This is a genomic window from Geodermatophilus sp. SYSU D00525, from assembly GCF_054050475.1.
The window spans coordinates 1-55397 of the sequence record NZ_JBJGZK010000009.1 but is presented as its reverse complement, the minus strand read 5'-3'; the positions used below and the strand labels follow the sequence as shown (position 1 = coordinate 55397).

Sequence of the window (55397 nt, the reverse complement as noted above, 5' to 3'; positions counted from 1 at the left end):
GGGCCGTGCACCGTGTGCGTGCGCACCGGCACCGCCGGGTCGAGGCCGGCCGCGGCGACGCAGCGCTCCAGGTCGTCGCGCACGGCCCGCTCGGAGTCCTCGAGCGGCGGCACGTAGCCCGGTGCCCAGGTCGACGGCCGCGGCGCGGTGGTCAGGCTCCACGCCCGGAGCACGTGCAGCGGGAGCCCGGTCCGCCCGGCCAGGCCGGCCGCCCACACCAGCGCCTCCTGGGCGCCGGCGGACCCGTCGTGCCCGACGAGCACCCCTCCGTCGATGGTCACGGACTCGCACACCTCGGCCACCGGCCCGGTCCTCCTCGCGATCGGCGCCCCGCACCCGCCCGCCGGTCGCGGGCGGCGACGGCACCGGGTGGGGCGGGCACGGCGCCGTCACACGGGCAACTGCCCGCCGGCCCGCGGAGTTCCACGGGCAGGGGCCGCGGGCGTCCCCGCGCCCCCTGCGCGGTCCGGCCGCTGGCCCGCCGCGGGGAGGTGCTGGTCGCCGGCGGTCTCGGGCTGGTGCACGGGCTGGCGTTCGCCGGCACCCTCACCGGCCTCGGTGTCGACGGCGCGACGTCGGTGCGCGCGCTGCTGGCCTTCAACGGAGGCGTCGAGCTGGCCCAGCTGCTCACCGTGGCGCTGGTCTTCCCGTCGCTGTAGGCGGTGTCCCGGACCCGCTGGTACCCGGCGCAGCGCCTGACCGGCGCGGCGGTCGCGCCGGCCGCCGCCACCGGCTGGGCGCTGGACCGCCTCGGCCTGCTCGCGGACCCGCTGGCCGGGGCGGAGGAGGCCGTCGTCGCCCGGCCCTGGTCCGTGGTCGCCGGGCTCGCGCTCGTGGCGGCCGGCTGCTGGGCGGCCGACCGCCGGCGCCCGTCCCGCCCGGCACGGGACGAGGTGCTGGTCCCGGCGGCCCGCTGACTCCCCGCCCTCCCCGTGCGTGGGCGGCGCACGCCCTGGGTACCCGGGACCCGCACGGAGCCGGAACAGCACGGGTCCGGCCGGTCCGGCGACGCGGGAGAGTGCCGGGCACGGCCCGACGCCCGGGGACGGGACGCATGGACGGGTCGACGTGGGCGCGCCGCTCGCCGCCCGCTCCGAGTCGCCGCGCCGCCACGGTGTGGCGCGGGCAGCTGCGCAGTGCCGCCGAGCTGACGCGGATGCGGGTGCAGCTGCGCGGGGCGCTCGCCGCGGACGGGCTGCCCGAGGCCACCGGGGAGCGGCTGCAGCTCGCGGTGGAGGAGCTGGTGTCCAACGGCCTCCGGCACGGGCGGCCGCCGGTGACCGTGGCCGTGACCGCCGACGGCGGCTGGCTGGTCGAGGTGTCCGACGCCGCCCGCGACCGCCCGCCGGTCCCGGCGGTCGGCCGGGACGCGGCCGCCGGCGGCATGGGCCTGCCGATGGTGGCCCGGCTCTCGGCCGCGCACGGCTGGTACGTCGGCGGCGACCGGAAGACCGTCTGGGCGTGGCTCGGCTCCCCGCCGCCGCCGGTGCTGCTGCCGCCCGAGCGGGTGGCGCAGGCCACCCGGCGGGCCCGCGACCTCGGCCGGCTCCTGGCCGACACCGACACCCGGGTCGCCACCACCTTCGACCGCCTGACCGCCGAGGCGGCGGAGCGTGGCCGGGCCGACCGCGCCGCCACCTACCGCACGGTCGCCCGGCGCATCCGGCGCCACGCCGCGCAGGGCCGGCGGATCAGCCGCCGGCCCTGACCGTCCGCCGCGCCGCCCGGTGTCCGCGCGGGCGGCGCGGACGACGTGCGTCAGGCCGGCGACGGGCGGCGCTTCTCCGGCCGCGTCCGGGTGTCCGGCGCGCTCCGCGGCGCGGGGGCCGCCGGCTCCGTCGCGCCGTCCGCCGTGACCACCGCCTCGTCGTCCGGCGGCTCCTCCTCCGCCTGCTCCTGCCGCGGTCCGGCGGCCGCGCCGCGCGAGGTCGGCCACGTGAGCTCGAGCTCCAACTCGATCTCGTCGCCGTCGACCTCCACCTCCAGCTCGCAGCGGAGCCGGTCCCCCACCGACAGCTCGACGGTGCTGGTCCCCAGCCGGACGGCGACCTCGCCGTCGTCGGACTCCAGCCCCTCCGCGAGCGACCGGAGGAGGCGGGCGACCTCCGGGCGGCTGAGTGTCAGCTCCTGCTCGATCTTGACGTCCGCCACGGCCCTCTCCGTCCTCCCGGGCGCGCCGCACGGTGCACCGCACCTGCCGACCACGGTGGCACGGCGAGCCGGTGGCGTCGACGGTCCCGGAGCCGGGACCGTCGAGGGACGATCCCGGGTGCGGCCCCTCGGGGCGATCAGCGGGTGGGGTCGACCACGGTGATGCCGGCGACCGTCGTCCGGTCGAACACGGGCAGCAGGGCCGCCGCCTCGTCGAGGCCGATGGTGCGTTCGACCAGCCGCTGCGGCTGCAGCGAACCCTCCTCGACGAGCGCCATCATGGCGGGGTAGTCGGCCGCGGCCATGCCGTGACTGCCCAGCAGGTCCAGCTCCCAGCCGATCACCCGTGCCATCGGGACCCGCGGGTGACCACCGACCGGCGGCAGCAGGCCGACCTGCACGTGCCGCCCCCGCCGGCGCAGGCTCAGGATCGAGTCGGCGCAGGTCTGCTCGCTGCCCACCGCGTCGACGGCCACGTGGCTGCCGCCGCCGGTCAGGTCCCGGACGACCGCCGGGACGTCGCGGCCGTCGGCGTGCACCGTGTGCTCCGCGCCCAGTCCGGCGGCCGCGGCGAGGGCCTCGGGGGTGCGGTCCACCGCCACCACCCGGGCCCCGAGCGAGCGGGCGATCATGACCGTGCTCAGCCCCACGCCGCCCGCCCCCACCACGGTGACCCACTCCCCCTCGCCGACCCGCGCGCGGCCGACCAGGGCGCGGTACGCGGTGGCGAACCGGCACCCCAGCGCGGCCGCGGCGGCGGAGTCGACCCCGTCGGGGACGCGCACCAGGTTGGTGTCGGCGGCGTGCAGGGCGACGTACTCGGCGAAGGACCCCCAGTGGGTGAAGCCCGGCTGCTGCTGGTCGGGGCAGACCTGGGCCTCCCCCGCCCGGCACCACTCGCAGCGCCCGCAGCCGCAGACGAACGGGACGGTCACCCGGTCGCCAGCCCGCCAGCGGGCGACCTCCGCACCGGCGTCGACCACCACCCCGGCGAGCTCGTGCCCCGGCACGTGCGGGAACGCGACCTCGTCGTGTCCCGCCCAGGCGTGCAGTCGCTGCGGCACACGCCCGTGGCCGTCACGCGCACCACCACCCCGCCAGGAGGGGCGGTGGGCTCGGCCACCTCCTGGACACGGGGCAGGGCTCGGACCGAGTCGACCACCAGGGCGCGCACCGCCACATGCTGCCAGCCCGTGGCCGCCCACCCGCCCGGTGACCGGCGACGGGCGGTGCTCGACCCGGGGTCGAGGGCGACCGGCGGCTGACGGTCGCCGGCTCCTCCGGGGTGCGGCGCGCCGTCAGCGGCGGGCGCGCCGCCTCCTGGCCGTCCGCTCGACGACGTAGCGGACCAGCCAGACCACGGCGACGGCGCCGACGACCGGCAGCCCGGCGATCACCAGGAGGCGGCCGCTCAGGGGCGGCTTCGGCAGGGGCACGGTGCCAGCCTCCTCCTTCCGACGGGGATGCGCCGGACGCTCCCGCGGGTCGGTCGACCGTCGCCTACCCGCCCGCGTGCAGGGTGCACAGCAGGGCGTGCTGGCGGCGCACCTCGACCAGGTCGGCCATCGGCACGGCCAGCGGCCGCAGGTGCGCCGGGACCTCCTCGCCCTCCTCCACCTCGACCTCCTCGGAGAGCTCGAGGACCGGCGCGGTGTCGAGGATGCCGGTGTCGACCAGCAGCTTGGAGTGCTTGCTGCCGGTGCGCTCTATCAGGTCGACGTAGCCCTGGCTGACCGGGTGCCGGAGCGGCGTCGGGGCGTGGATCTCCGGGCAGATGACGACGTCGAGGTCGGCGGCGAGGTCGGCGGCGAGGTCCAGCGACCGCAGCACCGCCTCCTCCCACACCGGGTGCGGGTCGAGCTCCCAGGAGGTGACGCCGAACTCGGGGCGGACCGAGGTGGAGCCGAGGCGGTGCGCCAGCCGAGACCGAGGAGCTGACGCAGCGCCCCCGGGACCGGCGGGCACGGCTGCGGGACCAGGTCGCGGACACCCACCAGCGCCTCGGGGAGGGACAGCACGGAGCCGAGGAAGTGGTGCACCGCGTGGCCGACCGGCTGCCCGACCCGTCCTCGGTGCACCGGCAGGCCGGGGAGCTGTCCGGGCCCGGAGGGCCGCTCCCGCAGGAGGAGCCACCACGGTGACGGAGTCCGACCCGGCATCCGGACGATCCGGTCCCCCATCCCTCCGGGATGAGTCCGGCACGACCACCGCAGCGGGACCGTGTCGGCCATGGACGCAGCAGTGCGGACGACCCCTCGCAGGAGCGACTTCCGGATCACGGGGTGGCACCGGGACGCGGCGCGCTTCCTCGCCGGCTGCATCGGCACCGGAGCCGTGCTCGGGGCCGCGGTGGCCGCCGCACGGGAACCGCACGGCTGAGCCGGCGGCACCGGGGGCGGTCGTCCCCGGCGGACGAGGGACCGCCGGCCGGGAGACGCGCCGCCCGGCCGGCGGGCCCCGTCCTGCGCTCCGCCCCTGGTCTCCGTCAGCCGGACAGGCCGGCGTTGAGCCGGGCGGCCTGGCGCACCAGGTGGTCGCGCTCGGCGAGGTCGGGGGCCTTCGCGGCCGCCTCGGCGTAGAGCCGGGCCGCCGTCGCGAGGTCGCCGTCGCGCTCGTGCAGGTACGCCGCGACCGCGGCGTGGCGGGGCAGCGAGCCGTCCACCGCCGCCAGCTCCGCGAGGCCCGCGCGCGGTCCGTCGGCCTCGCCGACGGCCACCGCCCGGTTGAGCCGGACGACGGGGCTGTCGGTCAGGCGCACGAGCTCGTCGTACCACTCGACGATCTGCACCCAGTCGGTCTCCGCGGCGGTGGGTGCGTCCGCGTGCAGCGCCGCGATGGCGGCCTGGGCCTGGTACTCCCCCAGCCGGTCGCGGACGAGGGCCGCCTGCAGGACCGCCACGCCCTCGGCGATCAGTCCGGTGTCCCACCGGCTCCGGTTCTGCTCCGCGAGCGGCACCAGGCTGCCGTCGGGCGCGGTCCGGGCGGCGCGCCGGGCCGAGTGCAGCAGCATCAGGGCGAGCAGCCCGGCCACCTCGGGGTGGTCGATCACGGCAGCGAGCTGCCGGGTGAGCCGGACGGCCTCGGCGACGAGGTCGACGTCACCGGAGTAGCCCTCGTTGAAGACCAGGTAGAGGACGCGCAGCACGGTCGCGACGTCGCCCGGCCGGTCGAACCGCACACCGGAGACGGTGCGCTTGGCCCGGCTGATGCGCTGCGCCATCGTCGCCTCGGGCACCAGGTAGGCCCGCGCGATCTGCCGGGTGGTCAGCCCGCCGACGGCCCGCAGCGTGAGCGCGACCGCGGACGACGGCGTCAGCGACGGGTGGGCGCACAGGAAGTAGAGGTGCAGCGTGTCGTCCACACCGGGCACGGGCCCGGGCGCGGGCTCCTCGTCGACGACGTCCTCCCGCCGGCGGCGGGCGGTGTCGGCGCGGGTCGCGTCGAGGAACCGGCGCCAGGCCACGGTGACCAGCCAGCCCTTCGGGTCCCGCGGCGGGTCGGCCGGCCAGGTGCGGACCGCCTCGACCAGCGCGTCCTGGACGGCGTCCTCGGCCGCCGCGAAGTCGGCTCCGCGGCGGACGAGGACGCCGAGCACGCCGGGCGTGAGGCTGCGGAGCAGCACCTCGTCCAGCGGGGCGGTCATCCCTCGATGGTGGGGTGCGCGCCCAGGAAGGGGCGCACCTCGAGCCACTCGTGGATCGGCTCCCCGCCCGCCCCGGGAGCGGCCGACAGCTCACCGGCCAGCTCGACGGCGCGCTCCCGGCTGTCGACGTCGATCACCATCCAGCCGGCGATGAGGTCCTTGGTCTCGGCGAACGGGCCGTCGGTGACGGGCGGGCGCCCCTCGCCGTCGTACCGGACCCACATCCCCTCGGGGGAGAGCGCCTGGCCGTCGACGAACTCGCCGGTGCCCTCCAGCCGGGCCGCGAAGTCCTCCATGTACTGCACGTGGGCCGAGATCTCCTCCGGCGTCCACTTCTCCATCGGGACGTCGTTCACCGCCGCCGGGGCTCCGCGGTAGTGCTTGAGCAGCAGGTACTTGGCCATCGTGGTCTCTCCTCGGTGCCGGTGCGGCCCATCCTGGCCGCTCGCACCCCGGGGACGGAGCCGCGCCCGCGTTCTCGACACCGCCGTCCGGGATCTCCGGCGGACCGGTGCCCGGATCGACCGTCCTCGCCGCCCCATGGCGTGCCGGCCCCGGGGACCTTGGCCTCTACGGGTGACCGGCCGCGGCCAGGACGCTCGACGGAGGTGCTCCGCTCCGTGCGGCGGGGGGAGACCGGACGTGGGTGCGACGCCGGGAGGGGTGCACCCGGCAGGGGCCGCGCCGGCCGGGCCGGCGCTCCCCGCGAAGGGACCGGCCGGCCGTGCGGACCGCAGGGGCCCGGCGGTCCCCGTCCCCGGGAGGTGGGGTCGTGACAGGGGCGGTGCTGTCGGCCGAGACGCGACTGACCCGTCTCCTCGGGCGGCTGCTGAGCGCCGCGGAGGCCTCGCTGGCGGCGGGCGACCTCGAGCAGGCCCGCGCCACCGCCGAGGAGGTGCGCACCGTCGATCCGGACAACCGGCGCGCCGCCCTCGTCCTGCGGCAGGTGGCGGCCCGTCAGCACGACCCGTCCGGGGAGCGGGCGCTGATGACCCTGCTGTTCTCCGACCTGGTCGGCTCCACGAGGCTGTCCGAGCGGGTGGAGCCCGAGCACCTGCGGGACCTGTTCGCGGTCTACCGCGCGGCGGCCCGGGAGGCCGTGCACCGGTACAGCGGCCACCTGGTGCACTACTCCGGCGACGGGATCCTCGCCGGCTTCGGCCATCCCACCCCGCACGAGGACGACGCCCGGCGGGCGGTGCTCGCGGGCCTCGACCTGGTGAGGGCGATGCGCGACGCGCGCACCGGGCTGGACCGCCGGTTCGGCGTCTCCCCCGAGGTCCGGATCGGGATCCACACCGGGCGCGTGGTGGTCACGGACCTCGGGGACGCCGGCTCGGCGGCCGGGCGGGACCCGATCGTCGGCCTCGTGCCCACCTTCGCCGCGAGGCTCCAGCAGGAGGCCGCTCCGGACACCGTGGTGATCAGCGACGTCACCCGGCAACTGGTCGACGCCGACTTCTTCCTGCACCCGCTCGGCGAGCGCCGGCTGGAGGGGATCCGCCGCCCGGTGGAGGTCTTCCGCGTCGAGCGCCCCCGCTACGCCGCGGCCCGGTTCGAGGCGGCGCGCTACCGCCAGGCGGGGCTCGTCGGCCGCGACGAGCCCCGCGCCCGGCTGCTCGCGGCGTGGGAGGAGGTGCGGCGGGACGGCGGGGCGGCCGTCGACCCGGGCTTCCTCGTCGTCGGTGAGGCGGGCATCGGCAAGACCCGGCTGGTGACCGAGGTCCTCGACCGGGTGGAGGCCAGCGGCGGCCGGGTGTTCGGCACGGCCTGCCTGCCCTACCACGCCGACGTCTCGCTGTGGCCGGTCGCGCGGCTGCTCGAGGGGATGGCCGACCGGTCGGGAGAGACCCCCGACCGGCTCGCCTGGCTGGTCGGGAACCTCGGTGCGCTGGGCGTGGACCCGCGGCGGGCGGTGCCCCTCCTCGGCCCGCTGATCGGCGTCCCGGCGACGCCCGAGTACCCGGCGCCCCCGTGGGAGCCCGGCACCGTCCTCGACCAGACCCTCGACCTGCTCGTGGAGTGCCTGGCCGCGGCCGCCGCGCGGCGGCCGCGCCTGTTCGTCGTCGAGGACCTGCACTGGGCCGATCCCTCCACGCTCGAGCTGCTGGGGCGGCTCGTCGAGCGGCGGCCCGCGGGCCTGCTCACGGTGGCCACCGCCCGCCACGTCCCCGCCGTGCCGTGGCGGGACGGCGTGCAGGTGCTCGAGCTCGGCCGGCTCGACGGTCCGGCGGCCCACCGGCTGGTGGACAACCTCGCGTCCGGCAGGCGCCTGGACGACGGGGCGCGGGCCGCGATCATCGAGCACGCCGAGGGGATCCCGCTGTTCATCGAGGAGCTGACCCGCGCCGGCGTGGAGGAGCACGGCTCCGAGCCGCTGCCGCTGCGGCTGCAGGAGCTGCTCACCTGGCGGCTGAAGGCGCCGGCCATCGACCTCCGCGTGGTCCAGGTGGCCGCCACCGTCGGGCCGACGTTCGACCCGGCCACCGTCGCGGCGGTCGTCGGCGACGAGGACGCCGTGGCCACCCAGCTCACCACCCTCACCGACGCGGGGATCGTCGAGCCGGTCGGCCCGGCGGCGGGTGTCCACCGCTTCCGCCACGCGCTGATGCGCGACGCCGCCTACGAGACCCAGGTCGTCGAGGCGCGCCGGGAGACGCACGCGGCCGTGGCCCGGGCGCTGGCCGCGCGCGGCGCCGAGCCGGCGATCGTCGCCCGGCACCTGGACCTGGCCGGCGCGGCCGGGCCCGCCGCCGGCCGCTACCTCGACGCCGCCCGCCGCGAGCACGGCCGCGGGGCGCACGAGGAGGCGACCAGGCTGGCCGCCCGGGCCCTGGAGCTGCTGGAGACCCTGCCCGGGTCCGACGAGCGCGACCTGGGCGAGCTCTCCGCCCGCATGCTGCGCGGCCTCGCGCTCAGCTCGACGCACGGCTACTTCTCCCCCGAGGTCGAGGCGGACTACCGGCGGGCGCAGGAGCTCGCCGCCCGGCTCGGACGGCCGGAGGTGCTCCCCGCGCTGATCGCCCTCTGGGCGTACTGGATCTCCAGCGGCCGGCTCACCACGGCCCGCGGTGTGCTCGACCAGCTCGCCGCGATGGTCCGCGAGCCGGCCTTCGCCTCGTTCGAGCCGGAGGTGCTGGGGTGCACGGGCTACCAGGACTTCAAGCGGGGCCACTTCACCTCGGCCCAGGCGCAGCTGGAGCGGGCGCTGGCCGCCATCAGCTCCCGCCCGACCGGGCAGTGGGACTCCCCGCTGTGGCCGCTGCCCAACGACCCGTACTCGGGCGGGGCCGGCGCGCTGGCGGCCGTCTGCGCCGCCCGCGGGGAGCTGGACGCGGCCGAGCGGTGGGAGCGGGAGGCACGGCGGCGGGCCGAGGAGGTCGGCTCCCCGCGCGGTCCGTACAGCCTCGCGCAGGTCGAGTCGACCTTCAGCACCTGGATCCGGCACCTCCTCGGCGACGAGGAGGCCGCGCGACGGCTGGGCGCGGAGGCCGCTGACATCGGCCGGGAGCACGGCTACGCCCTGTGGGCGGCGTTCGGCGCCGCCTGGGCCGCCACTGACCGGCCCGGTGGCCCGCCGGACCGGGCGTTCCTCGAGCAGGCGCTCGAGACCCTCGCGCTCATGGGCCAGCAGGGTTTCTTCGCCGGCCACCTGGGCCGCCTCGCCGACCTGGACGCGGCGGCCGGCGACCAGGAGCAGGCGGACCGGCACCTGGCCGAGGCCCTCGAGACGGTCTCCCGGACCGGCGAGGAGCTCGACCTGCCCGAGCTGCTCCGCCGGCGGGCCCGCTTCACGCTGGCCCGCGGAGGGGACGCCGCCCCGGCCGTCGCCGACCTGACCGAGGCGGTGCGGGTCGCGACCGGGCAGGGCGCCCGGCTGTCCCGGCTGCGCGCGGCCGTGGACCTCGCCCGCCTGTCCCCGGACGTGCGACCGGCGGGCTGGCGGACCGTCCTCGAGGAGGCCCGGGCGGACCTGCCGGGTGCCACGGTGACGCCCGAGACGACGGCCGCCGACGCCCTCCTGGAGCGGTGACCGCCGGGCGTACCGTCGCGTGCACGGACCGGGGCCGGGCCGGCGGTCCCGCCGGCCCGCTGCCCGTTCCCGCCGTCGGGCGAGGAGGCGGAGATGAACTCCCATCCCGAGCACCCCAGGCCGCTTCCCGGGTCCATGACGATCGAGCACGAGGGCGCCTGCCGGGTGCTCCGTCTGCGCGGCGAGCTCGACACCGCGGTCGCGGAACAGTTCAAGGGACGGACGAGCCGGGACGCGCTGAGCGTCGACGTCATCGACGCCGCCGACGTGTCCTTCATCAGCTCCACGGCCCTCGCCGTCCTGGCCCGGTGCAGCGAGGTGTCCCTCGCCGCCGGCCGGCGTCCGGTGCTGCGTGCCTCGTCGCCCGCGCTGGAGCGCATCCTGCAGCTGAGCGGGCTGCAGGACGACTTCCTGCGCCCGCCCGCCACGCCCAGCTGCGCCGAGACGCCCGGCTGACCGCCTGACCGCGCCGCGTCGCTGCCACCGCGGCCGGTCACTCCACGGCGTGGTGGACCGCCACCGGCCTGCCGGTCGCCGGTGCCGTGCCGGTGGTCCTCGCCCGGCCGAGGGAGGGACCGGCGGTCCGTGGACGACCACTCCCGGCGACGGTAGGAACGGCTCAGCACCGACGAGGGAGGCGACGTGATCGACCGGGCCGGGCTGGCGGACTTCCTCCGCCGCCGTCGGGAGGCGCTGCAGCCGGAGGACGTGGGTCTCCCCCGCGGGCCGCGCCGCCGGACGAGCGGGCTGCGGCGCGAGGAGCTCGCCGTCCTCTGCCACATGTCCACCGACTACTACGCGCGCCTGGAGCAGGAGCGCGGGCCGCAGCCCTCGGAGCAGATGGTGGCCGCGATCGCGCAGGGGTTGCACCTGTCCCTGGACGAGCGGGACCACCTGTTCCGGCTCGCGGGTCACCGCCCGCCCGCGCGCGGCGCCGACGGCGAGCACGTCGGGCCCGGCCTGCTGCGCATCCTCGACCGGCTCGGCGACACCCCGGCGGAGATCGTCACCGAGCTCGGCGAGACGCTGCGGCAGACCCCGCTCGCCGTCGCGCTCACCGGCGACGCGACCCTGCGCACCGGGCCGGCGCGCAGCCTCGGCTACCGGTGGTTCACCGACCCCGCCACGCGGCAGCTGTACGCCCCGGAGGAGCACGCGTTCCTGTCCCGGCTCTACGCCTCGGGCCTGCGCGAGCTCGTCACCCTGCGCGGCCCGGGCTCGCGGGCCGCGCGCCTGGCCGAGCTGGCGCTGGCCCGCAGCGAGGAACTGCGGCGGCTGTGGGACACGCACGAGGTCGGCCTCCGCCCGCGCGAGGTCAAGCGCTTCGTCCACCCCGTCGTCGGCGCGCTGGAGCTGAGCTGCCAGTCGCTGGTCGACCCCGACCAGTCGCACCGGCTGCTCGTCTACACCGCCGTCCCGGGCAGCCCGAGCGCCGAGCGGCTGCAGCTGCTGTCGGTCCTCGGCACCCAGGCGGACCCCGCGGTCCGGGCCGCCCCCGGCTGACCGGGGCACGGCCCGGGACGGTCAGCGCGGCAGCGGGTGCACCCCGTCGGCTCCGGCCGCCGCGAACGACACCCCGGCCAGCTCCTCGGACAGGTGCCACATCCGCTCGGCGTCCCCGGTGCCGCGCACCGGGCGGTAGGGCTCCTGCTCCGCAGGGGCGCCGCTCGCCCCGCCGGGGCCGTCCGGGCCGTAGAACCGGCCGCCGCCGTCCGGCGCGGTCGCGGCGAGCAGGGCCGGCAGCGCCGCGCTCTCCACGGTGCCGGTGAGGCCCAGCCGCGACAGCACGCGGATGAGCCGCACGCCGGTGGTGTCCCGGGCGCGGCCGACCTCGGGCCGGGCCGCGAGCAGGCTGGTCGGCGCGATCCCGGGGTGGGCCAGGTCGCTGGTGATCCCCCAGCCCCCGGCGGCGCTGCGCCGCTGCAGCTCCAGGGCGAACAGGCCGACGGCGACCTTCGACTGGGCGTAGGCGCGCTGCCCGTCGTAGGACCGCTCCCAGTTCGGGTCGTCCCAGTTCACCGCCCCCCGGCGCGCCGCGACGCTGGTCTGCGAGGTCACCCGCGCCCGGCCGGCCCGCAGCAGCGGCAGCAGGGCGGCGACGAGCGCGACGTGCCCCAGGTGGTTGGTGCCGAACTGCAGCTCGTGCCCGTCGGCGGTCGTCTGCCGGTCCGGTGGCCGCATGACGCCGGCGTTGGCGACGAGCAGGTGCACCGGCCGCCCCTCGGCGCGCAGGGTCTGCCCCAGCGCCGCGACGGAGGCCAGCGAGGACAGGTCGAGGTCGCGCAGGGAGACGTCGGCGTCCGGGACCTGCGCGCGGATCCGGGCGACCCCGGCCTCGCCCTTGCGCGGGTTGCGGACCGGCAGGACCACCTCGGCGCCGGCCGCGGCGAGCCGGCGGGCCAGCACGAGGCCGACGCCGTCGCTGCCTCCCGTGACGACGGCGCGGCGGCCGGTGAGGTCGGGGACGGGGACGTCGGGTCGGGTGCGCGGCATCGGGTGCTCCTCGGGTCGTGGGGACCCCAGCCTCACCGCGCGAGGCGCCCGCGTTCAGGGACGGCCGATCCGCGGATCGCCGGTCCCCGGCTGCGGCCCGGACGCTGCGGCTGCTCCTCCACGGGACCGAAGACGGTCAGAGGAGCCGTTCCGGGCCGTGGAGCCGGGAGTTGAGCGTGTCCCACGGGGTGACGGTCGGCTCGGCGACCAGTTCGGCGCCGGCCTCGACCAGGTCCGCGGTCGCGGCGCGGGTGTCGGGTACCCCGAACGCGACGCGGATCCGGCCCGGGACGCGGTGTCCCACCTCGACCTCGTCGGTGTACTCGGCGTAGGGCGGGTCGTTGATCTCCAGCGTCGCCCGGCCGGCGTCGAGGATGACGACGTGGCCGCCGCGGGCCTCGTGGGCCTCCTGCTCCGGCAGCCCCAGCACGTCGCGGAAGAAGCGGACCGCGGCCTCGTGGCCCGTCGCGGTGACCACGAGGCGGAGTTCGGTGGCCCGCTGCCGTTGCTGCGTCATGGGAGTCTCCTCGGCCGCGGTGAGGGGCGTGCCGCGAGAGGTCCGCGAGAGGTCATCGCGTCGCGTGCGCGGAGGTCGGCCCGGACGCCGGTTCCCGTCGCACGTCGATCGGGACCATCGGACCCCCTCATCGGCCCGCGCACCGGCGACCAGCTGCGGACCGCCCCGGTGCAGGCCGCCGGCGCGCATCCGGCAGGGGCGGTCACCCCTCCCCAGCCGGCGGCCCGGCCGGCAGCTCCCCCGTCCGCACCAGGTCGTGGGCGACGTCGCGGTCCCGGCGGGCCGCGCCCGCCGACGCCCGGGCCAGCGCCCGGATCGCCTGGTCGGCGGTCAGCCCGAGCCGCTGCACCAGCACGCCCGTGGCCTGGTCGATCACCGCGCGGGCCTCCAGGGCGATCCGCAGGTCGTCGGCCATCGCGCGGGCGCTCCGCATCGCGTGCAGGTCGCCGGCCGCCGCCGCGGCGTGCGGGCCCAGGCGGGTGGCGGCGGCCCGGGCGTCCTCGTCGAAGGCGTGCGCCGCGCGGGCGTAGATGTTCAGCGCGCCGGCGACGCCGCGGTCGGCGTCGATCACCAGCGGGACGGACAGCGAGCTCAGGGCGCCGTGGGCGACCGCCCGCGGCACGTAGTCCGGCCACCGGCTGTCGGTGCGGGTGTCGGCGACCTCGACCAGCTCACCGGTGCGCGCGGCGTGCAGGCAGGGCCCGTGGTCACGCTCGTACTGCGCCTCGTCGACGTCGACGGCCAGCCGACCGGTGGCGGCCACCGTGGTGGGCACGTCGTCGACGAGCAGCGACACCGACGTCTCGGTGTCGCCGGGCACCACCGTCCGGGCCAGCGCGGCCACGGTGTGCAGCAGGTCCTCCGTCGACAGCTCCGGAGCAGGCAGGCGCTCCCGGCGCCGGGGTGCGCCGGCAGCGTCGTCGAGGCGGGGCTCCTGGTTGCTGTCCACGGCGCGGCTCCGGTCTGCTGCACCGGGGCGGGCACCTCGGTTGCGGACTCCGCCTCGGAGCCCGCGCTGGCGTGGCACGCCGGGGTCGGACGCACGGTCGGCGCAGGGTGGCTCCCACCACCGGACCCGAGCGTACGCAGCTCTCCGTCGTGGCGGGCGCACCGCCGCGTCGAGGGCGGCACCGCCTGCGGTCACCGGCCGCCGCCGAGCGGCCGCCGTCCCCGACGACGCGGCCGGCGCCGCAGGGACCCGGACGGCGACGGCGGGGGCTAGAGGTCGCCGCCGCGGTCGAGCAGGCCGCTCAGGGGGACCTCTCCCTCGACGATGCGCCGGGCGAGCTCGTCGAGGTCCCCGCCGCGGGCGAAGGCATGCGCCCGGAGCAGCGCCAGCGCGTCGGTGCTGCTGACCTCGAGGCCGGCGTTGACGAAGCCCATGGCCCGCCACACGACCGAGCGCCGTCCGGCGGCCGGCGCGTCCAGCCACACCGGCCCGCCGCTCTCGCCGCGCGTCGCCTCGCTGTTCTGCTGGAACGCCGAGGTCACCTCGGCACTGATCGCCAGCGCGTGCGCCAGGCTCAACGCGGTCACGTCGTTCGGCGGGACCGTGTAGAGGTCCAGCGCCCCGATGCCGCGCAACCCCCCGTGCAGCGGTAGCGAGATGACCCCGCGGATCGGGGTGCTGGTGACCAGCTCGTCGTGGAACGCCGGCCACCGGGACCGGATCGTCACCTCGTCGGCCACCACGGGGCCGCCTTCGGCGTACGCCGTCAGGCACGGCCCGGCCCCGATGGTGAACTGCAGCCGCTCTGCCGTCGCCGCCGCCGCGTCACTCGAGCCCAGCGGTAGCCGTTGGCCGTCGACGAAGAAGAGCCCGATGCCCGCGCCGTCGACCGGCACCACCCGGGCGCACGCACGGGCGAGCCGCTCGGGCAGCAGCTCGGGGCCGGCCAGCTCCCCCGCCAGCTCGGCGAGCACGGCCCGGAACTCCGCGACGACCGTCACGATCCTCCCGTCCCGACCCGTCGGTGGCGCCGGCCCCGTCCGCCGGGGCCGGGCGGCGAACCGCCCCGGGCGTCGGGCGTCGGCACGGTGAGACCGCCTGCGGTCACTTCCTCCCGCGAACGACCGGTGCCCAAACTCCGGACGTCGGGTGGGCCCCTGTGCACGCGAGTGTGAGCCGGGACGGCGGGAGGGGCCGGGCCGGCGTCCGACCGGGTGCCCGACCCGGCCGGCGCGTGGGTCCTCGGACTCCCGCACCGTCTCCTCGCGGGTTTGCGACGTGGTGGCGCGGGCACGGATGGACATCGGCTGCGCATCCGCACGTGCCCGCGGCTCCCCACCTGCAGGACCGTGAAGGGCCAGCCGTGGACGTCGCGACGCGCACGACCGGGACGGCGCTCGCGGACGCCCCGGCCGGGTGCCACGCCGGCCGCGGGCAGGGTCTGCCCACCGCCCGGGTCGCGGCTCCTCGGGTGCGCCGGGGAGGAGGTCACGGCCCGCGGGTGGCCCGCCTCCCCCGCGCGTCCGGACGGGAGAGCACCGCCGGGCCGGCGACCGTGCGTCACCGAGGGCCTGACGGCGGAGGACCGGGCAGGAGCACACGGCGCCCGCTCCGGCTGTGCTCCGGGCAGGTGGCATGACCGTCAGCCGGCCGGGCCACGGGGACCGCCGGGCCAGGACCGGTCCGACGGTGCACTACGACGCGCGGCGCGCGGTGTCCTACGCCAAGCCCCTCCTGCGCGGCTGGCTGCACCTGGTGTGGTTCGCCGCCTCGCTCGTGGCCGGCCCGCTGCTGTGGGTCGCCGTCCACGGCCGGGGGCCGGTGATCGGCGTCGGGATCTACACCGGCTGCCTCAGCGGGCTGTTCGGCGTCAGTGCCCTGTACCACCGGGGCAGCTGGGGGCCGGTCGCCCGCCGGGTCCTGCAGCGAGCCGACCACGTGATGATCTTCCTGTTGATCGCCGGGACGGCGACTCCGGTGTTCCTCCACGCCGTGCCCGGCACCTACGGGCGGCTGTGCCTGGTCCTGCTGTGGGCCCTCACCGCCCTGGGGATCCGGGCCCGCCTCGCCCGCATGGACGCGCCGGAGTGGCTCGTCGGAGGAGCGTTCATCGCGCTGGGAGCCGTCAACGCGCTCGCGGTACCGGCGCTGTGGGCCGCGGCCGGCGGCCTCGCCGCGGCCCTCGTCGTCGGCGGCGGGCTGCTCTACATCACCGGCGCCGTCGCCTACCACTGCCGCCGCCCCGACCCGCTCCCGTCGGTCTTCGGCTATCACGAGGTCTTCCACGCGTTCGTGTGTGCCGCCGCCACCTGCCACTACGCCGCCATCGCGCTGCTGGTCAGATGAGCCGCGCGGTGGAGCGGGCGCACCGGCGCCGGCTCCACCCGGGTCCACGGACCGGCCGGAGGGCCGGCGCTCGCGGGCAGCCGCCCCGGACCGACCGGAACACCGGCCGGCCGAGCCGACCGCGGTCGGCGGCGGGCGAGGTTCAGGGGGAACGGACGGGGCGCGGCAGAGCCGAGGGGTGCTCGGCGGCTCGCGCCATGGCCCGGGCGACTGCCCGCGCGGCTTCCTCCCGTTGGGCGGCGGCCTCCAGGTCACGCTCGACGGCGCGGCGGGCGTTGGCCAGAGCGCCGCGGGTCGGTGCTCCCGCGAGGACGGTCCGCACGCGCTGCCGGATCCGCCACCACCGGGACAGCAGGCTCAGGACGAGGGTCATCGGCTCAGGGGGTGGGGACCGTCGTCGGCCCCGTGGGTGAGGGCCAGGCAGGTCCAGCACAGCGGGAGGACGCGATCGGCGGAGTCGGGCCAGGTCCAGATCCGGGGATCCAGGGGGACGACCGGGGTCGCGCACATCGCCCGACCGGCCTGTCCGATCGCGTGCAACCGGCCGACCGCCGTCGCTCCGGCGATCGGGGACCCGTCGGCCGGGCGGGGGCTGGGGAGCACACCGTCGGCACCGACCGCCCAGCCGGCCGAGCCGGAGCAGGCGGGGGCTCGCTGACAGCAGGCGCACCGGCCGTGCGGGGCTCGCGCGCAGCTCATCGGGCGTCGTCGGCGGGGGCGTCCCCGGCCCGGTCGAGCACGGCGGGGCAGGCGTCCGCCGACGTCGGGAGGTGTCCGGCAGGGGCGGCCGTGGTCTCAGCCATGCCGCCACCGTGGCCGAGTGCTCCCGTCGGATACAGGGACCTACGCCTCTGTATCGAAACGAGGCGATCCGTATCCGCCCATCGGTCCCGGCGTCTCGCGCGGGGCGATGGACGTCGTCGGCACCACCTCCGACGAGTGGAGGTCGTCGAACGGCACCTCACAGACCTCGCTGAGGCCTCCGCCCGGTGTCGCATGAGGGCTCGACGAGGCACCGACTGCGCCGGTGGGCGAGGGGCTTCGCACATCGGGTACCGGCGGCTACCGTCGGTCGGGCCGGCGCTGCCGGTGGCGGCCCAGCCACGGCCCCGGGAAACGCTCACCCCGGAGGCGCGTCATGCCGGTCGAGGTCGTCGAGTTGTCCATCCGGGAGCCGGACGTCGCCCAGGCCGTGCTCGCCGATCTCTACCGCTCGGAGCGCCCGCTCGCGTTCTCCGGCGTCCGCGGGTCGTTCACCTGCGAGCTCCGGTCGGCAACGGCCGGTCACCTGACCGCGGACCGGCTGCGGTTCACCGCGGGCATGCGCTGCGCGGTCGCTCCGCTGAGCGACCTGGTGGTGGCCAGTCCGGTGAGCGGTGGGTGCCGGTACGTGGAGGGCCGGGACGAGGTCACCACGCGACCGGGCGTGGTGTTCCGGTGCCCGACCGGCGTGCCGTTCACGAACGAGTGGGACGACGTGGACGTGGGCATCGTGCGGCTGCCGCTGGCGGTGGTCGAGCGGGTGGCCGAGGAGCGGCTGGGCGTGCCCGGGACCGATGTGCGGTTCGACGGGATGAGCCCGGTGTCCGAGCCGATGCGCCGCACGTGGCTGGGGCTGATGCGGTTCGTGCACCAGCAGATGGCCGACCCCGGCAGCGGGCTGGCCGAGCCGCTGGTCGCCGCGCACCTGGCCGAGCTGACGGCGGCGACCGCGCTGGCGGCGTTCCCGAACACCACCATGACGTCGGACCACCTGCCCGGCACCGGCGCGGTGGCGCCGGCGGTGGTGCGCCGGGCGGTGGCCTTCATCGACGGGCACGCCTCGCTGCCCATCACCGTCACCGACGTCGCCCGCGCCGCCGGGGTCGGGCCGCGGGCGCTGCAGCTGGCCTTCGCCCGCCACGTCGGGCTGAGCCCGATGGGCTACGCGCGGCGGGTGCGACTGGAGGGCGCGCACCGGGAGCTGCAGGCCGCCGACCCGACCGCCGGGGACACGGTCGCGGCGATCGCAGGCCGCTGGGGCTTCGCCAAGCCCGACCGGTTCGCCGCCGCCTACCGCGCCGCCTACAAGGTGGCCCCCAGCCACACCCTGCGCACCTGAACCACCGCGGCCGCACACGCCCCGAGGAGAGGTAATGACCGCCGAGACCGCCCCGACCACCACAGCGCCCCGACGCACCGAGTTCCGCACCCGCGACCCGGCCGAGGCACGCGAGCTCCTCGACACCCTCTACAGCGGTCGCCTCCAGGTGGACGCCCCGCGCGACGCCACGTGGCTGCTGGACCTGCGGACGGTCGACCCCGGCCCGTTCACCTTCTGCGACCTCACGCTGCCGGCCGACATCACCTTCGACGTCCACGGCCGAGACGACGTCGTCATCAGCACGGTCATCCGGGGCACCATCGGGCTCGAGCGCGGACAGAGCACCGACCGCTACGCGCCGGGGGACGTCTACGTCGCCGTCCATCCACAGTCCACCGACGTCAGTCGCACCCACAAGGCCCAGGCTCGCACCGTCACCCTGCCGCAGGCGCTGCTCACCGACGTGGCCCGCGGCGCCGCCGCGCCCGGCGGGCGGTGGCAGTTCACGGCCATGCATCCGGCCCCCGGTGACGCCGCACGCTGGCGTCAGGTCACCCGGTTCGTCGACGACCTGCTCGCCGAGCCCGAGGCCGCCGCCTCGCCGCTGCTGCTCGGGCCGGCCGCGCGGCTGCTGGCCGCCACCGCGCTGACGATCCTGCCGAACACCGCCGTCGCCGAACCCGCGGCCGCGGACCGCGCCGACGCCCACCCCGCCACGCTGCGCCGCGCGATCGCGTTCATCGACGCCCACGCGGACGTCGACATCTCCCTCGCCGACATCGCCCGCGCCGCCTGCGTCACCCCCCGCGCGGTGCAACTGGCCTTCCGCCGCCACCTGAACACCACGCCCCGCGGGTACGTGCGCACGGTCCGCCTGGCCCGGGCCCACCGGGAGCTACGCGACGCCACCCCCGGCGACGGGGTCACCGTGACCGCCGTCGCCGCCCGCTGGGGCTTCACGCCCAGCCGGTTCACCGAGCGCTACCGCGCCGCCTACGGCGTGCTGCCCAGCGTCACCCTGCGGACCTGACCCGCGGCCCCGCGCGGCCCGCAACCGCCGGGCCTCCAGCCCCCGGCGCAGCTCCTCCGCCCGCTGCCGGCTGGCCCCGGCCTCGGCGACGAGCTCGGTCGCGGAGCGCCGGGCCCGCTCGGCCGCGGCGCGCCGCGCCGCCACCTCGGAGCGGTCCATCAGCGCCGCGCGATGCGCGTGCCCCCGGCTGTCGGCCATCGCGCCCCACCCGTGCCCAGGCTGTCTGCTCGTGGGGCGCCGCGCGCGGACACCCCCCGCCTGGGCTCAGCGGCGTCCTGCTCGTCCGAGGAGCCGATCGCGCGCGGCCACCCGCGATCAGCAGACGCGCCGGCCGCGGGCCCCGCCGCACGAGCGGGCACGCGGCTGCGCACCGTGGGGGTGTCGGTTCGCGTGTGCGGGGACTGCCGGTCAGTGCGCGGCGGACTCGAGCGCGTCGGCCCGCGTCCACATCCGCAGCGCCTCGCACCGCTCCTCCTCGGCACGCCGGCGCATGCGGGCTGCCCGGTCGCGGTGCGGCCCGGACGGGTCGGCGCTGCAGGCGGCCTCCGCGGCGCACGCGACGTCGTCGTAGGTCAGCGCCGCCTCCGCGGCAGCCGCGGCAGCCGCACGGATCGCTGCCACAGCGCTGCGCGAGACCGCGGCCCGCCGGTGGTCCAGCGGCTGCTGCGCCGGTGACGCGGTCACGACGCGATCGTGACCGGCGGATCACCGGTCGGCTACCACCGCAGGCGAACAGCCGCGCTCGCGGACTCGCCCGCAGGCGAAGTCGCGCCCGGCTACGGGGCCGAGGAGCCGTCCGGCTCGGACCGGGCGCGCCTACCGGCGGCCCCCGGAGACCTGTCCACCGCCATCCGGGATGGGCATGCTCTCCGGACATGAGCATCGACACGGGTCGTCGGTCTCCGCCCTGCGCGCTGGTGATCTTCGGCGCCTCGGGTGACCTCACCGCCCGCAAGCTCCTGCCCGCCCTCGCCCAGCTGGCCGGCTACGGGGCGCTCCCTCCGGAGGTGACGCTCGTCGGCGTCGCCCGCACGCCGATGACCGACGCCGAGTTCACGGACGCCTGCCGCCGCGACGCCCCCACCGCGGGGAACCCGCGGTGGCACGACATGACGGCGACGGCCCGCTACGTGAGCGGCCACTACGACGACCCGGCCACCTACCAGCGCCTGGCCGAGGTCCTCGCGACGTGCGACGGCCGGCACGGGACGGCGGGGAACCGGGTGTACTACCTCGCCACGCCCCCGCGCCTGTTCGGGCCGATCGCGGTCAACCTCGGCAAGGCGGGGCTGTCCGTGCCGGCCGGCGACAGCTCCATCCGCGTGGTCGTCGAGAAGCCGTTCGGCTGGGACGAGGCCAGCGCCCGGGGGCTGTACGCCGACCTCTCGTCGGCGTTCGTCGAGGAGCAGGTCTTCCGGATCGACCACTACCTGGCCAAGGAGACGGTGCAGAACCTGCTGGCGCTGCGGTTCGCCAACTCGATCTTCGAGCCGATCTGGAACCGGACGTGGGTCGACAACGTGCAGATCACCGTCGCCGAGACCCTGGGCGTCGGCGAGCGGGGCGGTTTCTACGAGACCACCGGCGCGATGCGCGACATCGTGCAGAACCACGTCCTCCAGGTGCTCTCGCTGTTCCTCATGGAGCCACCCACGTCGTTCCACCCGGAGGCGATCCGCGACGAGAAGGTGAAGCTGCTGCGCGCGATCCGGACGCTGGACGGCGACGCGGAGATCGCCGAGAACGCGGTGCGGGGGCAGTACACCCGCGGCGGCACCCGGGAGGAGCTGATGCCGGGGTACCGGGAGGAGCCCGGGGTCGATCCGCTGAGCGCGACCGAGACCTTCGTCGCGATGCGACTGGAGGTCCGGAACTGGCGCTGGACCGGCGTCCCGGTCTACGTGCGCACCGGCAAGCGGCTCCCCTCCCGGATCACCGACGTCGCCATCGAGTTCCGCCGCCCACCGCAGCTCCCGCTGTTCCCCGGGACGGCGGCGGGCCTCGAGCCCGACGCCCTCATCGTGCGCGTGCAGCCCGACGAGGGCCTGAGCCTGCGCTTCGGCGCCAAGGTGCCCGGCCACGCCTTCCGCGTGCAGAAGGCCTCGATGGACTTCTCCTACGAGAGCTTCGAGGAGCAGTCGCCCGACGCCTACGAGCGGGTCATCCTCGACGCCCTGATCGGCGACCCCACCCTGTTCATCCGCGCCGACGAGGTCGGCCGGTCCTGGCGCATCGTCGACCCGGTGATGCAGTTCTGGGCCCGGGACGAGCGCCCCATCCCGCTGTACCAGGCAGCCACGTGGGGTCCGCCCGAGGCGGGCTCCCTGATCGCCCGGGACGGCCGGAGCTGGCGCCACTCGTCCTGACCAGCGCCGACGCGGCGGGTGCGACCACGAGCAGTCGCGGAGGCTGTCCGCGGCCCGGTGCAGGTCCGCGTCGTCGGTGAAGTCGTCGGTGGAGTGGTGCGGCGCGAACCGCAGGCCGTCGCCGCGCAGCGAGCACGGGACGCCCCGGGACAGCAGCCGGTCGTGCAGCAGCCGGGATGGCGTGGTCCGAGCCGATCCGCCGCCGTTCCGAGCGCGTTGCTGCACTCCTCGGCCGCGCTCGGGCATGTCGGTCGCCGCCGGCTTCCTGGCCGGGTGCCTGCGGCGCCCTGATCCGGGCAGAGGCCTGATGGATCCCCGGATCCCGGCGGCGGGCCCTCGCCGCCCTGCGTGTGCGGGAGCTCCCGCGGGCCGGCACCACGCCCCGGTACGTGGAGGATGACCCGATGCTGAGCACCGAGGACCGGGACGGCGTCGCCGTCCTGCGCATCGAGCACGGCCGGGTCGGCGCCCTCGACGTCGAGCTGCTGGACGCCCTCACCGGGGCCGTCACCGCGACCGACCGGGCGCTGGTCGTCACCGGCACCGGCTCGTCGTTCTCCGCCGGGGTGGACCTGCGCCGGATCCTCGACGGCGGCCGGCCCTACACCGAGCAGCTCCTCACGGCGCTGTCCCGCACGTTCCGCGCCGTGTTCGACCACCCCCGGCCGACGGTCGCGGCGGTCAACGGGCACGCGATCGCCGGCGGCTGCGTGCTCGCCCTGGCCTGCGACCTGCGGCTGATGTCGGCCGGACGGATGGGGCTGGCCGAGCTGGCGGTCGGCGTCCCCTTCCCGACCGCCGCCCTGGAGATCGTCCGGCACGCGCTCGGCCCCCGCGCCGGCCAGGTGCTGCTCGGCGCGCAGGCCACCGACCGCGAGCGGGCACTGGCCCTGGGGATGGTCGACGAGCTCGCCGAGCCCGGCGACCTGCTGCCGCGGGCGGTCGCGCTGGCCGGGGAGCTGGCCGCCCGCTCGCCGGAGTCCTACCGGCTGGCCAAGGTCGCGCTCCACCGCCCCGCGAACGCGGCGATCGAGGCGACCGCCGGCGACGACGCGGCCGTCCTCGCCGGCTGGACCGCGGACGACACCCGGCGGCGGATCGAGGCCGCGCTCGCGGCACTGGCGCGGCGCTGACCCCGGTCCCCACCGCCGAGGCGGGTCCCGGGGTCGGGGCCGAGCGCTACGCCGCCTCCAGGACACCGGCGCGCTGCACCACCTCGGCGTAGAGGGACTCGTAGCCGTCGGCCATCACGGCCGGCGCGAAGCGGCTCGCCGCGGCCGCCGCGCAGGCGGCCGGGTCGATCTCGTCGAGGCGGTGCAGCGCCGCGACGAACGCCTCCTCGTCCTCGGCCAGGAAGCCGGTGATCCCGTCGTCGACCAGGGAGGGGAGGCAGCCCAGCGGGTGGGCGACCACCGGCGTCCCGGCGGCGAGCGTCTCGCACACCGCCGTCCCGCCGGGCTCGGGCCACCGGACCGGGAACAGCACGGCCCGCGCGGAGCGGAGCAGCGCCTCCTTGCCCTCGCCGGTCACGCTCCCGATCCACCGGGCGTGGTCGTCGTCGAGCAGGGGCTCGACGTGCTCGCGGAACCAGCGGACGTCGGGGTAGCCGGCCACCGGGCTGGCCGGGTCGGCGAGCGCGGCCTCGAGGGAGGCGCGATCGGGCTGCCCGCCCACCGGCCCTGCGAGGACGAGCGGCACCCCGGCGGTCCGGCAGGCCCGCAGCGCGACGTCGATGCCCTTCGCCTCGCACAGCCGGGACAGGACCAGGACGGCGTCGGATCGCTCGGCCCGTGGTACCGGGGGCCGGTCCGGGATCGGGACGGCGAGCGGCACCGCGCCCAGCGTCTGGCGCCGCAGCGCCTCCGGGCCCCGGGCCACCTGGGACTCGGAGACGCCGGCGAAGAAGACCCGGCCCCGGCCGTCGAAGCGCGCGTAGAACTCGGCGTTGCGCCGCAGGTCCCAGTGCAGCGTGTGCAGCACCGGCGGGACGGTGGGGCCGAGGGCCGCGAGGACCGCCGGTCCGACGACCTCCAGGTGGGTGTGCACCAGGTCGAACGGTGCGCCGCTCGCCGCCTGCCGGTGGATCGCCTCGACGACGGCGTGCGCGTGCGCGTGCGCGATCCCGGTGACCTCGGGGTAGGGGGCGGCGAGCCGCTCGAACTGCCCGGTCGGGAACGCCGCGACGCGGCCGTCCGCCGGCAGCCGGCTGTCCCCGACGGTGGCCAGCACGACCTCGTGGCCCCGTCCGCGCAGCTCGGTGGTCAGGGTCGCGACGACGTTCTCCAGTCCCCCGTACCCCTGCGGCGGCACCGGCAGCCAGGGTCCGGCGTCCATCAGGATCCTCACCGGCCCGCCCCGCCGACGCGCGCGCCCCGGTAGCCGGGCACGGTGCGCATCGGCGGCCGTTCCCGCACGCCGACCTCCCACGTCACCGCCTCGACGGCGGTCCCGGTGCGCACGTACTGGACGAGGGTGTCCTCCCGGACCCCGATGCCCGGGCACCGGGCGAGCGCCGTCTGCAGCACCTGCCCGGCCATCCGGCCCAGCGCCGCGTCGCTCTGGTGCGAGTGCCGGCGGCTGCCGAGGTCGACCTGCGCCAGGGCGTCGATGCCGGCGAGCTCGGCCAGGTCGACGAGCAGGCCCAGCTCGACGCCGTAGTGCGAGACGAACGGCACCCGCTCCAGCAGCTCCCGCCGGCCGGCGTACTCGCCCGACAGCGGCTGGACGAACCCCGACAGGTGCGGCCACAGGGCGTTGAGCAGGGGGCGGGCGGTCAACTCGGTCACCCGGCCGCCGCCGGTGGGCACCAAGCCCTCGCGGGTGTCCACCGGCCGGTCGTAGAGACCCTTGACGTAGCCGATCGCCGGGTCGGTCAGCAGCGGGCCGAGCAGACCCACCACGAACGTGGGGTCGAACGCCACCAGGTCCGAGTCGACGAAGACGAGCAGGTCCCCCGACGTCACGTACAGCGACTTCCACAGCGCCTCGCCCTTGCCCGGGACGTGCCCGCGCTCGGGCAGGACGTCGTCGACGTGGACGACGCGGGCCCCCGCGGCCCACGCGACGGCCGCGGTGCGGTCGGTGGACCCGCTGTCCACCACGACCACCTCGTCCACGAGCGGGACGGCGGCGACCAGGTCGCGGCGGAGGGCCCCGACGATGTCGCCGACCGTCGGTTCCTCGTCCAGCGCGGGCAGCACCACGCTGACCGTGAGGCCCTGACGGTGCTTGTGCTCGAGCAGGCGGCGGGAGTCGTAGTCCCGCGCGCGGAAGGTGCGGCGGTCCAGCCAGCGGGCGACGTCTGCGCGCATCTCGGCCTCTCGCTCGGGGGCTGTCGGGGTGGCCACCGTCGCACCTGGGTACACGAGACCGTGTCGCGCGTCACCTCGGCGTCGCGCGCGACACGGTGCGTGACGGCACGATGCCGACGTGGGCATCCGCGTGGGACTCGTCGGTGCAGGCGGGGTCGGCGCCCGCCACGCCCGTGTGCTGTCGGGCTTCGAGGACGTCGAGGTGGCCGGGATCTGGGACGCCGATCCGGCTGCGGCCGCGGCCCTGGCGGACGACGTCGGGACCTCCGCCGTGCCCGGCCTGGCCGGCCTGCTCGACCGCGGCCCGGACGCCGTCTGGCTCTGCGTCCCGCCCTTCGCGCACGGCGACCTGGAGCTCGCCGTGGTCGACGCCGGGCTGCCCTTCTTCGTGGAGAAACCGCTGGCGGCCGACCTCCCGGTGGCCGAGCGGGTCGCCGCGGCGGTGGCCGCCGCCGGCCTGCCGACGGCGACCGGCTACCACTGGCGGCACCTGGACACGGTCGGTCGCGCGCGGGCCGCGCTGGCCGGCCGCACGGTGCGCCTGGTCGACGCGCGGTGGTGGGGTACGACGCCGCCGCCGGCCTGGTGGAGCCGGCAGGACCGCTCCGGCGGGCAGGTCGTCGAGCAGGCCACGCACGTGCTCGACCTGCTGCGGCTGCTGGCCGGGGAGGTCGACGAGGTGGTCGGCGGCGCCGCGCCGTCCACGCGGGAGGGCCGCGACGTGCCCGACGCCACCGCCGCCGTGCTGCGGCTGGCGTCGGGCGCCGTGGGGACGGTGAGCACCTCCTGCGTGCTGCCGGCGCCGACCGCGGCGGGCCTGGAGGTGGTCGCCGACGGGACGGCGGTGCACCTGACCGAGACCACGCTGCGCGTGCGCACCCGCTCCGGTGACGAGGAGGCCACCCCCACCGTCGACCCCCGGACCGCCGTCGATCGCGCGTTCGTCGACGTCGTGTCCGGGCAGCCGGCGTCGCCCGGGCTGGTGGACGTCGCCGAGGCCCTGGCCACCCACCGGCTGGCCTGGGCGGTGGCCGAGGCGGCACGCACCGGCACGACCCTCGGGGTGCGCCGGTGACCACCGTGCGGACGCTGGTGGTGCCGCGCCCCGGCGTCCTCGAGGTCGAGGAGACGCCCGAGCCCCCGCTGGCCGAGGGCCGCTTCCGGGCGGAGACGCTGTTCAGCGGGGTGTCGGCGGGGACCGAGCTGACCTGGTACCGCGGGACGAGCCCGTACCTCGCCACCGGCTGGGACGCCGAGCTCGGCCTGTTCGACCCGGCGCAGGCGGCGCGTTCGTTCCCGGTGCGGCAGCTGGGCTACATGGAGGTCGCCCGGGTGGGCGACAGCCGCACCGCCGCGGTGGCCGAGGGGGCGCTCGTGGCCATGGCCTACGGCCACGCGACGGTCGTCCACGGCGACCCGGTGACCCAGCACGTGGTGCCGCTCCCGGGCGACCTGGACCCGCTGCTGGGCGTCTACGTGGCCCACCTGGGACCGATCTGCGCCAACGGCCTGCTGCACGCCGCAGCCGACGCCGGCGGCCGCGAGCTGGCGGACGGGGTCGCCGGCCGGCTGGTGGTGGTGGTCGGCGGCGGGGCGATCGGCCTGCTGGTCGGGCTGCTGGCCCGGGTGCACGGCGCCGCGGAGGTCGTCGTCGTCGACCCCACCCCCCAGCGGCGGGCCGCCGCGGCCGGGCTCGGACTGGACGCCGTCGACGACGCCCCGGACGTGGCCCGCGAGCTGAAGACGAGATGGCGGCACGGCCCGGCCGACCACGGCGCGGACGTGGTGTTCCAGTGCCGTGGCCAGGCCGCGGCCCTGGCCACGGCCCTGCGCTGTGCCCGGCCGCAGGCGACGGTGGTCGACCTGGCCTTCTACACCGGCGGCGCCGCGGACCTCGCACTCGGCGAGGAGTTCCACCACAACGGGCTGTCGGTGCGGTGCGCCCAGATCGGCCGGGTGCCCCGCGGTCTCGCGCACCTCTGGGACCGCTCCCGGCTCTCCCGCGCGACCCTCGCCCTGCTGGCCCGGCACGGCGACCTCGTCCGTGCGCACCTGCTCACCGACGTCGTCCCGTTCGACGAGGCGCCGGTCTTCTTCGCCGACCTGAGCGCCCGGCGCCGCCACGCCCTCTCCGCGGTGCTCGAGGTGGCGCAGGTCTGAGGCACCCGCCCTACCCGCGACCCGGCGGTAGCGTGGGTCCCGGCCGTCCTGACCACGTCGTCGCTGCCGGAGCAGCGAGTCAGCGAGGAACCGCGCCATGACCACACCCCCGGACGTCCCCGTCCCGGACGACGACAGGCACCCCGACGCCGGCCCGCCGCAGCCCGGGAGCGCTCCCGGCGTGGAGCTCGGCGCGTCCGAGGACGCGGGTGGCACCTTCGAGCCCGAGGAGGACCCGGAGACCGGCGCCTGAGCCGTCCTCCGCTCCCGGGGAGGGCGGGCTTCGGACGTCGTCCGCAGCCCGCGGGCCGCCGAGGAGCCGGGCTCAGTCGCTGGAGACGGGCCGGGTCGACCCAGCGGCGACGAGCAGCCGACGGGCCGGGGCCTCGTCGGAGGGGGCGACCAGCACGCGGACCCCCTCCAGTTGCAGCTGGGGGTACTGCCCTCCGGCATCGTCGGTCGCCAGGTCCGCGTGCAGGCCGTGACTGCGCAGCAGGCCGACGATGAGTTCGCCCTCCGTGCGGCTGCCGACGACGGCCACGGGCACAGGAGCGCCGTCCACACGCCCACCTCCTCCACGCTGCCCCGTCGTGACGGGCAGCACCACCGTCACACCGTCGGGGGTCCGCGGCCCCGGTCGAAGGTCCCGGACCCGAGAGACGCCGTGGGAAGACCGGACGCCCCGAGAGGACACCGCGGATGACCGAGGTGAAGATCCACACCACCAGGCTGGACACGCGGGCCAACGACGCACTGGCGACCATCGCCGACGCCGGCGCTGCGGCGTTCGGCCACACCGCCGAGCTGACACTGGACGGACGACTGGCCCAGCTGCTGCGGCTGCGCGTCGCCCAGATCAACAACTGCACGTACTGCCTGACGGTCCACCACCGCGCCGCGCGGGACGTCGGCGTGCCGCAGGCGGAGATCGACCTCCTCTCGGCGTGGTGGGAGACCCGGCTGTTCAGTGACGCCGAGCGTGCTGCGCTGGCGTACGCCGAAGCCCTCACCCGCGCCTCCGACACCACGGTCGCGCAGGCGTTCCAGCGGTACCACGACGAGCTGGCCGCCCACTTCGACGAGGCCGCGATGCGGGAGATCGTCGGGGTCGTCGTCAACATGAACACCTGGACCCGGCTCAAGCTCGCCGAGGGCGCCATGCCCTCGCTCGGGTGATCCCGCCCGCGCCGGACCCTCGGGGCTCCCACCCGCCCAGCCGCGGCGGGGGACGCACGGGGCGACCATGACGACGGCGGCGTCGACCACCGCCGGGCGTGCGGCCTTCCCCGCGGGGTGGGTGCGTTGATCGAGGGGACGTGGACTTCCTCTCCGGGACGACGCGGCTACCGTCCGGACGTGCGTCCCGTCTCCGCGGCGGGTGCGCCGCTCGGGAGCCCGGAGTCAGAGGCGTCGCGCGCCTTCGGCACCGACGGCGCCGTCGCGGAACCGCTCGGGGTGAACCGCCGGACGAAGTCGAGCGCCGTCTGGGCGACCTCGCGCCAGCCGTGGTCGATCGTGAGGGAGTGGCCCCGGTTCGGCATCCTCACGATCTCCGTCACGGCCGGGTTGCGCCGCTGCCGCTTGTAGGAGGCGTTCGCGATCGCCCACGGGACCGTGTGGTCCTTCTCGCCCTCGATGATCAGCAGCGGACCGCGGTCGGGGTTCCTCGTGTCGACCTTGGCCTCCGTCCGCGGGTTGAGGTTGGCGTTGCCCATCTGCACGAGCGAGATCCCGGAGCCGGCGACGTGGTACCGGTCGTAGAGCTCCCTCGCTTCCTCCTCGTCCAGGGCGTTCGCCCAGCTGTACCTGAACTGGTCGAACGTGAGCGTCAGCGCCCGGCGGCGGGTGCGCGGGTCGACCAGGAACGGGCCCGCCGACCTGAGCGTGGCGACGGGCAGCGGCAGGACGCCACGGAAGATCCCGGGGTCGATCGCCACCGTGGCCGCCGACAGGCCCCGGCCCGCGAGCACCTGCGCCAGCAGACCCCCCGTCGAGTGCCCGACGAGGGCCGGCTTCCTCTCCAGGGCCTCGATGACCTCGGTGGTGTGCTCGGCGACCTGCCTCAAGGTCTTCCGGGCGAGCACCTCCGGCTCCGCCCGGGCGGCCTCGACCGTGTCCGGATCGTCCGGCCAGTCCGGCGTGAGCGGTGCGTAGCCGGCCTGCCGGAAGAGGTCCGCCCAGCCGGCCCAGCTGCTCGGCAGGAGCCAGAGGCCGTGGATGAAGACGACCGGGGTGTCGCCGGAGGCGTTGGCCGCCTCGATCTCCCGCATCTCCCGCTCGGACGTCGATGCCATGACGAGCTCTCCTCCGGTCGGAGTGGACGGATCAGGAGTGCCGGAAGGTGACGAGGGCCTTCGCAGCGCGGGCTCCTGCGCCTCGGAACCGTCCTGCCGCGGTGGCTGCTGGGCACGTCGGCCTCGTACTGCTGCCACCGGGGCCCTCGCGCGGATCGTCCCGGCCCGTCCTGGCCCGCACCAGTGCTCTTCGTCCCTCGGGGACCGGCCGTGCCCGCGGCTCGAGACGGCTTCGACCACGGACGCCCGGAGCGCGAGGAGCCCTGGACCCACGAGGGTGTGGTGCCGGGCCCGGCCCAGGACCGCTGCAGCACCGACTGCACGGTGTCCGCGACGGCGAGCGTCCCGGACGGCCGGTGCCAGGCACGGCACGGATGCGGTCCTCTGCTGGTCGGGCGGACGGTGGACCGCGAGCGCCGGCGCCGACCGCCGTCGTGACGAGACCTGCGAGGAGATCGTGCAGGGCGGTGAGCACGGCCTGCCGGCCGCCGAGTGCGTACCTGTCCGCCAGCCCCCGGGGGTCGTGGTGGGCGAGGTGCGTGCTGCCGGACTCGGACCACACCAGCACGCGCAGCGGCAGGTCCAGACCGGCCCGCGGATCGGCCTGCACGGGAGCCGTGCCCACCGCGGGATCGCCGAAGACCAGCAGCACGTCGTCCTGCTGCAGGCCGGCCTCCCGGGCGCCCGCGGCGTGGTCGATCGTCGCGACGAGCGGCACCCGGCGTTCGTGGAGGGCGGCGGTGACGAGCGCGACGGTCGACGGCACGTCACCGGGTGCCGCCACCACGACCAGCGCATCGGTCATCGCCACCTCCGGGATCGGTCGAGACGGTGCAACCGGTCGACGACCGTGCGACCGGCACGGGCGTTCCTCGTCGTCGCCTGTCCGGACCGGACAGTCGGCCGGTCCGGAGCGCCGTCAGCCGGCGGAGGTCGCCAGGGGCTGTCCGGCCTCGACGATGTAGGTGGACAGCATCCGTCCCGTGCCCTGGCCGATGTCGCGGGCGTTGTGGGGAGTCCGCGGTGGGATGAGGAAGCCGTCGCCGGCCCGCAGGGTCACGGTGTCGGCGTCCCTGATCTGCATCTCCACCGTCCCGGCGAGGATGTAGCCCACCTCCTCCCCGGGGTGGGTGTGCCAGCCCGATTCCACGCCCACCGGGATCTCGGTGAGCACCTGCACGATCTCCCGCCCGGGGATCGACGAGGGGCCGCGCTGCACCTCGCTGCGCCGGAGGACGGCGGCCAGGTCGTCCGGCACCGACATCACGGGCGGCCCGGGATCGGACACGGCTCAGACCCCTGCCGGGGCACGGCCGGCGACACGGTGACCCACGGCCTCCATCGCCTGCAGGATCGCGTCGACCACCGGCTGCGGCTTGGTGACGAAGGCGACGTGCGAGCCCTCCACCTCGCTGATGGTCATGCCGGCACGCTGGGCCATGGTCCGGAGGACGTCGCTGCCCGCGGCCTTGTCGCCGGTCGGGATGACCGCCCAGCACGGCAGGGCCTTCCATGCCGGCGCACGGGTCGACTCGGTGAACCCCCGCATGGCCACCGGCCGCTGGGTGACGGCCATCACGGCGCTGTCCGCGGGCGGCACGTCGGCGGCGAAGGCGTCGTGGTACCGCTCCGGATCGATGGCGAACTCGACCTCGGTCTCGCTCCCCTGACCGGTGGGGTACTGGAGTGCGACGAGAGCGCTGTTGAGGACGCTGTCGACGGAACCGTTCTCGATCTCCGTGAGCGTCTCTCCCTCGTCCGGCGCGAAGGCGGCGACGTAGACCAGGGCGACCACGTTGCCCGGTCGCGTCCCGGCGTTGGTGAGGACCGCCCCGCCGTAGGAGTGGCCGACGGCGATCACCGGGCCGGGGATCTGCCCGAGCGCACTGGCGACGTAGGCGGCGTCGTGAGCCAGGCCGCGCAACGGGTTGGAGATCGCCTGGGCCCGCACCCCGGCGGCCGTGAGGCCGGCGATGACGCCGTTCCAGCCGGAGCTGTCGGCGAAGGCGCCGTGGACGAGGGCGACGGTGGGGGCGGCGGTGGTGTCGGTCATGGGGTTCCCTCCCGATGTGGTGGTCGACAGAGCCCGGTGCCGGGACGACCGGCTGTCCGCTGCCCCGGTCCTCGCCGAGGACGTCCACGCCCTCCTCGGTGAGGACGGCAGTCGTCGCTCCTCCCGACCCTCGGCTGCCGCGGTGCCCGCGTCCGTCCCGGACCTGTCGCGGGGGACCCTCGTCGCCGCCGTGCGGCCGGAGCAACGGTCAACCGACCTGCCGGTGCGGTCGGGCCAGGCGCTCCGCTCGGTACGCGGGGGGCCGGGGCGGGACGGCTGACCCGGTCGGGACCTACCTCACCGCGTGGAACCGCCGGATGGCGGCCAGGACCTCCTGCGGGCGTTCCTCGACCAGGAAGTGGCCACAGTCCAGGGCGTGTCCGGAGACGTCGGCGGCCCAGTCACGCCAGATGGCGAGGGTGTCGTACCAGGCCGCCAGGGCTCCCCGGCCGGCCCACAGGACCTGGGTCGGGCAGGTGATCCGGCGGCCGGTCGCGCGGTCCTCGTCGTCCCACTGCCGATCACACGTCGCCCCGGCGCGGTAGTCCTCGCACATCGCCCGGATCACGGCCGGGTCCCGAGCGCACCGGACGTAGTCCGCCACGGCCGCCGGCGGGAACCGGCGGATGGCACCGCCGAACTCGGCGTCGAAGAGGAAGAACCCGGGGTCCGCGCCGATGAGCTGCTCCGGGACGGGATGCGGTTGGGCGAGGAAGGCCCAGTGCCAGTAGCCGAGGGCGAAGCGGGCATCGGCGCGTGCCCAGACCTCCCCGGTCGGGATCACGTCCAGGACGGTGAGCCGGCGGACCGCGTCGGGGTGGTCGAGCGCCATCCGGTAGGCGACCCGGCCGCCGCGGTCGTGTCCGGCGACGTCGAAGCGGTCGAATCCGAGCCGGCGCATCAGGGCGACGCAGTCCTGGGCCATGGCGCGCTTGCCGTAGCTCTCGTGGCCGGGGACGGCGGCCGGCTTGGAGCTGTCCCCGTAACCGCGCAGGTCGGGGGCGACCACCGTGAAGTCCTCGGCCAGATCGCCGGCCACCAGGCCCCAGGCCAGGTGGGTCTCGGGGTAGCCGTGCAGGAGCAACAGCGGCGGCCCCGACCCTCCGGCCCGGACCCGCAGCGACACCTCGCCCACGGTCACCTGCGACACGGTCAGCTCGTCGAACGACGCGGGCAGCGTCGTTCCGCTCGTGGTCCCGGTGGGCACGGACATCGGCGTCTCCTGGGGCACCCCGCACAGCCGACGCAGTATGGAGGCGCTGGGGTCCCCGGCACACGAGTCACCCGACTCGTCGCGGCCACGCGGCTCTGGCTGGTCGCCGGCCGGTGCCATGGGAGAGACTTCCGTCGCCGCCCGTCCTGACATCCGGAGCCGCGTCGTCCCGTGCTGACCGGCGCCCAGCCGAGAGGACGTCCCATGGAGGACACCCACCTCCTCGGTGACAGCGAGAGCGCCGACCTGGTCGGGCGGACCGCAGAGCTGCAGCTCCTCGGGGCCTTCCTCAGCCGGGCTGCCCACCACGGGGACGCGCTGCTCCTGAGCGGAGGACCGGGAGTCGGCAAGACCGTGCTCCTCGACGTCGCCGGCCGGGTGGCCGCCGGCTCGGGGACGCGGGTCCTGCGAGCGGCCGGGGTCGAGTTCGAGGCCGAGGTCAGCTTCGCCGGGCTCCACCAGCTGTTCCTCCCCCTGCACGACCAGGTGCAGGCGCTCCCGCGGCCACAGCGGGAGGCACTGTCGGTCGCTCTCGGCACGGGCACCGGTCGCACAGCCGGCCGGCTGGTGATCTCCGCCGCCGCGCTCGGCCTGCTCCGCCACCTCGCGGAGCGGCAACCGGTCCTGGTGGTCGTCGACGACGTGCAGTGGCTGGACCGCTCGACTGCGCGGGTCCTCGGGTTCGTCGCCCGCCGACTGGAAGGCAGCCGCGTCGGGTTCCTCGCCGCGGTGCGGAGCGGGACCGAGTCCTCCCTGCTGCACGCCGGCCTGCCGGAGCACGAGGTGTCGCCCCTCGACGAGCTCGCGGCGACGCAGCTGCTGGCCAGCCGGTTCCCCGATCTCGCCGTGCCGGTCCGCCGGCACGTCGTCGCGGCGGCGCAGGGCAACCCGCTCGCCCTCCTCGAGCTGCCGGCGACGATGACGGAGGACCAGCGCGTTGCGCGGAACCCCTTGCCGCCCGTCCTCCCGCTGACCGGTCAGCTCCAGCGGCTGTTCGCCCCCCGGCTGCGCACGCTGCCACCGGCCAGCCGCAGGCTGCTCCTGCTGACCGCCCTGGACGGGACCGGAGACCTCCGGGCGCTGCGCGCGGGCTCCTCCGGTGACGGCTGGCTGGACGATCTGGCGCCTGCCGAGCGGGACGGGCTGGTCCGGGTCGACTCGACCACCAACCGGGTGACCCTGCGGCACCCCCTGATCGGCGCGGCGGCGGTGGAGCTGGCCACCGCCGGCGAGCGCCGGCGGACCCATGCCCTCCTCGCCGACCTGCACGCCGACGACCCGGAACGTCGTGCCTGGCACCTGGCCGAGGCCGCAGGCGGCCCGGACGAGCCGACGGCCGCGCTGCTCGAGGTGGCCGCCTCCCAGGCGCTGCACAAGGGGGACGCCGTCCGGGCCGTACACGCTCAGCTCCGCGCCGCGGAGCTGAGCCCCCGTGGCGCGGACCGTGCGCGCCGGCTGGCCGCAGCCGCCTACCTCGGTGCCGACACAGCAGGGAAGTTGGACAGTGTCCCCCGCCTCCTCGGTGAGGCCCGCCGCGCCGACCCGGACAGCGCTGAGCCCCTCGAGGTCACGGTGGCCGCCGCCTACCACCTCCTCAACGGGGAGGGTGACGTCGACACCGCCCACGCGATGCTGTCCCGGGTGATCGAGGACGCCGTGGAGCAGGGGCACGGCGGCCCGGCGGTCGACGAAGCGCTGCACAGCCTGATGCTGGTCTGCCACTTCAGCGGACGGGACGAGCCGTGGCGCCCCTTCGAGTCGGCGGTGACCCGGCTGGGGCCCGCGGTCTCACCGGTCCTGACGGTGGCGGGCAACCTGTACGGCGCTCCCGCCGTCCGCGCGTCGTCGGGCGAGCTGGACCGGCTGGACCGGCTCATCGCCACGCTCGGCGCCGAGGTCGACCCCACCCGGATCGTGCGCGTCGCCATCGCGGCCTTCTACGTCGACCGCGTGTCGGCCTGCCGATCGGCGCTGTCGAGGGTCATCCGGGACGGGCGCGACGGCGGGGCCGCCACGTCCGCCGTCCAGGCCTTGATGATGCTCTGCCACGACGCCTATCGCGGGGGACGGTGGGACGAGGCGGCGCGGATGGCCGACGAGGGCATCGCCTGGAGCGAGCTGCTCGGGTACCAGCTGATCTCCCTGCCCGGCGTCTACTGCCGCGCGATGCTCGCCGCGGCTCGTGGTGACGACGAGGCGACCAGGTCCCTGACCGAGGAGCTCGTGGCCTGGGCGGCGCCTCGAGGCGCGACGGTGCTCGAACACTTCGCCAACCGGGCCAGGGCCCTGGCCGCCCTCGGTCGAGGCGACTACGAGGAGGCCTACCGCCGTACGACCGCCATCAGCCCCCCGGGCCTCCTGGCGCCACACGTCCCGGTCGCGATGTGGGTCGCCAAGGACCTGGTGGAGGCGGCGGTCCGCACCGGGCGTTCCGCGGAGGCCGCGGCGCACGTCACCGCCATGCAGGGGGCCGAGGTCTTCCGGCTCCGCCCGCGCCTGGCCCTGCTCGCCTCGGGATCGGCGGCGCTCGCGGCCTCCGGGGAGGACGCCGGCGACCTCTACGAGGCGGCCCTGGCCGTCCCCGGCGCCGAAGCGTTCCCGTTCGAGCGGGCACGCGTGCAACTGGCCTACGGCGAACACCTGCGGCGGACCCGGGCGACATCGGCGGCCCGACTCCAGCTGAGCGCTGCTCGGGAACAGTTCGAGCGCCTGGGCGCACACCCCTGGGTCAGTCGTGCGGAGCAGGAGGTGCGTGCCAGCGGCCTGACGCACGGTTCCCGCACCGAGTCCGACGCGGCGGCGACCCTGACACCGCAGGAGCACCAGATCGCCTCGCTGGCCGCTTCCGGGCTGACCAACAAGCAGATCGGGAGCCGTCTCTACCTGTCCCCCCGCACGGTCTCCGGCCACCTGTACCGGATCTTCCCCAAGCTCGGCATATCGACGCGCGCGGCCCTGCGCGACGCGTTGACCCGGACATCCCCGGCACCACCGCCGGAGACGGCCGACCCGGAGCCGGCTGCACGATCCGAACGACACCGACGGTGACCTGTACGAGGTCCTCGATGCGGCCGGCCTCTGCCGGGCCGACACGGGAGTCGGAGACCGAGTGGGCCGAGAACAGCGAGGTGGGCGGGATGTCGATGCGCGACCGGGACGCCGGGCGGGCCGGAACGCCGTCCGCGCGGGCTGCTCCGCCACCGTGGCCCCGACCCGGCGCTCCCAGCAGCCGGCCGGCCCTTCTCGACCCAGTGCAGGAGACCCGCGAGCACGTGCCACACCCCTGCTGTACGGGGCCGCTCGGCGTGGCCGGTCGACGGAGCGACTCCCGCCCGTACCCCCGGACCTGCCCGGGTGTCCGCCGCAGTTCGGTGTCGTGCGTCTGTGCAGCTCGACCGGCACACGGAGCGTGCGCACCACGGTGGATGACACCGTGCGAGGAACAACGGTGGTCGGAACGGTGGTCGACCGCGTGCCACGGACATCACGAGAGCACGTCGTGCAGGAGCCTGGACCTCCGTCAGACGAGGGAGCGCACCCGGCTGAGCGCGAACCTCGGTTCCGCCTCCGCTTCACCGAGGGCGAGGTCGGCCGCGATCCTCCCGATCAGGGCGGCGAACTTGGCGCCGTGTCCGGAGCAGGGCGAGGCGACGACGACGGGGCCGATCCGGTCGAGCACGAAGTCCTCGTCCGGGGTGGCGGTGTACAGGCAGCTGCCCTGAGCGATCGGCTCCGGGTCCAGGCCGGGCAGCCACGCCCGGACGAACGCGGTCACCCGCTCGCGCGAGGCCGGGTCGATGACGCCGTCGCGGGTGGACGCCGTCGTGGGCCGGCCACCGTCGTGCTGGGCGACCTTCATCGCCGGGCGCGGGCCGCCGTCTGCCCCGGAGGGCAGGCCGAACAGCTGCAGGTCGCCCTTGTGCACGAAGGTCGGCCAGACGGCGGCGGGGACGCGCTGCCGGAAGTGGAAGACCTGCTGCTGAGTCACCGTGAGCGGCGGCAGCGGGAGGCCGAGCGGCAGCTCCGGCAGCCACGGTCCGGCCGCGACGACGACGCTGCGCGCGCTCAGTTCCGGTCCGTCGGTGACCACGCGCGCGCCGTCCCCGTCCGGTGCGACGGCGAGCACCCGGGTGCGCTCGAGCACGGTGCCGCTGAGCTCGTGCACGCGCCGCACCCAGGCGGCGACCGCGGCGTCGGCGTCGAGCACCGCACCCTCGGGGTGGAACAACACGGGGCCGTCGAAGCGCATCCCCGGCCAGCGGGCCTCCGCCTCCCCCGCCGTCAGCAGCTCGTGGGACACCCCCTCGGCGGCCATCAGCCGGGCCAGCCCCACGGGGTCGCGGCGGGCGCCGGTGTCGAGGCCGCCGGTGGTGCGCAGCAGCGCTGTCCCGGTGTCGTCCTGGGCGTCGGCCCAGGCGCCGTACGCGCGGCCGGTCAGCCGCACCCAGAACGGGTCGGCGTAGGCCCGGCGCACGATGCGCGAGGTGCCGTGCGAGCTGCCGTGGACGTGCCCGGCGTCGAAGGCCTCGACCAGCGCCACGGAGACCCCGCGCCGGGCCAGCTGCCACGCCGTCGCCGAGCCCACGAGGCCGGCGCCGACGACGGCGACGTCGACCCGCAGGTCGCTCACAGCCCGCCCTGCCCGGGGATCCAGGACGTGCCGGCCAGCGGCACGCGGGCCATCGCGGCGGCCTCGATGGTGAGCGCCACCAGGTCCTCGGGCTCCAGCGAGTGCAGGTGCGCCTTGCCGCAGGCGCGGGCGATGACCTGGGCCTCCATCGTCATCACGCGGATGAAGTTGGCCAGCCGCCGGCCGCCGACGACCGGGTCGAGGCGGGCCGCGAGCTCCTCGTCCTGGGTGGTGATGCCGGCCGGGTCGCGGCCGGCCTGCCAGTCGTCGTAGAACCCGGCCGCCGAGCCCAGCGCCCGGTACTCCTCGTCGAGGTGTGGCGCGTTGTCGCCCAGGGCGACGAGCGCCGCGGTCCCGATCGCGACGGCGTCGGCCCCGAGCGCCATGCACTTGGCGAGGTCGGCGCCGTTGCGGATCCCGCCGGACACGACCAGCTGGACCTGCCGGTGCAACCCCTCCTCCTGCAGCGCCTGCACCGCCTGCGGGAGGGCAGCCAGCGTCGGGATGCCGACGTGCTCGATGAACACCTCCTGCGTCGCCGCGGTGCCGCCCTGCATGCCGTCGAGCACGATGACGTCGGCGCCGGCCTTCGCCGCCAGCTTCACGTCGTAGTAGGTGCGGCTGGCGCCGATCTTGACGTAGATCGGCTTCTCCCAGTCGGTGATCTCCCGGAGTTCACCGATCTTGATCTCCAGGTCGTCGGGGCCGGTCCAGTCCGGGTGGCGGCAGGCGCTGCGCTGGTCGACGCCCATCGGCAGGGTGCGCATGCCGGCCACGCGCTCGGTGATCTTCTGGCCGAGCAGCATCCCGCCGCCGCCGGGCTTGGCGCCCTGGCCGAGGACGACCTCGATGGCGTCGGCGGCCCGCAGGTGGTCGGGGTTCATGCCGTAGCGGGAGGGCAGGTACTGGTAGACGAGGTGCTTGGACTGGCCGCGCTCCTCCGGTGTCATGCCGCCGTCGCCGGTGGTGGTGCTCGTCCCGACCTCGCTGGCGCCGCGGCCCAGCGCCTCCTTCGCCCGGCCCGACAGCGCGCCGAAGCTCATCCCGGCGACGGTCACCGGGGTGGCCAGGTGCAGCGGGTAGGTGGCGTGGCGGTTCCCGAGGACGACGTCGGTGTCGCAGCGCTCCCGGTACCCCTCCAGCGGGTAGCGGGACATGCTGGCGCCGAGGAAGAGCAGGTCGTCGAAGTGCGGCACCCTGCGCTTGGCGCCGCCGCCGCGGATGTCGTAGATGCCGGTCTCGGCAGCACGCTGGATCTCGGCGATGGTGGCGCGGTCGAAGGTCGCGGACTCGCGGAGCATGGGGGTCTCCTCAGTACGCCGAGGCGTTGTCGACGTGGAAGTTGTAGAGACGGCGGGCCGAGCCGTAGCGCCGGAAGTCCCGCGGGTCGGCGTCGATGCCGGCCGCATGGAGCAGGCCGGTGAGCTCGGCCAGGTGCTCGGGTCGCACCTCCTTCTCCACGCAGTCCGCGCCGAGGCTCCTGACCGATCCGGCCACGTAGACCCGGGCCTCGTAGAGGGAGTCGCCGAGCGCGTCGCCGGCATCGCCGCACACGACCAGCCGCCCGGCCTGTCCCATGAAGGCGCTCATGTGCCCGACGTCGCCGCCGACGACGATGTCCACGCCCTTCATCGAGATCCCGCAGCGGGCCGACGCCGAGCCCTCGACGACCAGCAGGCCGCCGTGCGCCGTCGCCCCGGCCGACTGGGAGGCGTTGCCACGGACCCGCACCGTGCCGCTCATCATGTTCTCGGCGACCCCGACCCCGGCGTTGCCCTCGACGGTCACCGTCGCGAGCTGGTTCATCCCGGCGCAGTAGTAGCCGACGTGTCCCTCGATGCGGACGTCGACCGCCGCGTCGAGCCCGACGGCGATGTTGTGCCGCCCGGCGGGTGAGGTGACCCGCCAGGCGGACGCCTTGTCCGCGACGTCCGGGGCGTGCAGGGCGGCGTTGAGCTCGCGCACCCCGGTGAGGGACAGGTCGACGACGGCGGGCTCCACCGCGGTGTCCGCCGTGCCGTGGGTCGTGCTCAGCGCTGCCATGCGTAGACCTCTTCCGGCTCGGGCTCGAAGATGCGGGCGGCCTCGACGCCGGGCAGGCCGGCCAGGGCGCGGTACTCCGACGCCATGGCGACCCACTGCGGGGTCTCGGCGACGACGGCGGGTTTGCAGGCGATGGCGTCGCGGACGACGGCGAAGCTGTCGCGGGTGCTGACCAGCAGCGTGTAGAAGCCGTCGAAGCGCTCGCACAGCAGCTCCAGCGACTTCTCCACGTCGTAGCCGGCGGCCAGCTGGGCGGCGACGAAGCGGGCGCCGACCTCGGAGTCGTTGTCGCTGTAGAAGACCGCGCCCGCGGCGCGCAGCTCGCGGCGGATGGTGGCGTGGTTGGCGAATGAGCCGTTGTGCACCAGGCACTGGTCGGCCCCCACGGAGAAGGGGTGGCAGTGCGCCGGGGTGACCGCCGACTCCGTGGCCATCCGGGTGTGCGCCACGCCCTGCCAGCCCTGCGCGGCCGCCAGGCCGAACTCGGCGGCCAGGGCCCGCGGGTGCCCGACGCCCTTGAGGACGGCGACCTCCTCGCCGGCGCCGATGACCACGGCACCCGGGACGGTCTCGCGGACGGCGGCGGCGAGGGCTCCGGGGTCGGTCGCCGCGTGGACGACCAGCGTCTGGCCGGCGTCCACCACCTCGGCTGTGTCCAGACCCGGCCACCCGGCGGCGCGGAGGGCGGTGGCGACGTCGTCGGCGGTCCGGTCACCGGTGAGCAGCGAGACCGACGCCGCGCCCGGCGGCGACCAGCGCGGGTCGCCGTAGACGGCGACCCCGGCGGAGTCCGGACCGCGCTCGGTGACCTGGCAGAGCATGCCGGTCAGCAGCTCGCCGAGCCGGGGGTACAGGGAGGGCTCCCGCAGGTGGAGCCCGACGATCCCGCACATCGCAGGACGGTTCCTCTCGTCGGTCGGTCGGGTCAGAACGCGGTCACGTAGCGGTCGACCTCCCAGGGGGTCACCTGCCCGTGCCACTCGAAGAACTCCTCGCGCTTGAGGCCGGCGAAGTACTCGCAGACACCGGGCCCGGCCGCGTCCAGGGCCGCGGCGACCACCGGGTCGGCCTGCAGCGCCTCGACGGCGTGCAGCAGCGTCGGCGGCAGCGGGCTGCTGGTGGTGGCGCCGGGCTCGCCGGGGTCCAGGCCGCGGCGGATCCCGTCGAGGCCGGCGGCCAGCGCGGCCGCCGCGGCCAGGTAGGGGTTGGCCGAGCCGTCACCGCCGCGCAACTCCACGCGGTTGCCGTCGGGGACGCGGAGCGGGTGGATGCGGTCGTTGCCGCCGTAGGACGCCGTGCGCGGGGACCAGGTCGCGCCGGACCGGGTGGAGCTGGCGCCGGTGCGCTTGTAGGCGTTCACCGTCGGGGCGAGCACCGCCTGCAGGCCGCAGGCGTGCTCGATCAGGCCGGCCACGAAGGAGTAGGCCAGCGGGGACAGGCCCAGGCCGCGGGCGTCGGCGGGGTCCGGGAACGCCGGCTCGCCGTCCCGCCACAGCGACAGGTGCATGTGCAGCCCGCTGCCGGTCCGGTCGGTGAAGGGCTTGCCCATGAAGGTGGCGGTCATGCCGCGCTGCTCGGCGAGCACCGACAGCAGGTAGCGCAGGGTGACCACCCGGTCGGCGGTGGTCAGCGCGTCGGCGTAGGCGAAGTTCTGCTCGAACTGGCCGTTGCCGTCCTCGTGGTCGTTGGCGTAGTTGCCCCAGCCGAGGGAGTTGATCGCCTTGGACACCTCGGTCAGGTGGTCGTACATGCGGGTCAGCCCGCGGGCGTCGTAGCAGGGCCGGGCCGCGGTGTCCTTCGGATCGGCGGGCCGCAGCGCGCCGTCCGGGCCGCGCTCGACGAGGAAGTACTCGACCTCGGCGCCGACCTTGAGCTCCAGGCCCAGCTCGGCGGCGCGGGCCAGCTGCGCCTTGAGCAGCACCCGGGGCGCGTACGGCCAGGGCCGACCCTCCACGTGCGGGTCGCAGTGCACGATCGCCAGTCCCGGCCGGATGAAGGGCACCGGCATGTAGGACGAGGGGTCGGGGACGGCCATCAGGTCGGGGTCCCTCGGCTCCTGCCCCATCGCGCCGACCGCGTAGCCGGCGAAACCCACGCCCTCGGTCTCCAGCTCCTCGACCGCCTCGACCGGCACCAGCTTGGCGCAGGGCTTGCCGGTGAGGTCGACGAACAGCGCCATGACGAACTCGATCCCGTCGGCGCGGGCGCGGCGCGCCAGCTCTCCTCCGGTGGGCAGCTCGACTGGCGCCGGCGGGGCCTCGGGGCGGGTGGCGGTGAGCGACATGGGTCCTCCCGGGTGGTCGAGGTGTTCACTGCTGTGAACCTCTGTCGCCCCGGAGTGAACAGGGTGCGTGTTTCCGCGACGTGACCGTCCGGGGAGATCCCTGTTTCCTCCTGTGCCCGGGCGCCGGGCACCCGGGCCACGCGGCGGCGGCCCGCCGTCCCCGGGGAGGACGACGGGCCGCCGGGCGCGCCGGTGCCGGTCAGCCGCCGGCCAGCCAGGCGGCCGCGGCGTGCCGGTAGCGCTCGATGCCCTTGTAGGCGGCCATGTCGTCGGGCAGCTCGGCGAGCACGGCGGCCGTCCTCCGCCGCCACTCGGGGACGGCCGCGAGCTCGCGGAGGGACAGCAGGTGGGTGCGGATGAGGAAGCAGACGGCGTTCGAGACGCCCAGGCGCAGCAGGTGCTGCACCTCCACCCGCAGGTGCAGCCGGTCGGGCAGCGCTGGGTCGTCGACCACGAGTCGCCTCTCCCGGCCCCACTCCGGGTAGGTCTCCGTGGAGGTGTCCAGGCGCCGGTCCACGGTCATCGTCCAGTTGGTCCGGCGGTAGGCGTCGCCGGGCTGCAGGCGCATGAGGAACTGCTCGGCGCGGGCGACCACGCCGGTCTCGTGGACCCGCGGCACCGGCCCGTGGACCTCCAGGAAGCGCATGCCGACGTCGAAACCCAGGGACCAGTCGGCGGCGAAGGTGACCAGCCCGGCGTCGGCCCACAGCGAGCCCTCGCGCTGGTCGAGCAGGACGACGTCCTCCTGCACCTGGCTGCCGAGGAAGGCCAGCGGACCGCCGGGCAGCGAGTCGTCGTCACCGAGGACGAAGGACGACGACGTCCCGAGCAGGTCGTTGCGCCAGTGCCACCGGTCGCCGCGCCGGTGCAGCGCCATCACGTCGGGACGGGTGGCCGCGAGCTCCGCCAGCAGCGTGGCCAGCGCGTCCCAGGCGGCGACGCGCATGTGTGACAGCTGGGCGCACCGGGAGGGATCGGCGGCCAGCACGTCCCGGCGGACCGCGAGCTCGAGCGCGTAGTCGTCGTCGACGTCGATCACGTGCTCGCCCCAGGTGCCCGCGGCGGTCCCCACCGGGCGGCGGGCCGGCTCGACGTTGGTCGCGTAGCGGTAGGCGTCGGCCGGGAAGGGGAACGGGAAGCGGGACACCCGTGGCGGCAGCGTCGTGGTCACAGGTCCAGCTCCAGGTCGTCGTCGAGGCTGCGCGAGACGCAGCACATGACCGCGTCGCCGGCGGCGCGCTCGGTCTCGGACAGGTACAGGTCGCGGTGCAGCGGCCGGCCGGAGACGACGGGGACCCGGCATTCACCGCACACGCCCTGGCGGCACATGCTGGGGACGGCGACGCCGGCACCCTCCAGTGCCGCGAGCAGGCTGGTGCCCGCGGGCACCGGCACCCGCAGGCCGGACCGGGTCAGGCGCGCGGTGAACGGCTCCCCCGGGTCGAGGTCGGCGGCGCTGAACCGCTCGGTGTGCACGCGCCCGGGCGGCCACCCCAGCTCGGTCGCCGTCCGCTCGACGAACTCGAGGAGCGGCGCGGGGCCGCAGACGTACACGTGCGTGCCGACCGGGCGGTCGGCGAGCGCCGCGGCGACGGCGTCGAGCATCGCCGGCGTGGACTCGTGCACGGTGAGGCGGTCCTCGCACAGGGCCGCCAGCTCCTCGCGGTGGGCGCCCGCTCCGGGCCGGTGGCCGTAGACCAGCTCGAAGGAGCGCCCCCAGCGGACCGCGGCCCGGGCGTGGGACAGCATCGGGGTGATCCCGATGCCCCCGGCGACGAGGACGTGGTGCCGCGCGGTGGCGACCGGGGCGAAGGCACTGCGCGGCCGGGAGACGGCCACCCGGTCGCCGACGGCGAGACCGTGCACGAAGGCGGAGCCGCCCCGGCCCCCGGGGCACAGCAGCACCGAGATCCGGTACTCCTCCTCCGGCAGCCCGTCCCCGGTGAGCGAGTAGGCGTTGCGCCGCTCCCCGCAGGTGAGCACCACGTGGCTGCCGGGCGCGTACCCGGGGAGCGGATCGCCGTCCGGGTGCCGCAGGACGAGCGTCCGGATGCCGGGTGCGGCATCGGCGAGCGCGACGACCTCGAGCCGCAGCGGCGCGGCGTCCCCCGGTGCCGCCGTCGCCGGCGCGGTCAGGACGGCGGTCACGCGACCTCCTCCGCGTCGGACATGAAGCCCAGGTAGGTGCCGGTGCGCCGGGAGACGTGCGCGTAGACGTGCAGCCGGCGGGCGCAGCCCCGGCAGGGGACCTCGGCGCCGACCGGGACCTCCGCCTCGGTCGCGACGCCGCAGTGCGGGCAGGCGACCCGCCTGCGGTCCGCGCCGGTCACCGCCGTCCGGAGCTCGGCGTCGAGGAGACCCAGGCCGGTGGCCACGGCCCGGGCGGCCAGGACGTCGACCTCGGGTCCGGCCAGCATGAGGCGCCAGCCGACCCGGGCGCCGCGCACCTGCTCGGCGAGCGCCGTCAGCGTGACGTCGTCGGCCCGCTCGGCGACGTGGCTCCAGACCACCCGCCCGGCCGGCGTGGCGGCGAGCCAGTCCGCGACGATCTCCCGCCCGCGGTCCCCGAAACCCAGCACGGAGACGGTGCGGCCGGCGGGGTCCACCGGCGGCACGCTCGCCGGCCAGCTCGGGACGCTCGTGTGTTCGGCTCCCACGGCCGGTCAGGGGGCGAAGGAGCGGTGGCCGGTGTAGAAGCCCAGCGCCCGATCCGGCGTCTCGAAGCGGATCCGCGAGCCGGCGGGGAAGAACAGGACGTCCTTCGGCCGCGCGACGACCTGCTGACCGGAGTCGAGGTCGGTGAGGTGGAACTCGCCCTCGACGACGACCTTCATCTCGTCGTAGGTGTACTCGTAGTCGAGCGGCGCGCCGGCGAAGAGCTCGAAGAAGCCGCTGCACATCGCCGCCCCGCCGGGATTGGCGAAGACGTCGCCGATGTGGGCGCGGACGCCGTCCACCTCCATGCTCGGCAGCCCGAGCGAGCCTCCGGTGACGTGGCCGATGGTGCCGGTGACGGGCACGGGTCCTCCTGGGGGGTCGTCCACTGAAGTGAAACGAAGGCTACGAGCGGTGGACCCTCCTTCGGGTTACCCGTCCGTTACGTTCTGGTCGCCGGGCGGTTCGGACGTGCGCACGCGACCTAGGCTCGCCGGGTGGAGGTCTCCCCCGGTCCCGGCGCGCACGACGACGCGCCGAGCGGTCATCTCGAGGACGTCATCGCACTGCGCGTGCGGGAGTTCCGGCTCGCGCAGGGCATCTCGCTGGCGGAACTGGCCCGACTGACCGGCATGAGCAAGGCCATGCTGTCCAAGATCGAGAACGCGCAGACCTCCTGCAGCCTGTCCAGCCTCGCCCGCCTCGCCGAGGCGCTCGCCGTGCCGGTCACCGCACTGTTCCGGGGCCTCGACGCCGAGCGGGAGGCCGTCTTCACACCCGCCGGACACGGATCGCAGATCGTCCGCCGCGGCAGCAACGTCGGCCACCTCTACCAGCTGCTGGGGTCCCTGCGGGGCGAGCACAAGCGGCTCGAGCCGCTCCTGGTCACCCTCACCGAGGCCAGCGAGGTCTTCCCCCTGTTCCAGCACCCGGGGACGGAGTTCCTGCACATGCTGGAGGGGGTCCTGGTCTACGGGCACGGCGAGGCGCGGTACGAGATGCGCGCCGGGGACTCCCTCGTCTTCGACGGCGAGGGGCCGCACGGCCCGGTCGAGCTCGTCGAGCTGCCGGTCCGCTTCCTCAGCGTCACGGCCTACGGCCACCTGACCTGATCCTCCTCACCCCCGACCCACCGGAGGCCGGTCCCGCGGCGCGGGACCGGCCTCCGTCGTCCGTGGACGGTCAGTGCGGCGTGCCACTCCCGGTGCGCGGGGCCGGCGCGGAGCCCGCGACCAGCCGCTCGGCCGAGGCGACGACGGCCTCGGGGGTCGGGCCGGTCCCGGGGGTGTGCACGGCGCCCTCGAGGTCGTAGGCGACCTCGGCGTGCTCGGTCAGGTCGAGACCGGCCGACTCGCCCTCCTTCGACACCCGCAGGCCCACCGTGTGCTTGACGGCCAGGGCGATCAGCAGGCTGATGACGAAGGAGTAGGCGACGACCGCCACGACGGCGACGGCCTGCGTGCCGAGGAGCCCCAGCCCGCCGCCGTAGAACAGGCCGGCCCGACCACTGGGCGCCTCGGCGGAACCGAACAGGCCGACCAGCAGGGTGCCGACGACGCCGCCGACGAGGTGGACGCCGACCACGTCCAGGGCGTCGTCGTAGCCGAAGCGGTACTTCAGCGCGATGGCCAGCGGGCAGACCGCACCGGCGACGGCGCCCACGGCCAGGGCGCCGAGCGGCGTGACGGCGCCGCAGGCCGGGGTGATGGCCACCAGCCCGGCGATGGCGCCGGACATCCCGCCGAGGGTGGTGGCGTGACCGTCGCGCAGCCGCTCCACCAGGAGCCAGGCGAGGATCGCCGCGCAGGTGGCGTTGAACGTCGTGAGCATGACGACCGAGGCGCTGTTGCCCGCAGCCAGGGCCGACCCGCCGTTGAAGCCGAACCACCCGAACCACAGGATGCCGGCACCGAGGGCGACGAAGGGCAGGTTGTTCGGCCGGGCCTGCCGGGGCCAGCCGGTGCGCCTGCCGACCACCAGCACCAGGGCCAGGGCGGCCACGCCCGCGTTGATGTGGACGGCCGTGCCGCCGGCGAAGTCCACCGCGCCGAGCGTGTTGGCGATCCAACCGCCCTGGACGCTGCCGTCGGCGGAGTCGAAGGCGAACACCCAGTGCGCGACCGGGAAGTACACCAGCGCCGCCCAGAGCCCGGTGAACAGCAACCACGGGCCGAACCGGACGCGGTCGGACACCGCGCCGGCGATGAGAGCGGTCGTGATGACCGCGAACAGCGCCTGGAACACCGCCACCAGGGCCGGCGGCAGGGCGGCCGTCTCGTCACCGGCCACGAGGTCACCGAGACCCAGGTACTCGGTGACGTCCCCCAGCAGACCCAGGCCGCCGTAGCTGTCCCCGAAGACCGCGGAGAAGCCGAAGAGGGTCCACAGGACGCCGACGACCGCGACGGCCCCGAACACCATCATGATCATGTTCAGGACCGAGCGGGACCCGACCATGCCGCCGTAGAAGAGCGCGAGGCCCGGGACCATGAGCGCGACCGCCATCGTGGCCGCGAGGATGAATGCAGTGCTGCCGACGTCCACGGCACACCTTTCGTCTACTGACAGTGGTCACTGTTCGGCAGCAGTAGACGACCCGCGTGTTGCCTCCGCAGTCACCCGCAGATGACTTCCACGTGACATGAACAGCGCCCGGGCGCCACGCATCTCGTCAGCTGCACGCACGGCCAAGCGGTGTCGACCGAGACCTCGCGCAGCACTGCAGGACCGCCGGACGAAGTGCCACAGCTCATGCACTCGGAGTCCCGGACGTCGGTGTGACGGGTTGCCGGAGACCGGGGAGCAGGGTCAGCGGGCACGGGGCACAGCGGCCGCCGCGCCGACCGAGGGCGACGCCGGGAGCGCGAACAGCAGAGACACCAGGAGGCGCAGGCATCGGGCGAGGAGGCCGGTGCGAGCCGGCAGACGGGAGAGCAACCGACCACGGACGACGGGCCGCCGCGACGACCTGCGGCTGGTTCGGGGGGCCGATCACCCCGGGGAGCCGGGGACCGATCCCCGCGCGGTGCTCACCGACCTGCCGCCACCGCGCGTGGGAACGGAGCAGTGGGAACGGAGCCGAGCCGCGGCCTCCGGCCGGTCCGCGGTCCAGGTGGTCGAGCGACAGGTGCAGATCCGGGTCCGCTCGGCCCCGACCCGCCGGGACCGGCCGGTCGTGCTCACCGAGCTCGCCCGGCAGCTCGACGACGGTCGCATCCACGGCCGCGACCTCCCCGGCCCCGCCCGAGATCTGGGGCCCGTGCTGCAGGCGTACCGGCGGCGGGCACGCGGGACCGGAGCTCCCGAGCTGGCTGGAGCTCCGCCTCCAGGCCTTCTCCAGCAGCCGCGGACGGGTCAGCAGCGCCGTTCACCAGACGGGCGGGAGTCGCCGCCGACGCAACGGGAGAACGGCGAGCCCTGCGACCCCCGCGACGCCCTGCGCGCACTCGAGGTCGCCGCCACACGGGCCGGGATCCCGCACGCCGGGCTGCACGCCCTCCGGCACTCGGCCGCCAGCGTGATGCCGAGCCACGGCGTCCCGCTCGAGGTGGTGTCGGAGATCCTCGGCCACGCGTCGATCGCCATCACCGGCGACGTCCACGGACACGTCGCACCCGACGTCTCGCGCGAGGCGATGGACGTCCTCAGCGCTGCCTTCGGCGGGTGAGGGTGGCTTGATGGTGGTCAAGGAGGTGGTCAACCGCCCCGCGGAAGCAGTCAGGGGCCGTGTCCGGATCCCTCCGGACACGGCCCCTGAGCTGCGGTTCCCCGCTGTCGGGCTGACAGGATCTGAACCTGCGACCCCTTGACCCCCAGTCACGTTCGGGCCATTCGCTCACATCCGCGCACGTGCCATACGTGCAGGTCAGGGACTCAGAGCGTGCGCCGCCGTCCGCCGGCAGTCGTGGCCGTTCAGCGCGCGTTGCTGTACCCGTTGCTGTACTTCTCCCCCGCAGCCGGGCGTGTCATCCACGTGCAACCGGCACTGGTACCCCTTCATGGGCGAGCTGACCGTGCGCGCGGGGTCGGCCGTGCCCCGAGGTCTCCTTCAGCAGAAGCACTGCTGCTGCACAAAACCGAAGCGTAGGAGTGGCACGACGACGCCGGCGATCTCCGGTCCAGTCACAGCGACACACTCGCCGATGGCCGGTCAGAGGATGCGCAGATCGACGTGCACGTCCTGGCGGGCCGCGTGGGTCATGGCGACGACCAACTCGAGTGCCATCTCCTCGAGGTCCTCGAACCTGTCGGCCTCGGTGGTACCGACACCCGGCACGTCGATCACCCAGTGGTCGCCCTCGCTGATGGCGGTCGCGGTGAAGTCGGCCATCCGTCCTCCCGATCGCTCCCAGCGGCCGGTGCGACCGGGGTGTCGCGTCAGCCGACCGTCAACCGCCCGCGTCGTCCGGGCAGCCGGAGCCCGCACGGGCCGAGCTCGTGTCGAGGCGGAACCCGGCCGCCGACCCCGCCCGCCCAGTGGACAGCGTGACGCCCCGCGGCCGGAACCCCGCCGGCCCCGGGACGGCGGTGATCCCTGGCGCCAGGGTTTCACCGCCCGACCCACGGACACCAGAGGACCTGCAGGAGCGGATCCTCCGGCGAGGGAGCGGACGATGATGACCGTGCTCACCACCAGCACGCTGCGGCCCGGAGGTCAGCAGGAGTGGGACGCAGTGATGCGGGATCGCCTCGAGGCCGCACGACGCATGCCGGGCTGGGTCTCCGGCCAGGTGCTGATCCCCGAGGACGACCCGCTGTCGCGGGTGATCGTCGGCACCTGGAACAGCCGCGAGGACTGGATGGCCTGGCACGACGATCCGGCGTTCCTCGACAAGCGCACGGTGCTCGAGGGCCTGGAATCAGCGCCCAACGTGACCCGGTGGTTCTCCGTCGTGGCCGATGCCGGGGTGGGCGGCTGACCGACCTGCCCGGGGGCTCGGGATCGGTCCGCCTCTCGCTGGGTCGCGCTGCCCGTCTCGGCGGCAGCTGCGCCCTCGCCCGTCACCGATGACGGCCGCTCCACCCCTCAGCGCGAGGCCGGGCCGGCCAGACGAAGAGCGCCTCGCCTCCCCAGGCGACGACCACCGCAGGACCGGCAGGCTCCTGATGGGCCCTCATCGCGGCCACCACGTCAGGGCCGCTGGAGCGCTCGGGACGGCGCGGCCGCCACACGGCGTCGGGCCTCAGCTGCTGCGGGGAGGGACCGGTGCGGCCCGGCGGGCGGTGAACCTGTCGAACAGCGAGCCGGCGTTGAGGGTCTCGACGTACTCGAGCATGTACTCCTGGCCGACGTCGACCGGGCCGAGCGTCGGGAACTTGACCCGTTCCTGGGTCTCCTCCTTGCTCCAGCCGGCGGCCACGCCCTCGGCGACAGCCGCCTTCCAGCTGAGGAGAGCGGCGCGCTGCCGATCCACGTAGGAGAGATCGGTGACGGGACCGTGCCCGGGGACGACGGTGTCGACGTCGAGCGACCGGATGATCTCGAGCGAGTTCAGCCACTCATCCACGTCGCTGGTCATCAGCCACGTCTGGCACTCGCAGAAGACGCTGTCGCCGGTGAAGACCATCCGCTCCTGCGGCACGTACACCGCGAGCTGACCCGGGGTGTGCCCGGGCGTGTGGAGCAGGTGGAAGTCGTGGTCCCCGACGCGCAGCGACAGGTCGCCGGTGAAGACGATCTGACCCTTGTTCGGGTCCTCGTAGTACTCGTCCCGGTCCGGGAACAGCGCGATGCCGTCCGGGTCGTCGGTGGCCAGGGCCTCGCGGGCGTACTCGAACGGGTCCAGCTCCGGATACACCGTCATGAAGTTGTCGTAGAGCCCCTTGTGGTTGACCACCGTGCCGGCGCCGCGGAAGTACCAGTTGCCGAAGATGTGGTCGACGTGGTGCTCGGTGTTGATCAGGTACTGGACGTCGCCGAACGTCTCGACGAAGCGGCGCATCTCCACGGCCCGGGTCGGCAGCTGCGGCGTGTCGATGACCACCGGACCGGCCGAGGTCACCACGAAGCTGGGGTTGCACCCCCGCACCTTGGTCTCGGTGAACACGCGGTCGTTGAGCTGCTGCATCGGAGTCTCCGTATAGCTCGGTCAGTGCGGGCGGAGGGGTCAGCTGTCCTGGGGCGTGTGTGCGCGGTTCAGCAGAGAAACGCCGAAGAACTCGATGTGCGCGCGCATCTCCTTGCCGGCCAGATCCGGGTCACGGAACTGGACGGCCATCAGCACGGGGCGGTGGAGCTCGGCGATGGCGTGCAGGTCGGAGTGCCCGCGCAGCACGCTGACCACGGTTCGGGCCTCGACCCGCAGCGAGCGCCACACCTCGAGGAGCACTTGATTCCCCGCCGCTTCGACGATGATCTCGTGGAAGCGGGTGTCGTGGACCAGTAGCGCATGCAGGTCACCGGCGTCAGCGGCATGGCGCATGCCGGTCAGCTCGTCCTCCAGCGCACCCACGTGGTCCTCTGTGATCCGGGTCGCAGCCTCCCGGCCGGCGACCTCCTCCAAGGCGGCCCGCACGGGATAGATCTGGCCCAGCTCCTCCACGGTCACTTCACGGACGCGGGCGCCCTTGTGCGGCTGCGACTCGATGAAGCGCATCGCTTCGAGATCCCGCAGCGCCTCGCGAACGGGCGCCTGGCTGACACCGAACTCCGCCGCCAGCACGCTCTCCTTGACGCGGTCGCCCGGGCCGTAGGTGCCATCGAGGATGCGCTCGACGATCAGGTCCTTGATCTGGTCGCGCAGGACGCCGTCGCGGCGAAGTGGCCGATCCACTCGTTCTCCCTCGGATGAGGACCGCCCCAGGCGGCCCGCTTGATTATCGATAGTACGGCCTGATTATGTGCTGTCAACCACAGTGATCGATCGTTCACCACCCGTGAGATGCGGCTCAAGTCACGAAAACCCGGCTCGGAGGGTTGACGTGCGTCACACTGCCCTGCCAGATTATCGATAGTTCGGCCGTTCGCCCCGCTGGGTGAGAGCCGACGTACGCCCCCCACACATCTCCCAACGACCACGACCGGAGTGGGCATGAGCGACAACGTCTTGGCGACCTTCTTCGGGGACGACGAGTTCCCGGTGCAGTGGGAGGCCGGCCAGAAGGACCTGTTCTGGGTGCATGACGACCTCCACATCCCCAACCCCGTCTCCCCCATGTACGCAGACATCGGCGGCTGGTGGCTGAAGTGCGACTACATGTTCCGGCGCTTCGGTACCCCGTTCGCCTCTGACTGGATTTCCAAGATCGTCAACGGCTACGTCTACACCGCGGCCATCCCGGCCACCCCGGGCCTCTCGGCCGAGGCGTCCGAGTACGGCGCCCGCTACACGCCCCGGGTCCCCCTGGACCCGGAGGACCCGGCCGAGCTGGGCGGCTACATGGGTTGGACGCTGCCGTACTACGCCGAGAACTTCCTCGGCTGGTGGCGCGACCGGTTGCGGCCGGAGATGGAGCGCAACTTCGTGCGCTTCGACGAGTACGACTACGACGGGGCCAGCCTCGTCGAGCTCGCGATCCTGCTCGAGGACGCGATCGACATGCACGACCGGCACTGGTCCATCCACTGGGTGCTGAACTTCGCCCAGTTCTCCTCCACGCTGGCGCTCAACGCCGCGATCGCGGCGGCCAAGGGCGACGGCGACCACTCGGCGCTGATGGGCCGGCTCCAGAGCTCCACCGAGAACCGCAACTGGGACTCCATCGACGAGCTCTGGAAGATCAAGGAGTGGGTGAAGAACGAGCAGGGCGAGGTCGCCAAGGCCTTCACCAAGCCCACCGCCGTCGACGTGATCCGCGCCCTGGAGGGCACGGAGGCCGGGCGGACGTTCCTCTCAGAGCACATCGAGCCGTACCAGAAGGTCTTCGGGTACAAGTCGATGTACGCCCACGAGTTCTCGTTCAAGACGTGGCGCGAGAACCCGGCGCCGATCGTCGAGGCCGTGCGCGGCTACCTGGAGTCCGACTACGACTACCCGGCCGAGCTCAGGGCAGTGGCCGAGGACCTGGAGAGGGCGAAGGGCGAGGTCTTCGAGGGCGTGGAACCCGGCCCGGCCCGCGACGAGCTGGAGCGGGCGCTCGACCTGAGCCTGCGGATGAACCCGCTCACCCCTGACCACCACTTCTACATCGACCAGGGCACCAACGCTCGGGTCCGGCTCGTGCTCATCGCGATCGGGAAGAAGCTGGTCGGCGACGGCAAGCTCGACGATGCCGAGGACGTCATGTACCTCAAGTACAACGAGTTGCGCCGTCTGATGGCCGGCACCAACTCCTTCGACGCCCAGGAACTGGTCGGCGACCGCCGCGACGCCCGCGAGGACGCCTACGAGCTGCGGCCGCGCGACTGGGTCGGCACGGCCACCGAAGAGGCCGTCGCCTTCCCGTACGTGTCGCTGTGGGCGTTCCCGGAGAAGCTCAACCGGCCGGCGCCGAGCCACGAGGGCGAGATCCCAGGGCTCCCGGCCTCGGCCGGCGTCGTCGAGGGAACCGCCCGCGTCGTGCTCTCCCAGGAGCAGTTCAGCGAAGTCCAGCCCGACGAGATCGTGGTCTGCCGGATGACGAGCCCGTCCTGGGTCGTGCTGTTCACCAAGATCTCCGGTCTGGTCACCGACGCCGGCGGCATGGCGTCGCACCCCGCCGTGGTCTCGCGAGAGTTCGGGATCCCCGCGGTCGTCGGCACCTCCGACGCCACCCGCCGGATCAAGACCGGTGACCGCGTGCGGGTCAACGGCTCCACCGGCCGGGTCGAGATCGTGTCCGACGCCCCCGCCATTCCGGCCCCGGCCCAGGCCCCGGCCCCGGCCCCGGCCCCGGCCCTCTGAGAGGTGAGCCCGATGACCGCGATCCTCCCGCCCCCGACCGCCGAGGAGCACGCCGCCGTGTCGACGCACGAGCAGCCGCTCGTCCTGCCGTTCAGCGATCCCCGGTGCCAGGTGGTGGAGCTGACCGGCGGCAAGGGCGCCAGCCTGGCGACCATGACCGCCGAGGAACTCCCCGTCCCGCCCGGCTTCGTGATCACCTCGGCGGCCTTCGCCGCCGCGGTGGACGAGGAGGCCCTCCGGGACGCGATGCTCCGCAAGGACGTGGAGGCCGCGAGGTCCCTCGTCGCCGCGGCGAAGCCTCCGCGCGAGCTGATCGAACGTGAGTACGCCAAGCTGCAGGGTCTGGTCGCGGTCCGGTCGTCGGCCTGTGCCGAGGACTCCGAGGGCGCCAGCTACGCCGGCCAACAGGAGACGTTCCTCAACACCGAAGGCTTCGACGCGGTGCTGCACAACGTCGTCGAGTGCTGGCTGTCCTTCTTCACCGACCGCGCCGTCTTCTACCGGCAGGAGAAGGGGTCGCTGGAGGACGTCGCCATGGCCGTCGTCGTCCAGCAGATGATCGACAGCCAGAAGTCCGGGGTCATGTTCACCATCGACCCCGTGCACGGCCGCCGGGACCGCATGGTCGTCGAGGCCGCCCGAGGGCTCGGCGAGGCCGTGGTCTCCGGGGAGGTGACCCCGGACAACTACACGCTCTCCCGGCAGGGGGTCGTGAAGAGGGCCAAGGTGGTCGACGCCGAGCGGGTGCTCTCCGACGAAGAGTGCGTCGCCCTGGCCGAGATGGGCCAGAAGCTCGCCGAGCTGCACGGTGTCCCCCAGGACATCGAGTGGGCCTTCGACGCGGCGGGCGACCTCTTCCTGTTGCAGTCCCGCCCCATCACCACGGTCTGAGCGGGCCTTCCGGCCGGGCACGGCGCCGCACCTCGCCGCGCCCGGCCGGGCTGTCCACCGCACGCGAACCTCGATCAGGAGCCGCAGACGTGACCTCAGCCGCCGCTCCACCCGGCTGCCTCTCGCCCCGGAACGGGTGCTCGATCGCGCGAAGGACCCCGCGTCGTCCAGGTCTGCGACCGGCACCACGCCTGCAAGTGACGATCATCGACGCGGTCCAGGAGGTCGGCTCGTGAAGTACGTGACCTACGCAGCTCCCGACGGCACCAGCCGCGTCGGACGACTGGACGGCGACGAGGTCCTCGACATCGGCTTCGACGGCGACATGATCGCCTTCATCGAGGCCGGCGCGCCGATCGGCACAGAACGGCCGGCGCCGGACGCTCGCCTGCTGGCGCCGCTGCAGCCCCGGTCGTTCCGGGACTTCCTCGCCTTCGAGGGGCACCTGAAGAACGCGTTCAAGAACCTCGGCCGCGACATCCCCGCCGAGTGGTACGAAGTGCCCGCCTTCTACCGCAGCGTCGGCAGCACCGTCACCGGACCAGACACGGAACTGGCCTGGCCCTCCTACACCGAGCAGCTGGACCACGAGCTGGAACTCGCCGCGGTGATCGGCCGTCCGTGCAAAGACGTTCCCGCCAGCGAGGCGCTGGACTACGTCTTCGGGTTCACGATCTGGAACGACATGTCCGCCCGCGACGTCCAACGCCGCGAGCTACCGGTCGGCATGGGTCCGGCCAAGGCCAAGGAGTGGGACGGCTCCAACGTCCTCGGCCCGTGCATCGTCACCCCCGACGAGATCGACCTCGCCACCCTCGAACTCGAGGTACGGGTCAACGGAGAGCGCTGGGGCGGAGACACCACCGCCGCCATGCACCACAGCTTCGGTGACCTCATCGCCTACGCCGCCCAGGACCAGACCCTGCTGCCCGGTGAGGTGCTGGGCTCCGGCACCGCCACCGGCGGCTCCGGGCTGGAACTGGACCGCTGGCTACAGCCGGGAGACGTCATCGAGATGGAAGCCGGCCCCATCGGCGTCCTGCGCAACACCGTCGGAACACCCCATCGGAAGGACAACTGACATGGCGTTCGTCGTCGCAGCCACCTGGAAGGCCAAGCCCGGAGAGGCCAAGCGGGTCACCGACGTGATCAAGAAGATGACGCCGCTGTCGCGTGCCGAGCCGGGGAACGTCTTCTACCAGGCGCAGGTCAACCCGGAGGACCCCGAGACCTTTTTCCTCTACGAGCAGTACACCGACGCGCAGGCCTACGAGGACCACAAGAACACGCCGCACTTCCAGGAGAACGTGTTCGGCTACATCATCGAGTACCTGGCCGAGCGCAGCGTCAAGACGTACGAAACGATCGATGTCTGAGCCGTCCGGCCCCGACGTCGCTGTGGCGCACCGGCTCCTGCTGGTGCGCCACAG

58 protein-coding genes (1 of these 58 running past the window's edge) are annotated in these 55397 nt (G+C 75.0%); 24 read left to right on the top strand and 34 right to left on the bottom strand.

Going from position 1 to position 55397, the window contains the following annotated elements:
- On the bottom strand, positions 1 to 281 hold the 5' portion of the coding sequence (locus ACI796_RS09950; protein WP_456941065.1) for a universal stress protein. The gene continues 205 nt to the left of window position 1, outside the view; 281 of the gene's 486 nt are visible here — the first part of the coding sequence; its start codon is at positions 279 to 281; its stop codon lies off the left edge, out of view.
- A 210-nt stretch (positions 282 to 491) separates the two neighbouring features.
- Here ACI796_RS09950 and ACI796_RS09945 point away from each other — a divergent pair, with 210 nt between their 5' ends.
- The 3 genes from ACI796_RS09945 to ACI796_RS09935 all read left to right on the top strand — a co-directional run bounded on the left by ACI796_RS09945 (position 492) and on the right by ACI796_RS09935 (position 1708).
- On the top strand, positions 492 to 659 hold the full coding sequence (locus ACI796_RS09945; RefSeq protein ID WP_456941064.1) for a HupE/UreJ family protein: 168 nt from the start codon (positions 492 to 494) through the stop codon (positions 657 to 659).
- 3 nt (positions 660 to 662) lie between these two features.
- On the top strand, positions 663 to 917 hold the full coding sequence (locus ACI796_RS09940) for a hypothetical protein (RefSeq protein ID WP_456941063.1): 255 nt from the start codon (positions 663 to 665) through the stop codon (positions 915 to 917).
- Between the two features lie 137 nt (positions 918 to 1054).
- On the top strand, positions 1055 to 1708 hold the full coding sequence (locus ACI796_RS09935) for an ATP-binding protein (protein WP_456941062.1): 654 nt from the start codon (positions 1055 to 1057) through the stop codon (positions 1706 to 1708).
- A 50-nt stretch (positions 1709 to 1758) separates the two neighbouring features.
- Here ACI796_RS09935 and ACI796_RS09930 read toward each other — a convergent pair whose 3' ends face one another.
- From ACI796_RS09930 to ACI796_RS09915, 4 genes are all read right to left on the bottom strand, one after another.
- Complete coding sequence (locus tag ACI796_RS09930; protein WP_456941061.1) at positions 1759 to 2151, bottom strand: amphi-Trp domain-containing protein; 393 nt, start codon at positions 2149 to 2151, stop codon at positions 1759 to 1761.
- A 137-nt stretch (positions 2152 to 2288) separates the two neighbouring features.
- Positions 2289 to 3215, bottom strand: coding sequence for a zinc-binding dehydrogenase (locus ACI796_RS09925; protein ID WP_456941060.1), 927 nt, complete (start codon positions 3213 to 3215; stop codon positions 2289 to 2291).
- A gap of 234 nt (positions 3216 to 3449) precedes the next feature.
- Complete coding sequence (locus ACI796_RS09920) at positions 3450 to 3587, bottom strand: hypothetical protein (protein ID WP_456941059.1); 138 nt, start codon at positions 3585 to 3587, stop codon at positions 3450 to 3452.
- A gap of 64 nt (positions 3588 to 3651) precedes the next feature.
- Positions 3652 to 3981 (bottom strand): hypothetical protein, encoded by a 330-nt coding sequence (locus tag ACI796_RS09915; protein WP_456941058.1) that lies wholly within the window; start codon positions 3979 to 3981, stop codon positions 3652 to 3654.
- Between the two features lie 399 nt (positions 3982 to 4380).
- On the opposite strand from ACI796_RS09915, the gene ACI796_RS09910 reads away from it, so the two are divergent.
- Positions 4381 to 4530: a hypothetical protein gene (locus ACI796_RS09910; RefSeq protein ID WP_456941057.1), complete on the top strand. Its 150-nt coding sequence runs from the start codon at positions 4381 to 4383 to the stop codon at positions 4528 to 4530.
- A 106-nt stretch (positions 4531 to 4636) separates the two neighbouring features.
- Here the strand turns inward: ACI796_RS09910 and ACI796_RS09905 are convergent, their stop codons facing one another.
- Both ACI796_RS09905 and ACI796_RS09900 read right to left on the bottom strand, forming a co-directional pair.
- Positions 4637 to 5794 carry an RNA polymerase sigma factor gene (locus ACI796_RS09905; protein ID WP_456941056.1) on the bottom strand — a complete coding sequence of 386 codons (1158 nt, stop codon included), beginning with the start codon at positions 5792 to 5794 and terminating at the stop codon, positions 4637 to 4639.
- Positions 5791 to 6198, bottom strand: a complete 408-nt coding sequence (locus ACI796_RS09900) for a YciI family protein (protein ID WP_456941055.1) — start codon at positions 6196 to 6198, stop codon at positions 5791 to 5793. Before ACI796_RS09900 ends, ACI796_RS09905 begins: the two co-directional genes overlap by 4 nt.
- 368 nt (positions 6199 to 6566) lie before the next feature.
- Here ACI796_RS09900 and ACI796_RS09895 point away from each other — a divergent pair, with 368 nt between their 5' ends.
- The 3 genes from ACI796_RS09895 (at position 6567) to ACI796_RS09885 (ending at position 11330) form a co-directional block, all read left to right on the top strand.
- Entirely contained in the window at positions 6567 to 9827 is a 3261-nt protein-coding gene (locus tag ACI796_RS09895) for an ATP-binding protein (RefSeq protein WP_456941054.1), read from the top strand.
- Positions 9828 to 9962: 135 nt separating this feature from the next.
- Positions 9963 to 10283: an STAS domain-containing protein gene (locus ACI796_RS09890; RefSeq protein ID WP_456941053.1), complete on the top strand. Its 321-nt coding sequence runs from the start codon at positions 9963 to 9965 to the stop codon at positions 10281 to 10283.
- Between the two features lie 186 nt (positions 10284 to 10469).
- The gene (locus tag ACI796_RS09885) at positions 10470 to 11330 is read left to right on the top strand and encodes a helix-turn-helix transcriptional regulator (RefSeq protein ID WP_456941052.1); all 861 of its coding nucleotides are present in this window, start codon (positions 10470 to 10472) and stop codon (positions 11328 to 11330) included.
- Between the two features lie 21 nt (positions 11331 to 11351).
- Here ACI796_RS09885 and ACI796_RS09880 read toward each other — a convergent pair whose 3' ends face one another.
- The 4 genes from ACI796_RS09880 to ACI796_RS09865 form a co-directional block, all read right to left on the bottom strand.
- Positions 11352 to 12320 (bottom strand): SDR family oxidoreductase, encoded by a 969-nt coding sequence (locus ACI796_RS09880; RefSeq protein WP_456941051.1) that lies wholly within the window; start codon positions 12318 to 12320, stop codon positions 11352 to 11354.
- A gap of 136 nt (positions 12321 to 12456) precedes the next feature.
- Entirely contained in the window at positions 12457 to 12837 is a 381-nt protein-coding gene (locus tag ACI796_RS09875; protein WP_456941050.1) for a VOC family protein, read from the bottom strand.
- Positions 12838 to 13039: 202 nt separating this feature from the next.
- Positions 13040 to 13786 carry a GAF and ANTAR domain-containing protein gene (locus ACI796_RS09870; protein WP_456941049.1) on the bottom strand — a complete coding sequence of 249 codons (747 nt, stop codon included), beginning with the start codon at positions 13784 to 13786 and terminating at the stop codon, positions 13040 to 13042.
- A gap of 269 nt (positions 13787 to 14055) precedes the next feature.
- Positions 14056 to 14787, bottom strand: coding sequence for a GAF domain-containing protein (locus tag ACI796_RS09865; RefSeq protein ID WP_456941048.1), 732 nt, complete (start codon positions 14785 to 14787; stop codon positions 14056 to 14058).
- 634 nt (positions 14788 to 15421) lie between these two features.
- Between ACI796_RS09865 and trhA the strand changes: the two genes are divergently transcribed.
- Positions 15422 to 16132 carry a PAQR family membrane homeostasis protein TrhA gene (gene trhA, locus ACI796_RS09860; RefSeq protein ID WP_456941047.1) on the top strand — a complete coding sequence of 237 codons (711 nt, stop codon included), beginning with the start codon at positions 15422 to 15424 and terminating at the stop codon, positions 16130 to 16132.
- 142 nt (positions 16133 to 16274) lie between these two features.
- Here the strand turns inward: trhA and ACI796_RS09855 are convergent, their stop codons facing one another.
- Positions 16275 to 16505, bottom strand: a complete 231-nt coding sequence (locus ACI796_RS09855) for a hypothetical protein (RefSeq protein WP_456941046.1) — start codon at positions 16503 to 16505, stop codon at positions 16275 to 16277.
- Positions 16506 to 17270: 765 nt separating this feature from the next.
- Between ACI796_RS09855 and ACI796_RS09850 the strand changes: the two genes are divergently transcribed.
- Together ACI796_RS09850 and ACI796_RS09845 are read left to right on the top strand one after the other, a co-directional pair.
- Positions 17271 to 18233: an AraC family transcriptional regulator gene (locus ACI796_RS09850; protein ID WP_456941045.1), complete on the top strand. Its 963-nt coding sequence runs from the start codon at positions 17271 to 17273 to the stop codon at positions 18231 to 18233.
- Positions 18234 to 18267: 34 nt separating this feature from the next.
- On the top strand, positions 18268 to 19245 hold the full coding sequence (locus tag ACI796_RS09845) for a helix-turn-helix transcriptional regulator (RefSeq protein ID WP_456941044.1): 978 nt from the start codon (positions 18268 to 18270) through the stop codon (positions 19243 to 19245).
- 408 nt (positions 19246 to 19653) lie between these two features.
- On the opposite strand, the gene ACI796_RS09840 is transcribed toward ACI796_RS09845, so the two are convergent.
- Positions 19654 to 19929 carry a hypothetical protein gene (locus ACI796_RS09840; protein ID WP_456941043.1) on the bottom strand — a complete coding sequence of 92 codons (276 nt, stop codon included), beginning with the start codon at positions 19927 to 19929 and terminating at the stop codon, positions 19654 to 19656.
- A 191-nt stretch (positions 19930 to 20120) separates the two neighbouring features.
- Here ACI796_RS09840 and zwf point away from each other — a divergent pair, with 191 nt between their 5' ends.
- The gene (gene zwf, locus ACI796_RS09835; protein WP_456941042.1) at positions 20121 to 21611 is read left to right on the top strand and encodes a glucose-6-phosphate dehydrogenase; all 1491 of its coding nucleotides are present in this window, start codon (positions 20121 to 20123) and stop codon (positions 21609 to 21611) included.
- Between the two features lie 404 nt (positions 21612 to 22015).
- On the top strand, positions 22016 to 22744 hold the full coding sequence (locus ACI796_RS09830; RefSeq protein ID WP_456941041.1) for an enoyl-CoA hydratase/isomerase family protein: 729 nt from the start codon (positions 22016 to 22018) through the stop codon (positions 22742 to 22744).
- Positions 22745 to 22790: 46 nt separating this feature from the next.
- On the opposite strand, the gene ACI796_RS09825 is transcribed toward ACI796_RS09830, so the two are convergent.
- Positions 22791 to 23945, bottom strand: a complete 1155-nt coding sequence (locus tag ACI796_RS09825) for a glycosyltransferase (protein ID WP_456941040.1) — start codon at positions 23943 to 23945, stop codon at positions 22791 to 22793.
- 8 nt (positions 23946 to 23953) lie between these two features.
- A complete protein-coding gene (locus ACI796_RS09820; protein WP_456941039.1) occupies positions 23954 to 24958 on the bottom strand; it encodes a glucosyl-3-phosphoglycerate synthase in 1005 nt (334 codons plus the stop codon).
- A gap of 82 nt (positions 24959 to 25040) precedes the next feature.
- Here ACI796_RS09820 and ACI796_RS09815 point away from each other — a divergent pair, with 82 nt between their 5' ends.
- The 3 genes from ACI796_RS09815 to ACI796_RS09805 all read left to right on the top strand — a co-directional run bounded on the left by ACI796_RS09815 (position 25041) and on the right by ACI796_RS09805 (position 27335).
- The gene (locus ACI796_RS09815) at positions 25041 to 25997 is read left to right on the top strand and encodes a Gfo/Idh/MocA family protein (RefSeq protein WP_456941038.1); all 957 of its coding nucleotides are present in this window, start codon (positions 25041 to 25043) and stop codon (positions 25995 to 25997) included.
- Entirely contained in the window at positions 25994 to 27082 is a 1089-nt protein-coding gene (locus tag ACI796_RS09810) for a zinc-dependent alcohol dehydrogenase (RefSeq protein ID WP_456941037.1), read from the top strand. Before ACI796_RS09815 ends, ACI796_RS09810 begins: the two co-directional genes overlap by 4 nt.
- Positions 27083 to 27179: 97 nt before the next feature.
- Positions 27180 to 27335 carry a hypothetical protein gene (locus tag ACI796_RS09805; RefSeq protein ID WP_456941036.1) on the top strand — a complete coding sequence of 52 codons (156 nt, stop codon included), beginning with the start codon at positions 27180 to 27182 and terminating at the stop codon, positions 27333 to 27335.
- Positions 27336 to 27407: 72 nt separating this feature from the next.
- Here ACI796_RS09805 and ACI796_RS09800 read toward each other — a convergent pair whose 3' ends face one another.
- Positions 27408 to 27644, bottom strand: a complete 237-nt coding sequence (locus ACI796_RS09800; RefSeq protein WP_456941035.1) for a hypothetical protein — start codon at positions 27642 to 27644, stop codon at positions 27408 to 27410.
- Positions 27645 to 27781: 137 nt separating this feature from the next.
- Here ACI796_RS09800 and ACI796_RS09795 point away from each other — a divergent pair, with 137 nt between their 5' ends.
- Complete coding sequence (locus ACI796_RS09795) at positions 27782 to 28258, top strand: carboxymuconolactone decarboxylase family protein (protein WP_456941034.1); 477 nt, start codon at positions 27782 to 27784, stop codon at positions 28256 to 28258.
- A 167-nt stretch (positions 28259 to 28425) separates the two neighbouring features.
- On the opposite strand, the gene ACI796_RS09790 is transcribed toward ACI796_RS09795, so the two are convergent.
- The 5 genes from ACI796_RS09790 to ACI796_RS09770 all read right to left on the bottom strand — a co-directional run bounded on the left by ACI796_RS09790 (position 28426) and on the right by ACI796_RS09770 (position 32642).
- Positions 28426 to 29376 (bottom strand): alpha/beta hydrolase, encoded by a 951-nt coding sequence (locus ACI796_RS09790; protein ID WP_456941033.1) that lies wholly within the window; start codon positions 29374 to 29376, stop codon positions 28426 to 28428.
- Between the two features lie 31 nt (positions 29377 to 29407).
- Positions 29408 to 30181 (bottom strand): DUF302 domain-containing protein, encoded by a 774-nt coding sequence (locus tag ACI796_RS09785; RefSeq protein ID WP_456941032.1) that lies wholly within the window; start codon positions 30179 to 30181, stop codon positions 29408 to 29410.
- A gap of 114 nt (positions 30182 to 30295) precedes the next feature.
- The gene (locus ACI796_RS09780) at positions 30296 to 30664 is read right to left on the bottom strand and encodes a cupin domain-containing protein (protein WP_456941031.1); all 369 of its coding nucleotides are present in this window, start codon (positions 30662 to 30664) and stop codon (positions 30296 to 30298) included.
- Between the two features lie 3 nt (positions 30665 to 30667).
- Entirely contained in the window at positions 30668 to 31429 is a 762-nt protein-coding gene (locus ACI796_RS09775; RefSeq protein ID WP_456941030.1) for an alpha/beta fold hydrolase, read from the bottom strand.
- A gap of 292 nt (positions 31430 to 31721) precedes the next feature.
- Positions 31722 to 32642, bottom strand: a complete 921-nt coding sequence (locus ACI796_RS09770) for an alpha/beta fold hydrolase (protein WP_456941029.1) — start codon at positions 32640 to 32642, stop codon at positions 31722 to 31724.
- 204 nt (positions 32643 to 32846) lie between these two features.
- Between ACI796_RS09770 and ACI796_RS09765 the strand changes: the two genes are divergently transcribed.
- Positions 32847 to 35690, top strand: coding sequence for a helix-turn-helix transcriptional regulator (locus ACI796_RS09765; RefSeq protein WP_456941028.1), 2844 nt, complete (start codon positions 32847 to 32849; stop codon positions 35688 to 35690).
- 472 nt (positions 35691 to 36162) lie between these two features.
- On the opposite strand, the gene ACI796_RS09760 is transcribed toward ACI796_RS09765, so the two are convergent.
- The 9 genes from ACI796_RS09760 to ACI796_RS09720 all read right to left on the bottom strand — a co-directional run bounded on the left by ACI796_RS09760 (position 36163) and on the right by ACI796_RS09720 (position 44619).
- Positions 36163 to 37272 (bottom strand): FAD-dependent oxidoreductase, encoded by a 1110-nt coding sequence (locus tag ACI796_RS09760; RefSeq protein WP_456941027.1) that lies wholly within the window; start codon positions 37270 to 37272, stop codon positions 36163 to 36165.
- Entirely contained in the window at positions 37269 to 38573 is a 1305-nt protein-coding gene (locus tag ACI796_RS09755; RefSeq protein WP_456941026.1) for an FMN-binding glutamate synthase family protein, read from the bottom strand. The genes ACI796_RS09760 and ACI796_RS09755 overlap by 4 nt, the downstream gene beginning before the upstream one ends.
- 10 nt (positions 38574 to 38583) lie before the next feature.
- Entirely contained in the window at positions 38584 to 39315 is a 732-nt protein-coding gene (locus tag ACI796_RS09750) for a GltB/FmdC/FwdC-like GXGXG domain-containing protein (protein WP_456941025.1), read from the bottom strand.
- Positions 39303 to 40208, bottom strand: coding sequence for a hypothetical protein (locus ACI796_RS09745; protein WP_456941024.1), 906 nt, complete (start codon positions 40206 to 40208; stop codon positions 39303 to 39305). Before ACI796_RS09745 ends, ACI796_RS09750 begins: the two co-directional genes overlap by 13 nt.
- A 32-nt stretch (positions 40209 to 40240) precedes the next feature.
- Positions 40241 to 41599, bottom strand: a complete 1359-nt coding sequence (gene glnT, locus ACI796_RS09740) for a type III glutamate--ammonia ligase (RefSeq protein WP_456941023.1) — start codon at positions 41597 to 41599, stop codon at positions 40241 to 40243.
- A gap of 199 nt (positions 41600 to 41798) precedes the next feature.
- A complete protein-coding gene (locus ACI796_RS09735; protein WP_456941022.1) occupies positions 41799 to 42770 on the bottom strand; it encodes a heme-dependent oxidative N-demethylase family protein in 972 nt (323 codons plus the stop codon).
- A complete protein-coding gene (locus ACI796_RS09730) occupies positions 42767 to 43747 on the bottom strand; it encodes a PDR/VanB family oxidoreductase (RefSeq protein ID WP_456941021.1) in 981 nt (326 codons plus the stop codon). The genes ACI796_RS09735 and ACI796_RS09730 overlap by 4 nt, the downstream gene beginning before the upstream one ends.
- Positions 43744 to 44205: a dimethylamine monooxygenase subunit DmmA family protein gene (locus ACI796_RS09725; protein ID WP_456941020.1), complete on the bottom strand. Its 462-nt coding sequence runs from the start codon at positions 44203 to 44205 to the stop codon at positions 43744 to 43746. Before ACI796_RS09725 ends, ACI796_RS09730 begins: the two co-directional genes overlap by 4 nt.
- A gap of 57 nt (positions 44206 to 44262) precedes the next feature.
- Positions 44263 to 44619, bottom strand: a complete 357-nt coding sequence (locus tag ACI796_RS09720) for a cupin domain-containing protein (protein WP_456941019.1) — start codon at positions 44617 to 44619, stop codon at positions 44263 to 44265.
- Between the two features lie 132 nt (positions 44620 to 44751).
- Between ACI796_RS09720 and ACI796_RS09715 the strand changes: the two genes are divergently transcribed.
- Complete coding sequence (locus tag ACI796_RS09715; RefSeq protein WP_456941018.1) at positions 44752 to 45366, top strand: helix-turn-helix domain-containing protein; 615 nt, start codon at positions 44752 to 44754, stop codon at positions 45364 to 45366.
- Between the two features lie 70 nt (positions 45367 to 45436).
- On the opposite strand, the gene ACI796_RS09710 is transcribed toward ACI796_RS09715, so the two are convergent.
- A complete protein-coding gene (locus tag ACI796_RS09710) occupies positions 45437 to 46798 on the bottom strand; it encodes an ammonium transporter (RefSeq protein ID WP_456941017.1) in 1362 nt (453 codons plus the stop codon).
- A 583-nt stretch (positions 46799 to 47381) separates the two neighbouring features.
- Between ACI796_RS09710 and ACI796_RS09705 the strand changes: the two genes are divergently transcribed.
- On the top strand, positions 47382 to 47921 hold the full coding sequence (locus tag ACI796_RS09705) for a tyrosine-type recombinase/integrase (RefSeq protein WP_456941016.1): 540 nt from the start codon (positions 47382 to 47384) through the stop codon (positions 47919 to 47921).
- A gap of 483 nt (positions 47922 to 48404) precedes the next feature.
- On the opposite strand, the gene ACI796_RS09700 is transcribed toward ACI796_RS09705, so the two are convergent.
- Positions 48405 to 48584 carry a hypothetical protein gene (locus tag ACI796_RS09700; protein ID WP_456941015.1) on the bottom strand — a complete coding sequence of 60 codons (180 nt, stop codon included), beginning with the start codon at positions 48582 to 48584 and terminating at the stop codon, positions 48405 to 48407.
- Positions 48585 to 48867: 283 nt separating this feature from the next.
- Between ACI796_RS09700 and ACI796_RS09695 the strand changes: the two genes are divergently transcribed.
- Complete coding sequence (locus ACI796_RS09695) at positions 48868 to 49173, top strand: antibiotic biosynthesis monooxygenase family protein (RefSeq protein WP_456887554.1); 306 nt, start codon at positions 48868 to 48870, stop codon at positions 49171 to 49173.
- Positions 49174 to 49437: 264 nt separating this feature from the next.
- Here ACI796_RS09695 and ACI796_RS09690 read toward each other — a convergent pair whose 3' ends face one another.
- Both ACI796_RS09690 and ACI796_RS09685 read right to left on the bottom strand, forming a co-directional pair.
- On the bottom strand, positions 49438 to 50322 hold the full coding sequence (locus ACI796_RS09690) for an MBL fold metallo-hydrolase (protein ID WP_456941014.1): 885 nt from the start codon (positions 50320 to 50322) through the stop codon (positions 49438 to 49440).
- Between the two features lie 39 nt (positions 50323 to 50361).
- Positions 50362 to 51027, bottom strand: coding sequence for a GntR family transcriptional regulator (locus tag ACI796_RS09685; protein WP_456941013.1), 666 nt, complete (start codon positions 51025 to 51027; stop codon positions 50362 to 50364).
- 258 nt (positions 51028 to 51285) lie between these two features.
- Here ACI796_RS09685 and ACI796_RS09680 point away from each other — a divergent pair, with 258 nt between their 5' ends.
- The 4 genes from ACI796_RS09680 to ACI796_RS09665 all read left to right on the top strand — a co-directional run bounded on the left by ACI796_RS09680 (position 51286) and on the right by ACI796_RS09665 (position 55343).
- Entirely contained in the window at positions 51286 to 53076 is a 1791-nt protein-coding gene (locus ACI796_RS09680; protein WP_456941012.1) for a PEP-utilizing enzyme, read from the top strand.
- A 12-nt stretch (positions 53077 to 53088) separates the two neighbouring features.
- Positions 53089 to 53967 carry a PEP/pyruvate-binding domain-containing protein gene (locus ACI796_RS09675; protein ID WP_456941011.1) on the top strand — a complete coding sequence of 293 codons (879 nt, stop codon included), beginning with the start codon at positions 53089 to 53091 and terminating at the stop codon, positions 53965 to 53967.
- 232 nt (positions 53968 to 54199) lie between these two features.
- Entirely contained in the window at positions 54200 to 55048 is an 849-nt protein-coding gene (locus ACI796_RS09670; RefSeq protein WP_456941010.1) for a fumarylacetoacetate hydrolase family protein, read from the top strand.
- Position 55049: 1 nt separating this feature from the next.
- Entirely contained in the window at positions 55050 to 55343 is a 294-nt protein-coding gene (locus ACI796_RS09665) for a putative quinol monooxygenase (protein ID WP_456858705.1), read from the top strand.
- Positions 55344 to 55397 lie beyond the last annotated feature (54 nt).

What these genes read in the sequence shown, in the direction of transcription:
- ACI796_RS09745 (WP_456941024.1), bottom strand. Translation starts at nt 40,208, where the DNA reads ATGTGCGGGATCGTCGGGCTCCACCTGCGGGAGCCCTCCCTGTACCCC.
- ACI796_RS09675 (WP_456941011.1), top strand. Translation starts at nt 53,089, where the DNA reads ATGACCGCGATCCTCCCGCCCCCGACCGCCGAGGAGCACGCCGCCGTG.
- ACI796_RS09790 (WP_456941033.1), bottom strand. Translation starts at nt 29,376, where the DNA reads ATGGCATCGACGTCCGAGCGGGAGATGCGGGAGATCGAGGCGGCCAAC.
- ACI796_RS09765 (WP_456941028.1), top strand. Translation starts at nt 32,847, where the DNA reads ATGGAGGACACCCACCTCCTCGGTGACAGCGAGAGCGCCGACCTGGTC.
- trhA (WP_456941047.1), top strand. Translation starts at nt 15,422, where the DNA reads ATGACCGTCAGCCGGCCGGGCCACGGGGACCGCCGGGCCAGGACCGGT.
- ACI796_RS09755 (WP_456941026.1), bottom strand. Translation starts at nt 38,573, where the DNA reads ATGCTCCGCGAGTCCGCGACCTTCGACCGCGCCACCATCGCCGAGATC.
- ACI796_RS09905 (WP_456941056.1), bottom strand. Translation starts at nt 5,794, where the DNA reads ATGACCGCCCCGCTGGACGAGGTGCTGCTCCGCAGCCTCACGCCCGGC.
- ACI796_RS09695 (WP_456887554.1), top strand. Translation starts at nt 48,868, where the DNA reads ATGATGACCGTGCTCACCACCAGCACGCTGCGGCCCGGAGGTCAGCAG.
- ACI796_RS09900 (WP_456941055.1), bottom strand. Translation starts at nt 6,198, where the DNA reads ATGGCCAAGTACCTGCTGCTCAAGCACTACCGCGGAGCCCCGGCGGCG.
- ACI796_RS09850 (WP_456941045.1), top strand. Translation starts at nt 17,271, where the DNA reads ATGCCGGTCGAGGTCGTCGAGTTGTCCATCCGGGAGCCGGACGTCGCC.
- ACI796_RS09795 (WP_456941034.1), top strand. Translation starts at nt 27,782, where the DNA reads ATGACCGAGGTGAAGATCCACACCACCAGGCTGGACACGCGGGCCAAC.
- ACI796_RS09680 (WP_456941012.1), top strand. Translation starts at nt 51,286, where the DNA reads ATGAGCGACAACGTCTTGGCGACCTTCTTCGGGGACGACGAGTTCCCG.
- ACI796_RS09845 (WP_456941044.1), top strand. Translation starts at nt 18,268, where the DNA reads ATGACCGCCGAGACCGCCCCGACCACCACAGCGCCCCGACGCACCGAG.
- ACI796_RS09750 (WP_456941025.1), bottom strand. Translation starts at nt 39,315, where the DNA reads ATGGCAGCGCTGAGCACGACCCACGGCACGGCGGACACCGCGGTGGAG.
- ACI796_RS09880 (WP_456941051.1), bottom strand. Translation starts at nt 12,320, where the DNA reads ATGCCGCGCACCCGACCCGACGTCCCCGTCCCCGACCTCACCGGCCGC.
- ACI796_RS09825 (WP_456941040.1), bottom strand. Translation starts at nt 23,945, where the DNA reads ATGGACGCCGGACCCTGGCTGCCGGTGCCGCCGCAGGGGTACGGGGGA.
- glnT (WP_456941023.1), bottom strand. Translation starts at nt 41,599, where the DNA reads ATGTCGCTCACCGCCACCCGCCCCGAGGCCCCGCCGGCGCCAGTCGAG.
- ACI796_RS09805 (WP_456941036.1), top strand. Translation starts at nt 27,180, where the DNA reads ATGACCACACCCCCGGACGTCCCCGTCCCGGACGACGACAGGCACCCC.
- zwf (WP_456941042.1), top strand. Translation starts at nt 20,121, where the DNA reads ATGAGCATCGACACGGGTCGTCGGTCTCCGCCCTGCGCGCTGGTGATC.
- ACI796_RS09690 (WP_456941014.1), bottom strand. Translation starts at nt 50,322, where the DNA reads ATGCAGCAGCTCAACGACCGCGTGTTCACCGAGACCAAGGTGCGGGGG.
- ACI796_RS09770 (WP_456941029.1), bottom strand. Translation starts at nt 32,642, where the DNA reads ATGTCCGTGCCCACCGGGACCACGAGCGGAACGACGCTGCCCGCGTCG.
- ACI796_RS09890 (WP_456941053.1), top strand. Translation starts at nt 9,963, where the DNA reads ATGACGATCGAGCACGAGGGCGCCTGCCGGGTGCTCCGTCTGCGCGGC.
- ACI796_RS09830 (WP_456941041.1), top strand. Translation starts at nt 22,016, where the DNA reads ATGCTGAGCACCGAGGACCGGGACGGCGTCGCCGTCCTGCGCATCGAG.
- ACI796_RS09875 (WP_456941050.1), bottom strand. Translation starts at nt 12,837, where the DNA reads ATGACGCAGCAACGGCAGCGGGCCACCGAACTCCGCCTCGTGGTCACC.
- ACI796_RS09665 (WP_456858705.1), top strand. Translation starts at nt 55,050, where the DNA reads ATGGCGTTCGTCGTCGCAGCCACCTGGAAGGCCAAGCCCGGAGAGGCC.
- ACI796_RS09785 (WP_456941032.1), bottom strand. Translation starts at nt 30,181, where the DNA reads ATGACCGATGCGCTGGTCGTGGTGGCGGCACCCGGTGACGTGCCGTCG.
- ACI796_RS09935 (WP_456941062.1), top strand. Translation starts at nt 1,055, where the DNA reads ATGGACGGGTCGACGTGGGCGCGCCGCTCGCCGCCCGCTCCGAGTCGC.
- ACI796_RS09910 (WP_456941057.1), top strand. Translation starts at nt 4,381, where the DNA reads ATGGACGCAGCAGTGCGGACGACCCCTCGCAGGAGCGACTTCCGGATC.
- ACI796_RS09775 (WP_456941030.1), bottom strand. Translation starts at nt 31,429, where the DNA reads ATGACCGACACCACCGCCGCCCCCACCGTCGCCCTCGTCCACGGCGCC.
- ACI796_RS09855 (WP_456941046.1), bottom strand. Translation starts at nt 16,505, where the DNA reads ATGACCCTCGTCCTGAGCCTGCTGTCCCGGTGGTGGCGGATCCGGCAG.
- ACI796_RS09700 (WP_456941015.1), bottom strand. Translation starts at nt 48,584, where the DNA reads ATGGCCGACTTCACCGCGACCGCCATCAGCGAGGGCGACCACTGGGTG.